This is a genomic window from Cupriavidus sp. DF5525, from assembly GCF_040149425.2.
GTDB lineage: Bacteria > Pseudomonadota > Gammaproteobacteria > Burkholderiales > Burkholderiaceae > Cupriavidus > Cupriavidus pickettii_A.
This window is the reverse complement of sequence record NZ_CP168266.1, coordinates 568626-626296: the sequence shown is the minus strand read 5'-3', so window position 1 is coordinate 626296 and position 57671 is coordinate 568626. Positions and strand designations below refer to the sequence as shown.

The window sequence follows — 57671 nt, the reverse complement described above, 5'->3', positions numbered from 1 at the left end:
AGGCGGCCTCGCGGGCGGCCACTCGCGATGACCTGCGGGTGCCATCAACTGCTGGATCAGGGCGACGTCTTCGTGGGCAGCTTGCGGGGGACACCCGCCGGCACGCCGATAAGCGTGGGAGCAGACGCCCAGGTTGGCGCCGTGAACACGCCGATGTTCGCGCTGTCGCCGGTACGTGCGAAGAAGCGGCCCGGCACGTGCGGCGGGTGCAGGCTCCGTCATCGACGGTGACCAGGCCGCACACGGCCTCGGCATGCATGGCGAGTTGGGGCACCAGCCAGTCAGGTGCCACGCGTGTATCCCCGCATCAGTGATGGCAAGCCCGCGTGCATCTTGGGCCAGTAGGTGTTCGGCTCCCGCATCACGTGCCTTGCCGACGGTACGCGCGGCCGCGCGGCGACCGTCAGTTTGATGCGGTGCCGCGCGGCGTCTGGCTGGCGATGGCGGCGGTCGTTATCCAATGACGGCTCGGGTGGGCGCCTCAGTGGCGGCGCTCGCGTCGTGCGCCGCCGAATCGTTCTCCAAATGGCTGCCCGCAAGCAGCCCTCAATTCATTGCACCTGAGCCGTCGCCACCGCCACCTCGGCATACTGCGCTTTCAACGGCTGCAGTTCCGGCTTCCGGCTACGCTTCCTTGCCTTTGGCACCTGGCTGTCTCGGATACAAGGTCACCAAGGCCCCTTCGTGTGGCGACCACGCGATAAGCACAACTTATCGAACCTTATTGCCCCGCCCTGGCAACGCTGGCGTCAAGTGAATCCTGTCCACGCGCTTGCGAATCTGGGGGAGCGCAGCGGCAGTAGCCGGCCAGGGGGACGACATTCGCCGATGCCATCGGTCGGACGTTCGGACGTCGGCTCCGGATCGACAATCGATCATTGGATCATTGGGCTTGGAAAGGCTAGGGTCTGTTTACATTTGAATAAATGTGTTTACATCTTGTCTTTTGCGCGAGCGAGGCAAGATGGTCCGGACGCTGTTGAGCGACGAGGTATGGCAGAAGATCAAGGACATCGTTCCGGGCAAGGAAGGCGACCGTGGCCAAACGGCGGCCGACAATCGCTGGTTTGTCGAAGCGGTGCTCTGGATCGGCCGCACGGGCAGCCCTTGGCGCGATCTTCCGGTGGAGTTTGGCCGCTGGCACACCGTGTACCTGCGTTTCGCGCGATGGCGGCGCGACGGCGTCTGGCAGCGCGTTGCACATTCGGTGGCCGGCGAGGGCGAGATCGAACACATCCTGATCGATTCGACCATCGTGAGAGCACACCAGCATTCGGCAGGCGCATTAAAAAAAGTGGCCCGCAAGCGATCGGACGCTCCCGCGGTGGACTGAGTACCAAGCTGCATCTGGCAATCGACGCCATTGGGCGGCCGCTGCGGCTGATTCTCACCGAAGGACAGGCTGCGGACATCTCGTGCGCGGCAGAACTGATCGAGGGCTTGCGCGCGCAAGCGATCATCGCGGACAAGGGCTATGATGCGAACGCTTTCGTGCAGTCGATTCGCGCCGCAGGCGCCAAGGCCGTCATTCCGCCACGCTCGAACCGGATCAGCAAGCGACGCTACTGCCGCGCCCTGTACCGCACCCGCAATCTGGTCGAACGCTTTTTCAACCGCATCAAGCATTTTCGCCGTGTCTCCACTCGGTACGACAAGCGAGCCGACAGCTATCTCGTCTTCGCATCGCTCGCCAGCGCCTTCGGACCATTGGTTCAATTGTGAACAGACCCTAGCGTTTCATGCTCGCCCTTTCGCCTCAGTCAGGCCAATCCTGACTTGCGAGTTTTCGAGCTTGGCGTCGGTCACCCCATCAATGCCTCGTTAGTTATGAGCACGATTTTGCCGGCCACGCCTTTCTCGCCGAGCAACTCGTGCGCAAGTCTTGCCTCGCTAAGAGAGAATTTCCGAGCAATCAGCGGCTTGATTCTCTCTTGTTGAAGTAGGTCCAGCAGAACAGTCAAGTCCTGCCGGAACAATGCCGGTTTCATCCGCTTGAGCCATTGGATGCTGTAGGGGACCACCCGCTTCCGGCCCGGGAGGAGCCAGCCTCCAACAATACACACACCGAAAATCGCAAGTCGCTGGAAGCGGTTACGGCGCCCCGAGCGACCTGATGCCTGGCGTCCCCCACGTAGCGAGGCAGTAAGGCCATAGGCTACGACTTTCCCGCGGGGATGGACAGCGTCGCGGGAACGCCAGATGTGGCTGCCGCCGATCCCGTCGAAGACGACGTCTACGCCGTCACCCGTCAGGCGGCGTATCTCTTCCACGAAATCAAGCCTTTGATAGTCAATGGGTATGCCGCCCAGGCCAGAAACCGCAATCGCATCTTGCGATGAACAGGTCCCGTACATTTGCAGCCCAGCGAGGCGCCCAAGCTGCAATAGTGCCGAACCAACACCGCCCGCCGCACCGTGAATCAAGACGTGCTGACCCGGCTCGACTTTGGCGCAGCGATGCAGCATCTGGTACGCAGTAACGTAGTTCAGTACGAGGCTGACAGCCTCGGCCACGTCCACTCCCGGAGGCACGGGAACCAGTTCGCGCTGAGCCAGACAGACGAACTCCGCGTATGCGCCGCTGATCGGCAATGCTGCAATGATCTGACCGGGTTCAACCCCGGAGACCCCACTGCCTAGTTTATCCACCATGCCGACCAGATCCCAACCGGGCGTGAAAGGCAGCGGGGGCGTTTCGGGGTGAAAGCCTTCGCGCATCATTAGGTCCGGTTGGCCCACACCTGCTGCCAGCACCCTCACCCGCACTTCGCCGACCTTGGGTTCGGGGCATTCCTCCTCCACTACGTGAAGCGCATCGGGCCCGCCGTAGTTGGTGACTATGATGCGCCTGTGTTTCATAGCGTTGGAGAGTATCCGCCTCGTACCACAACAACGTCGCAGATCGGCGACACATAACGACAAAGCCTTGAGACTAGCCGCTCGTATGTACGCAGCCTCTGCATTAAAACTAGGTGCTATCTCGGTAGCGCGGTTGACCTAAGTCAACGGGGGGGGCCGCAGCATTGGCCTTGACGATTCAGCCTACGGAATGCATTCCATCCGACGCACCAAAGCATCACTGATCTATCGACGGACCAAGAATCTGCGTGCTGTTCAATTGCTTGTCGGCCATACCACTTGAGAACAAAGCGCGCTCTCTTGGAGTGAGGTGCGTGGCCGGCTAGCGGTCGCTTGCCGGCCCAGTAACTGCCAGTTTCTGCCATCCAATAGCTGGCACCCAACGGCGGAAGTTCCTTCCAATGTGGCCACTCGCGCGACCGCCCTGAGTTCGTCCCCAAAGCGTACGCCGCCAATACCGTTGAGGCGGGCGACTTGAGTGGACAAGCAAGAATAGTTGCTAGCAGCAATACGCGGCTCGCGATCGACACCAGCGCTTTCGACTGCAGATAGTGCCGCTCAGGGCAAGCCGGGCCAATTCTGTCCTAATGGGTTTTTCAAAACGGTGCGAAGCGCGGTTCCCGAGCTTGAAACGGTCGGTGATCCTCAGCAATTGGAACGCCGCCGATGTCGGGGCGGGGACATCCAAGACTCGCTTGCTCTTGATCCAGCACAAAGCAGCCACGGCCCTTCATGACTATTCACTATCCAAGTGCCAACCTTTCGGGGGAGCCGGCCATGTACCCGATTGTCGAAACCCGTCTTGGCAAGGTGCGAGGCCTCCGGTGCGATGGCGTGTACGCGTTCAAGGGCATCCCATATGCTGCCCTACCGTTCGGCATGAACAGGCTGCGACTGCCGCAATCCGCAGCACCCTGGCGTGGCGTGCGGGATGCGCTCTCATTTGGGCCGAAATCGCCACAGATTGCGTACCCGCCCGGCATCGCGAAGGCACTCGGAGAACTCGTTGGCGGGGGCGAGGACTGCCTAACGCTCAACATCTGGGCGCCTGAACCCGGAGCACCCGGGCGCCCGGTGTTGGTCTGGATTCCCGGTGGGATGTTCGAGTTCCATGCAACCGGGGCTACCTCTATCTATGACGGCCGCCGCTTCGCGCGCGACGGGGTGGTGTGCGTCACGATCAACTACAGGGTGGGCGCGGAGGGCTTCCTGTATCTGGGCGACGGTCTCGCCAATCTCGGACTACTTGACCAGATCGCCGCGCTCGAGTGGGTGCAGCAGAACATTGATGCATTTGGCGGGGACCCAGGTCAGGTCACTATTTTCGGGCAGTCGGCCGGCGGGATGAGCGTCGCAACCCTCCTTACCGTGCCACGCGCGCAAGGGCTGTTTCGGCGGGCAATCGTGGAAAGCGGAAACACACCCCATGTCACTTCGGCCGCCACGGCGAAACGCATTGGCCACAGGCTGGCGGCCCTCCTGAAGGTCGATCCCACCAGAGAGGCGATTGCCTCAACCACGCCCGAGCAGGTTCTGCAGGCACAGGCGCAATTGCGCGAGGAACTGACTGCCGATCCGGACCCGGCTTTCTGGGGGGAGGTTGCGCTTAGCAACCTCCCGTGGGCGCCTACGGTCGATGGAGCAATTCTTCCTGCCCCCCCGATCGACGCCATTCGCGCGGGAGCGGCCGCGAACACAGCACTGTTGGTCGGTTCGAATACCGAGGAGACCCGGCTCTTTCTGGTCCCCAGCGGAGCCATAGATCGCATTACCGAGGCCTCACTCCTGGCGCTGGTGGCCGCGTACGGCCTGTCGGCCGAAGGCCTGAGCGGCTACCGCGCAGCACATCCCACGGCCACCGCTGGTGACCTGTTCTCGGAGATCCAGACGGATTGGTACTGGCGCATCCCTACCGTTCGACTCGCAGACGCCCACGCGGCGAATGCCCGGGTTTCGACGTACATGTATGAGTTCGCCTGGCGTTCGCCACAGTTGGGAGGTCGTCTGGGCGCTGCGCATGGGGTGGAGATACCATTCATCTTCGATAATCTGGGCCCCGGAGCAGAGGCGCTCGTCGGCCCAACACCACCACAGTCGCTCGCCGACGCGATGCACCGGGCCTGGGTTGCGTTCGCGGTCAATGGCGATTGCGGCTGGCCCATCTACGATCCGGTCCACAGGTCAACGATGCGCTTCGACACGCCCTCTGCCGTGGTAGAGGACCCATTGGCCGTGAGGCTTGCCCTCTGGCACGGCGCGCCTTAGTGCGTCGTACCGCTGGTCTCCCGGACAGCTTCGCCCGCAACATGTCCAAGCGTATCGTGATCATCCAGGGGCATCCAGACCCATCGGGCCAGCGCTTGCTGCATGCGCTGGCGGACGCCTACGCTCAAGGCGCGACCACGGCAGGACACGACGTACGGCGCATCGAGGTGGCGAAGCTCGACTTCCCGCTGCTTCGCACGCAGGCTGAGTTCGAGACTGGCACATTGCCTCCTGCATTGGAGCAGCCAAGGGAGGAATTGCGCTGGGCGGAGCATTGGGTCTTCCTGTTTCCGCTATGGCACGGAACCATGCCGGCGCTATTCAAGGGTTTTCTCGAACACATCTTTCGGCCCGGCTTTGCCATGGATTACAAGGAGAAAGGGTTCCCCAGACGACTGCTCGCCGGCCGCTCGGCACGGATCGTCGTGACCATGGGAATGCCGGCGCTGCTGTATCGCTGGTACTTTGGCGCATATGGAGTCCGCGGCTTCGAGCGAAGTATGCTGAGTTTCGCCGGGATCAAGCCGATCCGCGAGAACCTGTATGGGCTTACCTTTGCCGACGAGAGGACACGTACCCGTTGGCTGGAAAACATGCGTGCACATGGTGCGCACGGGAACTGACCGGAACTTGGCAGACACATGCGCGCTTCCTGGGCGGTTGCCGTCGTTGTGGTGGCTCCCTGCCTCCGTCCATTCATCGGCCAAACCGGCCCTTCGCCTTCGGCGAGTCTGAATGGCTCAGAAGGGTCGGCAAGCGCCCTTGATTCTCTCCACAACTTGGCGCTGCCCGCCGTATCCCCAACGCGGAACGGTTGAAGTAGACGTTAAGGGCGCGCCCCGATCCTTCGCCTCTACTCGGCCCGCTGCGCGCTCTTGGGCATCTCCAGCCCAAGTCAGTCGGCGTTTGGTCTTCGCGGCAATCGCTGAGACCAACATTTCAATCGGCTAGGTGACTGTCTTATTTGGGCGGCGGCTGCGGACTGCCGGCTTCATAGGATCTGTTTTCGCAGGTGGCGGTCCGGGTGGGCTTATCACCGTGATGACGGCGTCCAGAAGAGCATCGATGCGGCTCGGCGTGAATCGCTCCGGCTCAATGGGGAGCATCATCATCCAGCCGTCGCCCATCGCGCTAAGTTGGTCGGCGAGCAGGTCTGCAGGGACATCGCTGCGGACTAGGCCTTCTTCCTGGCCCCTCTCCAGTAGCGCCACACGCTTACTCCGATACTGGGCGTTGCGCCGCTGGAAGACGGCAGCGAGCGCCGGATCGCATTTCGCCTGGGCTAGCAATTGAAATTGCACGAGCCACCACTGTCCCGGATCCTCGGCGTTGGTCCAGGTCACGAAGCGCTTGAAAGTCGCCTTGATATCGCTCGGGTCATGGACAGGCGCCATGAAGGATTCGAACTTGTCAAAGTGGCTTTCCACAAGAGCTTTGATCATCGCTTCCTTATTCTCGAAATAGTGGAGCAAGGAACCTGTGGTGCAGCCCGCCTCCTCCGCCACCTTTCGCAAGGAAGCTCCGGCATAGCCCTCCCGCGCGACCACAGCGGTTGCGGCCGCAAGAAAGCTCGCGCGCCTGGCTTCGTGATCCCCGACCTTTGGCCCGGGTCGCCGCCTCCGCGCATTGGTCTCGGCTTTGGTGGTCGCGGAATCACGACCATCTGGCGTCTCCAAGTTCTTGGCTTGTGTCATGGAAGAGAGCTAGCAATTTAAGAGAACTACCGATTTCCGCGGACGACGCGATCGGCTCGGGAATATGGCGCAAAAAGTGAAGACGTCATCTTGCGGCACGGCCAGGAGTCGAGCATTGGCCGAGCTTGCGCCTAGCAATCCCACCCTGCGGTTCCAGGTGGTGAATTGCACACTCCCAACCTGAAGACGCCGCGCAGCAACGATTAATGTAACCGGTCATGCACCTAACCTGGAAGGCTTTACCGCGCCCCCCAGCGACACCCGTTCCATACGCGTAATCCCTGACGCCGCGACAATTGTAATTGTATAACACTCGTTATAGCATTCGTCCGTCAGCAGACAACAACAGCAACGTCGTGCGTGCCGCCCCAATGAGGATGCATGACTTCACGCCCTGCGACCGCCCCCTATTCCCAGAAGGAGACAGCATGCTTTCCCATTCACCTGTTAGCCCTCTTGACCATGACCTGCCCGGCATGCTGGCCCCCGAGGGGGCGTGGCGTCATTGCTTTTCGCACCACCCGTTCGATGTGGAACTCGCCTACGCGGAACGCGTGTATTTGTACGACACCGAGGGAAAGCGATACATCGATGCGTCTGGCGGCCCGATGTCCGTCAACATTGGCCACGGCGACCCGCGGATGAAGGCGGCGCTGCGTGAACAGTTCGATCGTTATGCGTACGTCCACCCCACGTTTGCCAACCGCAGACGCGCAGAGCTCTGCGAGGCTCTGGTGGCCATCGCCTCGCCATCACTGAACGCCGTTTATCTCTGCAGTGGCGGCAGCGAAGCGGTCGATTCCGCGCTCAAGCTTGCCAGGCAGTATCACGTACTGACCGGGGCGACCGGCAAATTCAAGGTGGTCAGCTACTTTGAGTCCTATCACGGCATGACGCTGGCAACCATGTCGCTGGCAGGCAATCCCGGCTACAGAAAGACCTTCGATCCAGTCATGTCCCCCTGGCTTCACATGGCCCAATACAGCGAAGTTCACATGCCACCGGGCATGGGGCGCGACGCATGGGGCGTGCAGTGTGCGCAAGAGCTCGAGCGAGTGTTGTACTTCAATAACCCGGATACCGTGGCCGCCTTCATTGCCACGCCGCATGGCGTCGGCGCGGACTACGGCCTTGTTCCCCCCGCAAGCTATTGGCGAGAAATCCGCCGCATCTGCGACGAGCACAACGTACTCCTCATCGCGGATGAAGTGGTAACAGGGTTCGGCCGGACGGGCCGGTGGTTCGCAATGGAACACTTCGATGTCGAGCCGGATTTGATGACACTGGCCAAAGGCATCTCGGGTTCAAATCTGCCGCTCGCCGCTGTGCTGGTGAGCGATAAGGTGAACGAGCCCTTCCGCAAGGGCGGCGCATATTTCCTGCACGGCTTCACGTACCAAGGCCACCCCATGGCCTGTGCGGCAGGATTGGCAACACTGCAGATCCTGAAGGAAGACAAGCTGGTCGAGCAAACCGCCGCAATGAGCCCTCACTTGTTCGAGCACGCCAAGAGGCTGAAGGAACATCCCACGGTGGTTGAGGTTCGCGGCTGGGGGCTGTTCATGGCGATCGAACTAGTTGAGTCGAAGGAGCGACGGGAATACTTCGACGTCGGAAAAGGAGCAGAACGACTCTTCCAGGCCTATGCCCTCAAAAACGGCCTGGCGATTTATGGGACCTTATACGGCCCCCGTCGCAGCGCGGCGCTACGCCGCGGCTTGCCAATCATGATCGCTCCCCCCTTGTGCATTCAGCCCGACGAGATCGACGACATGATGGATCGGCTGGACACCTCTCTCAGCGAGTGGGAACAACGACTGCTTGGCTGAATTAGACCGAGCGCTCTCCTGCAGTTGAACAATCATGGCGGACTTGGCCGCCCGGGTCTCGGCCCGGGCGCGGCCCGCCTATGCAGACTCATTGCCACGAAAGGTTGAACTCGATGGAAACCACGAGGGACCGAATCATCCGTGCAAACTCGAAGCCGAACATGCTCCCCTTGAAGGGAGATTCCAGTGGCGCGGCATCACCGCGCTCAAACTCGATCACGCTGGAAGGCCTAGGCAAATCCTATGGCAGCACGACGGTGCTGCATGAGATCGACCTGCACGTTAAGCCGGGTGAGCTCTTCACCATCCTGGGTCCCAGCGGATCTGGAAAAACAACGTTGCTATCTCTGATCGCGGGGATGGCTGCACCCAGTCGCGGCCGGATCTTGATTGGCGACCGTGACGTCACTGCCCTTGAGCCGGCTCAGCGCGGCATTGGCGTGGTGTTTCAGAACTACGCGCTCTTTCCCAATCTCTCGGTTTTCGACAACGTGGCCTTTCCGCTCTCGATCAGACGCCGCCCACGACACGAGATCGCCGAGAAGGTCAACGAGATGCTGGAAAGAGTTCAACTCACGGGAGTCCGGAACCGGCGGCCTTCGCAACTTTCAGGCGGTCAGCAGCAGCGGGTCGCGCTTGCGCGTGCACTAGTATTTCGGCCATCGATCGTGCTGCTGGACGAGCCCCTGGGCGCACTGGACCGGCAATTGCGCGAACGCCTGCAAGTTGAATTGAAGGAGTTGCAGCGTTCTCTTGGCGTGACCATGATCCTGGTCACGCACGACCAGGAGGAAGCGCTGTCTCTTTCCGACCGCCTGGCCATCATCGATAAAGGACGACTGCAACAAGTAGCGCCTCCGAACGAAGCCTATCTGAGGCCGACCAATCCATTCGTCGCGACCTTTCTCGGCATGGCGAATTTCGTCGAAACACCCGATGGCGGCCAAGCCGTCGTGCGTCCTGAGCGGCTCAGGATTAACCGGGAACAAGACGGCTTCGGTGTGTCGGGCCATGTTCGTCACACTGTCTACCTGGGGCCATCCATACGCCAGCACATCGCCTTAGACGGCGGTGGCGAGATAGTGGCCAATATCCCGGCCACCGCCCCTGCCGCGAGCATTTCCCCGGGGGAGCGCGTCCACGCTTCCTGGCGTGCCGAAGACGCTTGGCCTTGCACCTGAATCGGCGATATCACGCAGCGTCCGTAGCATCCGCCTCCTCCCGCTTCCAACGGCCTAGACACACATCCCAACCCTGGAGAACTTTCCATGAACCGTCGCGACTTCTTGCTGTCCGCACCCGCAGCCTCCCTAGTCGTAGCCTGTCCCAAGGTATTTGCGACAGCACCCACGAGCATTCGACTGATCGACTCGGGCGGGACCACTGGTGAATCCATCGCCGCCGCCTATATTCCGCCCTTTACCGAGAAGTACGGAGTGCGGGTGGTTCGCGAGGCACCCTCGTCCCTGGGCAAGCTGCGTGCGATGGTGGAAAGCGGCCGTATCAATGCGGCGCTGTTCGAGCTTGGCTCGTCAACCCTGGCGCAAGCACGTGAACTCAACTTACTGGAGAAGCTGGACTGGGCGGCAATTCATCCTGACCCGATGTTCCCTGAGGCCCGCGATGACTACGGCATGGGCTATCAGTATTTCTCCACAGTCATGGCGTGGCGTGATGGCAACCCGGCGCCAAAGACATGGGCGGACTTCTTCGATGTCCAACGCTTTCCTGGCAAGCGATGCATGTCTGCCTATCCGCATTACACGCTGCCATTCGCCTTGCTGGCAGACGGAGTGGACCCGGCGAGCCTGTTCCCTCTTGATGTCGATCGTGCCATGCGAAAGCTCGAAAGCATCAAGAGCCATGTCTCGGTCTGGTGGAAAACGGGAACACAACCTCTGCAACTGCTCAAGGACAACGAAGTCCAGTATGCGGTGACCTGGTCGGCCGGTATCGAACGGGAGCCGGGAATTCGCTCAACCTTCAATCAAGGCATGTACGATATTGCCTGGCTTGTCGTACCGCGCGGACAGCACCCCGCCACCAAAGACCTGGCCATGAAGTTTCTGCATGAGGTGACCGTCGCGAAGAATCAGATGGTCGCGGCAAAGGTGTTGCCTCTGAGTGGCAACAGCCCGCAACTTGAAGGCCTCCTGGGCGCCAAGGCGTTCCAGTCCTTTCCCACTGCAAAGGCCAACCTGCAGGCCCAGTTCAGACAGAACGCCCAATGGTGGCAGAAGAACGGACCGGGAGTGAACAAGGTCTGGTCGAACTTCCTCCTGAACGCTTGAACACCCCAAGGTGGCACCATGACTACTGTGTCCTCCTCGCGTTGGCATCGAATTATGCCCGACGCAAACGGCTGGCGCGCTCTGCCGCTGCTGGCCCTCTTCCTGATCGTCTTTGATTACTCATTGGGCGGTCTGCTGGCGAAGTCGGTGCACGGTGGTACTGGTCTCACCCTGCATTACTTCAAAGAAGCGTGGACGACGAAGGCGTATTTTCGTGTTTTCGTGGACACCTTGCGCGTGAGCCTGATCGCTACGATTGTGTGCGTTCTTCTTGGATATCCACTGGCGTACTGGATGCGCGGACTCGACGAGCGCCGCCGCGCTGTGGTCATGACTATGGTGTTGATGACATTCTGGGTGAGCATCCTGGTTCGCACCTATGCGTGGATTGTTGTCCTGGGAAACGCGGGCCTGGTGAATCGGACCCTCCTCGCCACGGGCTTGATCCGTGAGCCGTTGACGCTTTTGTACTCAGAAGTTGGCGTCACGATTGGCATGGCAAATATACTCCTGCCTTTTCTGGTGTTGCCTCTCCTCACTGCCATGTTGCGTATCGATGATCGACTGCTGCAGGCGGCGGCGTCGCTAGGCGCATCCAAGCGGCAGATCTTCTGGCGCGTCTTCTTCCCTTTGTCATTGCCCGCGCTGGGTGTGTGCGTCTTGTTGTTGTTTATGCTGAGCCTTGGCTTCTACATCACCCCGGCCATTCTCGGCGGGGGCAAGGTGCCACTTCTGGGCAACCTTCTTGACACGCTGATCAACGAGACGTCGGAATGGGCACTGGCGGCCGCAATATCAACAGCGTTACTCGCGTTTGCACTCGGAGTCTTTGCGATCTTCCTTCGCCTGACTCGAATGACGGAGACGAAATCATGAATGCGCCACGTACAGTGTCTGCGTTTTGGCTCCGGGCCTGGGCCTTGCTGACCCTCGCGTACTTGTTGATGCCGGTGGCCATCGTGCTACCCATGTCATTTTCTTCAGCAAACGCCCTCACCTTTCCGCCACCGGGATGGTCGCTTCGATGGTTTCAAATTCTATTGTCGGATGCTGACTGGATTGATGCCTTCTCCAACAGCGCATTGATCGCGATGCTGACCGCCAGCGCGGCAGTCATGCTCGGTAGCCTGGCGAGCTATGGCCTGGTTCGCGGGCAATCCAAATGGCGCGCGCTGGCCGAAGCCAATCTGATGCTGCCACTGATCGTGCCGGGCGTCATTATCGCGATAGCGCTGTATTTCTTCTACGCCCGCTGGAATCTGCTCGGGACAATCACGGGCCTGGTTCTCGCACACACCCTGCTCGCTATTCCGTTCGTGGTCATGGTGCTCAACACGGCGATCCGAGGCTTCGATATTCGCATGGAACAGGTGGCATGGAGTCTGGGCGCGAGCTGGTCACAGACCATGCGACGGGTGGTGTTGCCGACGCTGGCGCCCAATCTAGCCGCGGCCTGGATCTTTGCCTTCGTAATCAGCTTTGACGAAGTCATCGTGAGCGTTTTTCTAGCGGGCACGATTAACACCGTGCCGAAGAAAATGTACAACGACCTGATGCTGGAGATCACACCGACCATCACCGCAGTGGCGACCGTTCTGATTACCGCGACGGCGCTAGTCTTGCTTCTTGTACGTTGGCTGACGCGACGAAAGCCATGACAACTCAACAGGTATCGACAGGCCTCGGCTAACTTCAGCCATTCGCCGCGGAAGCATCGCCCGGTCAGCCATGACCGGCTGGGTCTGCTCGCCCTCGAAGCGCGTGAGGTCACTTGGGCTGACCGCTGACAGCACGCTGTTGTGGTGCGTCGGCAGGCATTCACGCGTCGCGGTGTTCCCGCTTGCACGGACCTTCCGGCGTAGTACATGGACCGCTGGCCCGTGCGGCTCTTGCCCTCTCAGTAGCAGTTCCGTCCAAACCGCGCCCGTATTGACACGAAAAGGGACGAATGGATAAACGCGCCCATAGGGGCACCCCTCATGCCAGAAGACTTGACCACGAAAGGGAGACAGGAATGAAATCGACGTATGGGATCAAATGCCGCAGTGCCGCGCTGACGCTGGGCGCGTGGCTCGCCTGTGGCGCTGCGCAGGCTCAATCCGGTGTGTTGCTGTATGGAGGGGTCGACGCAAACCTCGAGTATGTCAATCACTTCTCGACCGTGACGCCGTCCGCTGAAAACGGATTCAGCACGGGTCCTGGTACGAGCGTCTACCGCCTGAATTCGGGTGGGTTGTCGGGCTCGCGCTTTGGCATGCGGGGAACCGAAGAGCTCGGTGGCGGCCTGAACGCAATCTTCGTGCTGGAAGGCGGCTTCGCCCTGGATAATGGCATGATGCAGCAAGGGGGGCGCCTGTTTGGCCGCCAGGCCTTTGTCGGCTTCGATGACAAGGGGATTGGTACCTTCACCTTTGGTCGCCAGTACATAAGCTGGTTCGACGCGTTGGCGAACTTCTCGCCGACAGCCTTCTCAACGCAGTATGAACCGATCGTGGCACAGATCGGCATGGACTTCCGCTCTGACAACACATTGAAGTACACCGGGGTATTCGGCCCCCTGACTGCGAGCGCCAACTGGTCGTTTGGCAACGGGTTCCTCGGCAATGGCGAAGTCCCGGGGCAGTTTCGTCGCGACACCGGCTATGGCGCCGCATTGACGTACGATTCTGGCCCCTTTTCCGCAACCGTGGGGTACAACCAGTACAACCCAACGCTGACCACGGCGGGCGACACTGGTAGATTTAAGAAAGCCGCCGTCGCCGCAAGCTACAGCTTCGACGGGCGCGCCAAGCTGATGGCTGGCTACCGCTGGGGTCAGAGCAGGGGTGCCGATGGCTCAACGGTTTTGCGTGATGACTTCTACTGGGCGGGCGCCAACTACAACCTCACTCAGGGAATTGAGTTGACCCTGGGCTACTACTACGACGACATCAAGAAGTTTGGCGATAGGAGTATGAAAAATCCTTGGCAGATCTCGTTCATCGCCGACTACCGTCTTTCCAAGCGGACTGACGTCTATCTGACGACCGCATATTCAAAGAATGCAGGCCTGAACTTCGACACGTCCGCAGTCAGCTTTATCAACGGATACTTCCTCGGCACCGGTCAGAGTTCAATGTTCGGCGCCGCAGTCGGCATCCGCCATAATTTCTGATAGAGATGCTCTTTCGTCCCCGCTATCTCCGTGAGACGGGGACGCTTTTTGCCATTGGTAGGATGACGCAGTTCTGCGTGACTGTATGATCATCGCGGCAATCGTCGGCGTGCTGTTTTTCCCTGATATTCGCCTCAGTTTTTGGCTTTGATTTTACCGGGCCTGGCGCGCCTGAGCAGGCGCGCGCCCTTGGTTCCCCTTGGCGATCAAGCTCGCGAAATGTCCCGCTCGGCGCAAGGCGAGAGAGAGGTCGCCGAAAAAATTGCCGCCGACAGGAGGCTTGCCGACGCCGACGCCGCCACCGAACCGGTGCTCGGACAGCAGCCGTCTTAGCCTGCACCATTGTCCACCCGCGGAGGCCGACGAGCCATCCTTTGCCGATAACTGCGCGTTATCGTCGAATCCCGGCCAACCCTCAACTCCTCGGGAGTGCGGGGAAATCCTCACAGAACCACAGGGGTTTGGCAAGCCACGCGGCCAGCACCTCGTGGCCCACGGCTTGTTCGGCAAGCCAACCATCTCCGGCATCGATCGTCCCACGGGGCTGCTCCAATTGGGCAAGCCCGCGTGCTAGGGTGCATCGCCCACTTCGGAGAAACGCGAACTAGACCTGGCACACGGCGTGGTCAGGGAGAGCGTTCATGCGCGCCGGCATGTCAGCGAGCCGCACCGACATTCAATGCTGCGCTCAAACAAAACCAAGCGGAAGTAGGCGCACAAGAGCGAGTAGCCGCGCCGGTCGCCGAGGGCACACAAGAAAAAGAGCCAGCCCCGATGTCTGAATGAGTGCGGACCGGCCGCACCCGACAACGCGACCTTCAGTCGTGGAGATCAATCAGAAAACGCTGGGGCTTCGTGCCAATCCATGCCGGAGCCCTACCACGACCCGACCAGGTCTGCCCCGTTTTGGGATTGCGGTACTTCGGAAGGGGCGCAGCCTTTTTCTTAGTTGGAACCGCACCCGCAGCGCGCCCAACGCTTGGCTTGCCTGCAATGTCGTCAATGCTCAGGTCGTACTCCTGCATCAACTGCTGAATCTCCTCCACCACCTTTGGCACCTCCGCAGCCCACAACTGCTCAATTTGCGCATCGACGGATGCCAGTTGTGCGAGCAGTTCACGAGAGGTTACGGGTTTAGGTGTGCTTTGCGTTTCGGCAGGCGCTTCCCGCTTCTGTAGGCGCTTCCGGGTTTGCGTCACTTCAGTCGTTGCTTCCGAAGCGACGGCTTCAGCCAGCGTTTTCAGCTTCTGTCCGCGCTTCCGGGTTCGCGTCCCTTCAGTCGGAGCTTCCGGAGCGGCAACTTCAGTCGACGCTTTCGGCTTCTGTTGGCGCTTCCGTGGTCTCCGCTCTTCAGTCGTTGCTGCCGGGGCGGCAGGTTCTGTCAGCGCTTTCGACGTCTGTCGGCGCTTCCGTGGTCGTTTCTCTTCAGTGGATGCTTCCGGGGCCAGGGCTTCAAGCGGCTCTATCGAGGCTTGAGCTTCAGGTAACTCGCCCTGGACGTCAGGTTCAATCGACTCTACCGCCGCCGCGGCCTCAACCGGAGCTTCGGCGGTCAACGCTTCAGTCGGCGCTACCGACCGCATCGCTTCAATCGGTGCCTCAGCAGCGCCATACTCGACCAGCGCTTGCGGGGCGGCAGCTTCAATCGGTTCTTCCTGGGTCGGCGCTTCAGTCGGGGCTTCCGGGCTTGCGTAAGTCCGTCGGCGCCGATATGACACCGTCGCCTTGGCGCTGCTATTCCGGCTGGTCGTCCAGAAGTCCAGGCGTCGGGCCTGAGTATCAATGCTTCCAACACCGCCGCCTTCGCTACTGGCCTGACCAATGACGGGGTTCGCGTCGGACGCCACGTCAGCGCTGGGAACCTCCATCTGACCGGGAACGTCCGTCGCATCCTGCGCGACAAGTGGTTCAACCGCTTGCTCTGGGGCCAATTTGTTCTCCTTCGTCGAAGTCACTGCAGGTGCGGATGCGCTGAAGCATTCTAGCGGCTCTCGTCAACGGCGTCGTCAGACCTGCGGTCGACCATCCCACAACCAATGACGGAAGGCCCGGATCGCGTAGCGCGCGCCACGAGGCTTACCGCTATGGTTCCCACGTCCAGGGATTGAGCAGCGCGACCCGTGAAGCGACGAAATCTGAAACGTTTCGTGTTGCGACTGTCATTCCGTGCACCAGCGCGGTGGCAGCAATTAGGCCATCCCGCAGCGGCTGCGGGTCCGGGACATGCAACCTCGCACTCCTCTGCGCAACTGCCGTATCAATTGGCAAGATGCGTCCCGCAAACGCTGGTAGGACGTGGTTATCGAGCCAGGCTCGTAGAACCGCTCCCTTCGGCGGATCACGACGCTCGGCCAGCAGAACGCCTATTTCCAGTTCGTGGATCGTGATAGCCGACACGAACAAATCGGCAGCGGCGACGCTGTCGGCCCATTGAACGACGTGGAAATCAGCTTTTCCATGTCGAGCCTTGCGCAGTTCGGAGACGACGTTAGTGTCTAGGATGAACATCAGTCGAGGTCCGCCGGTCGAGCAAGTTCAGCATGATGGGGGATATCGAGATCAATATCCTCGGCTTCCGGCATGGCCAGCAGGTCAGCAATCTTTTGCTGACTACCAGTGAGTCGCTGATATTCCTCGATGCTCAACAGGACGTGAGAAGGTCGGCCTCGATCAGTAATGAAAACGGGGCCGTCCTTCGTGGCCTTCTTGGCGCGAGTTACATCCTGGTTCAGCTCTCGACTGGATAGAGTTGTGATGTGCACTTTTAGCCCCCTGCAGACCGACGATGTAGTTACGTTACTACACGAACCTATAGCTTGCAAGGGCCCATAGGAGACCGCGCCAAACCGGGGGCTGACTAAGCGGCAAGGCGGTGTTCTTATTCTCCGGCGATGGACGGATACCATCGGTCAACGTAAGACCGGAGTTGGTTATTGAGCACGGCCGTCCGGATTTGAAGCAGGTTGTGCGCGTGCCGAGGCTGCCAGGCCATCTGCTGCCGTTTGACGAATCGCTTGCTGACCACCTGGTTGACGGCCGACTCGACAAAACCTGAGGCAATGGGCTCTCCATGCCGATAGCGGTCACCGTAGTTCACGATGAGGTGCCGGTTGTTGTCCAGGTAGACAATGAACTCCTCGAGCTTGCCAAGGAGTTTGGCCTCCTCGGGGCTGGCCTCAGCATCCAGATCCCAGCCCAGGCTTTTTAGTCGGCGCAACGCCGGATAGGGGCAGCCGTGCCACAGGGGCCACTTGGAGCTATGCAGCGCCTTGATCAATGCCGCGTTGGTCGGGCCGTCGCAGTGTGCCGGCCGGCCCTTGATCATCTGTTCGAGGTTCTGTACCCGCATGGCGATGTGGAACCAATCGAGAACGTACTCACCGCGGTCACCAAAACCGAGCTGGGCGGTCAAACTCTGGATATGGACACACCATCCTCTTAAGCGTGTCGCAGCGAAGAACTACTCCCCTCCCCCACCAGCCGGCATCGGACGCCGCTTTCTCATGACCACAGTGGGAGCAGTGGTGTCGTTATCGGAGGGCACGCGTGTCGGACGTGTGCCAGGGCCTGATTGATGTGCCCCGGTATCCAATTGAATAGTCGATATGGCTCGCTTGTAAATAGCCTGCATACCGCCAGGCGTGCTGAGCATCACGACAAACTGATCGAATGACTCGATTGACCCGATTAGCCGGATACCATTGACAAGATACACTTGGACACGCTTTCGCTCTTTTCGCGCTGCGTTCAGAAAGCCGTTCTGCGGATTGGGGTCTTCAAGCTGCATTGGAGAAAAATGTAGGCATATGGAGCGTTGCGTAAGCCACGGAGCACAATATTGGTGCTCGCGCATGAGCCCGATCTGCTCCTACGTCACGTGAAATGCGCAATAAGCCGCTCTCTCGGCGGAATTGCGCATTGCGATTTGATTCCTACATTCTATCGCCTGCGAGCCGCGGTGGCGGCTTCAGACCCCACGGCCGCTGCGGTGGCGACCCCGGCGACCATCATCATCCCAATCCCCCGCGATTGGCTGCTACCCGACCTGGCAACCAGGCTGGGTGATATCGCCTCTCCTCCACACCAAGCATAATCTCCAAGCAATCCCCAACATTTTGGGTATCGGTGCCGATGCGCCACCGCTACCGCGGCTAACTGCGCATCAACGGCTGTAGTTCTAGCTTCCGGCTACGTGCCCTTGCCTTCGGCACGCGGCTGTCTCGGATACAAGATTACCAACCGCCTGCAGGTCCCTTCGCATAGCGACGCTGCGATAAGGCAACGTTATCGTGCCCTATTGCCGTGGCCCGGAAACGCCAGCGTTACGCTCCCGCTCAACACAGCTGGCGCCCGTGAAGGGGAAGCGTAACGGCATTAGCCGGCCAGTTTGAGTCAAGCCGGTCTCGGATTGTCGATGACCCGAACGACACCGAGCTTGAGACGGTCGTTTCAGGCAGCGCCTACGGCCGTTCCGCAAATCAGTAACGGCCGTTCCAACTGAACAGGGACGCCTACGATTGCGGTTAAGTGCGCTGCCTGATCGGCAACAAGAGCTTGGCTGCTATCCTCGACTCACCCACGCGGCACTTCTTATGCGCCTCGGTAAACGGAATCTTCCAACGACTTCCACAGGTCTTGCATAGTGGGGTTCGTGTTGGATATTGCACGATAGGACCGAATCTCCAGTTGCGCGCTCCACTCGTCGCCGCCGGCGCGGACAAGCCGGCCTGCGTCGATCTCCTCGCTGACGGCACTGAACGGAAGCCAGGCAACCCCGTATCCCTCGACAACCATTTTCATCAGCAGCATCGCCATGTCTGTTTCGTAGCAGGCGCGGAAATGGTAGGAGGTATCCACGCTATTCAGGATCACGTCGACCACCCGTCCCATAAAGGTAGTCGCCGTGTAAGCGAGGTATGGCAGAGGGGCAGTTGCAGAGCCAGGCAGTGCAAACATTGGTGCGCCACGACCGTTCGGCGCAGAAACGGGGATAAACGCTTCCTGTCCCAAGGTCAGGCTCACAAATTTGTCCTCGTCCAGTTGCATGGGGACGAGCGGATGGTGGTACCCAATCATCAGATCGCAACTGCCCTCGGCAAGGGCGATGACGGCGTCGTGAACATTGGCTGCGACGACGCGGGCATTGAAATCCCCGGAACGCTGGTGAAACTGCTTCAGCCATTTGGGCAGGAAGGTCAGTGACAGGGTGTGCCCGGCAGTGATCTGGATGGAGCGTCCAGGCATCCTGGCCTCCTGCCGCAGCGCTGAGCGAATCTCGGTCAGCGCGCCAACTGACTCCTTGCTCTGCTCACAAAACCGACGGCCGGCCGTGGTCAGTTCGACCGGATAGGTTCCACGGTCGACCAGCTCAACCCCGACCCAGTCCTCGAGCGATTTGACCCGCCGAGAAAGCGCCGACTGGGTGACGAATCGCAATTCGGCCGCCCGGGAAAAACTTTTGGTCTGCTCGATTGCCAGGAGATCCTCTATCCACTTCAGTTGCAATTGCGCCCCTCGACGTGCCGCCTGGTTTATTCGATGTTGTCGCCATGGTAAACCCGAGCATCGCCGGTGCTGTGCAAAAAAAGCGCCGTGAACTTCGCTTTACGCCGGCACAAAAGTGCTCCAGACTAAACTTATGAAAAGTATTCCAGTATGGAATACTTTTAGTGTACATCCTCATCAGCTCGGTTTCCTTGCGCTCCTAGAATCCGGTTGCGCCAATCAGGCGCACTGATGAGGAACGCGATGAGCAAGCAAGAGATTTTCAAGGGGACGCGACGCGAGCACGATTTGCTGGGCTACCGCGAGGTGCCAGCAGACGCGTACTACGGCATCCATACCCTGCGGGCGCTGGAGAATTTCCCGATTTCGGGCGACCCGATTTCGAAGTATCTCGAACTGATTGTCGCCCTGGTCGACATCAAGGAGGCAGCCGCACTCACGAACCGGGACCTCGGCCTGCTCGATGACGCGCGCTGCCAAGCCATCGTCGACGCCTGCAAGGCGATCCGCACAGGTCAGCACGCTGAACAGTTTGCGGTGGATCTCATCCAGGGTGGCGCCGGGACCTCGACGAATATGAACGCCAACGAGGTCGTCTGCAACAAGGCGCTGGAACTGCTCGGTCACCAGCGTGGGGAGTACGAGGTTCTGCACCCCAACGAACACGTCAACATGAGTCAATCGACCAATGACGTCTACCCGACCGCCTTGAAGGTTGCGACTTATCGCAGTGCGCTCCGGCTGCTGGACCAGATGTCGCTTCTGGAAGCGTCGTTCAAACGCAAGGCGACAGAATTCCGCACCATGCTGAAAGTCGGCCGTACGCAGTTGCAGGATGCCGTGCCGATGACGCTTGGCCAGGAATTCGCCACGTACGCGGTCATGCTCAACGAGGATCGCCAACGACTGGCCGAGGCGCTCCCACTGATCAGCGAGATCAACCTCGGCGCGACCGCAATTGGTACCGGCATCAATGCACACCCGGAATATGCAGTTCGCGTTTGTCAGCACCTCTGCACCATCAGCGGTCTGCCGTTGCATACGGCCCCCTACCTGATCGAGGCGACGCAAGACTGTGGCGCGTTTGTGCAATTGTCGGGCGTTCTCAAGCGCATCGCCGTCAAGCTTTCCAAGGTGTGCAACGACTTGCGCCTGCTGTCGAGCGGCCCCCGCGCGGGATTCGGCGAAATCAACCTGCCTCCCGTCCAGGCCGGCTCGAGCATCATGCCGGGCAAGGTCAATCCGGTGATTCCGGAAGTCATGAACCAGGTGGCCTTCGAAGTGATTGGCAACGACATGACCATCACCATGGCCGCCGAGGCCGGGCAACTGCAGCTCAACGCCTTCGAGCCGGTCATTGCCTATTCGCTGTTCCGCAGCATCAGCCACCTGACTCAGGCATGCGCCACGCTGGATGAAAAGTGCGTGCGTGGGATTACGGCAAATCCCGAGCATATGCGCGAGATGCTGGACCGCTCGATCGTCCTGGTGACCGCGTTGAATCCCTACATCGGCTACGCCAATTCAACGGAAGTTGCACGGGAAGCCCTGGAAACCGGACGCAAGGTCGCTGACATCGTTCTCGAACGCGGACTTCTCTCGGCAGCAGCGCTGGCGGAGATCCTGCGCCCCGAGGTCCTGACTGCGCCACGTGCACCGGTTGCACTCAACCAATAAGGCATCAGGAATCGTCAGAATTTCTGGCAACACCATCAGCAGGTGGAGGAAACAGTGAATACAAAAAAATTGACCACGCAAATCGTGGTCGCAATGGTGGCGGGCATCGCCGTCGGCTGGCTGTGCCATCACCTGGCGAAAGACGCCCAGGCGGCCAAGGAGATTGCTGGTTACTTCGGTATCGTGACTGACATCTTCCTGCGCATGATCAAGATGATCATTGCCCCTCTGGTTTTCGCCACCCTCGTTGGCGGCCTGGCCAGCATGGCAGATGGCGGCGCAGTGGGCCGGATCGGCCTGAAGGCCATGATCTGGTTTGTCTCGGCCTCGGCCATCTCGCTGGCGCTCGGCATGCTGTTGGTAAATCTCTTCCAGCCCGGTGCCAATCTGAACCTCGCATTGCCTGACGTGGGCGCGGCCACCAACCTGAAGACGGGGGATTTCAGCCTCAAGGGATTCTTCACCCATGTGTTCCCGAAGAGCATCTTCGAGGCCATGGCCAACAACGAGATTCTGCAGATTCTCGTGTTCTCCCTGTTCTTTGGCTCGGCGCTGGCGTTTGTGAAGGGCAGCGGCAAGTCCACCATCGCCAGCGGCATCGAAGAACTGACAAAGGTAATGTTCCGCATTACTGATTGCGTGATGCGTTTCGCTCCCGTAGGCGTCTTTGCCGCCATGGCAGCATCCATTACGGTAGAGGGCATCGGCGTGCTGGCCAGCTACGGCAAGCTGGTGGGCGAGTTCTATCTCGGCCTCGCCATCCTGTGGGCCATCCTGTTCGGCATTGGGTTCCTGTTCCTGGGCCGCAGCACCGGCAAGCTCGCGAGCCTGATCCGTGAGCCGATCCTGCTGGCATTCTCGACGGCCAGCAGCGAGTCCGCCTATCCGAAGACCATCACGGCGCTCGAGCGGTTTGGCGTATCCAAGCGCGTCTCGAGCTTCGTCCTGCCGCTGGGCTATTCGTTCAACCTGGACGGTTCGATGATGTACCAGGCCTTTGCGGTGATGTTCATTGCGCAGGCATACAACATCGAGCTGACGCTGATGCAGCAGTTGACGATTCTGCTGGTCCTGATGGTGACCAGCAAGGGGATGGCCGGGGTCGCACGCGCGTCACTGGTGGTCGTGGCCGCTACGCTTCCCATGTTCAATCTGCCGGAGGCCGGCCTGCTGCTGATTATCGGCATCGACCAATTCTTCGACATGGGCCGCACGGCTACCAACGTCGTCGGTAACAGCGTTGCTACCGCCGTAGTGGCCAAGCTGGAAAACGAGATTTCGCCCGTACCCGCTGAGGCAGTGGTGCCAGGTGAAGCGCACGGTACTTACACCGCGCAACGCACCCCTGGTACGTCAGCCGGCTAAACTTTCACAGGGACGCAAAGGAGGCAGGATCGCCTTCTGCCTCCGGCAACCATCGCTATCTCACAAGCATGCAACAGCTCACGTTCGGAATCATTGGCGGGCTCGGCGCACTGGCCGGCGCTGACCTCTTTCTCAAGCTGGTCAAGAGCCGCACAGTCATGGCCGACCAGGGCCGGTACCACTTCCTGTTCGAGCAGCATCCGTTTCGCGATGTAGCGACGCCACTGACGCGCGATGCGAGCATGACAAGCCGCAAGCTCTACGTCTTTAAGACTTGCCAGTCCTTCGAAAGCAGGAAGGTCGATGCGGTGCTCATGCCTTGCTTTGCGTCCCACACCTTCCGTGAAGAGCTTCAGGCGGAGCTGTCGGTGCGCCTCGTCAATATGCTCGATGCGTTGGTGCCGACGCTGAATGACGCCATACCCCGCGGTGGAAAAATTGGCGTTCTTGCTTCGGACTTCGTACGTCAGTCGCGCCTATTCGATGATAGCTTCGGCCGTGATTTTGAGATTGTGTATCCTTCCGACGCAGCGCAGGCCAGTTTAATGGACGCCATTTATGGTCCTGGGGGTATCAGGTCCGGCAATACGGAAGGTCTCGCCCTGGAGCGGATTTTCCAAGCCTGCCAGGAACTGCTCGAACTTGGCGCGGAGCTGATTGTCCCTGGCATGACCGAACTCTCCCTCGTGGCTGCCGCCGTGCAGCGGCGCGGCATCGCGTTCGTCGACGTGAACCAGGTCTATGCAGACTATGCCACGGCCCTGGCGGATGGGCAGGTCAATCTCGCGTTCAAGCTGGGCATCGTCGGTGGCGTCGGGCCTGCTGCCACGGTCGACTTCATGGGGAAAGTCGTAAAGAACACCACCGCGGCGAAGGATCAGGACCATATCAAGATGGTCGTTGAGCAAAACCCTCAAATACCCGACCGTACGGCAAACCTCCTGTACCAGGAGGCCGACCCGACGGTTGCCCTCTTCGCAACGTGCAAGCGGCTGGAGTCCGAAGGCGCGAACGCGATTGCGATTCCATGCAATACGGCGCACGCATATGTCGAGCGTATCCAGCCTCACCTTTCCATACCGATCGTCAATATGCTGACGGAGACGGTCCTGCATATCGTCGACAAGTACGGCAAAGGCGCGAAGGTTGGCCTGCTTGCGACATCAGGAACCGTGGAAAGTCGCGTCTATCACGAAGCAGCCGCGGGCCACCTGGAACTCATCACGCCAGCGCCAGAGATCCAGCAGATGGTCATGGATGCCATCTACGGCGCTGAAGGCGTCAAGGCTGGGCATACGCAAGGCCATTGCGCTGAGTTGCTACGCGCTGCGATCGCTCACCTGCACGGCAAAGGCGCCAGGGTGCAGATTCTCGGCTGTACCGAGCTCCCGTTGATATTTGCCCAAACGGATCAATTCGAGATTGGAAGCACGCAAACTGTCTCTCTGGTCGACCCTACGGACGTGCTCGCAAAGCGTTGCGTCCAGCTTGCGCGATCTGGCTGATCGTACCTGCCATCGTCACGATGGCAGGTACGTCCTTATTCGTCCATCCTGCAATTGAAGTCTCCTGATGTCCTTTTCACGATTGCTTCGGCGCATCGGCCTGTCGCTCACATTTTTTGGTGTATTCAGTCAGAACCTTAGCGCGGCTGAACCTCCGCGCATTGCCGCTCGCGCCTACATTCTCCTGGACGGAAAATCCCACCACGTGCTGTTGGAGAAGAATGCGGATGAACGACTGCAGCCGGCATCTCTGACCAAGCTGATGACTGCCTATATCGTGCTGGATGCGCTGAGTAAGCGGTCAATCAGGTGGGAGCAATTGGTGAGCGTACGTAGCGCTGACATTGCGATCGTGGCCGGCGATGAAGCGACCATGCAAGCTGGAAGTGATACCTTGAAGCCCATGATCGACGATGCAAATGCCTTATGCAGCGAACTCGCAGGGTTGGTGATTGCGATGGCAGGAAGCGATGCGAATAGCGTGTCAGGCGTTGCGGAGCCTGCTTTGGAGCATTGACATGAGGAAAACGTGGCTCGCCGCGACGCCGCGACGCACTGAGCGGGACGAAGCCGAAGCGTGCTGGCGAGGCAGTTTCTAGCAGAATTGCGCATGGTGCCGCCCAATGGGCAGGCTGGACTGGTGGGACGCGCCAAACTGGAAGCACGGTTCGATACCTCGGCATTGAAATAGACGATGCTCTCGAAATGGCGGAGCAAACTGAAGTGTGACAATCCGATAGCCGGCGAGCGGGCCGCTCGTCGGCTAGGCATCTGCCAAGTACGGCTCGTTAATCCGATGACAGAATCGGCCGACGAGCCGCCATTCGCCAGCCAAGGGCGAAAAGCCGCTATCGACTGAGCGGTCATCCATCGCCTGGGAGCAAGGCTGAGATTCCGTTCGCCGCCCCAGACTCCTTGCCTGGATGAGTCTCATGGCGTAAACCCCGAGCCGATTGGTCACCGCGCTGTCATCATTCGGAGTTAGAGTAAATCCTCTAAAAATGATAGCGACAAAGGAGACGCAGATGTTCCTCACGTCTGACCAAATCGCCGCCGCGCATCGTGCCAGCCTGGAAACCCTATACGGTCTAACGCTTAAGGTGTTCGAGAGTCTTGAGCGGCTTGCCGTGCTGAACCTGCAAACGAGTAAGGCCCATATCGCTGACGGCGCCAATGCTTCGTTGAGGGCGCTATCAGCAACGACTATTCAGGATATCCTGGCGCTCCAGGAGGAGACCCTCAAGCCGGCGCACGAGAAATTCGTGAGCTACATCCGCCAACTTTCCGAGATTTCTGGCGGCGCCCAGCTTGATTTCTCTGCGTTCATCGAAGCGGTCCAGGCTGCCAACGCAGAGAAGTTGCAGGCCTTCTTTGCGAAAGTCTCAGAATCCGCCCCGGTTGCTTCGGAGTCGACAATGGCCATCGTGAAGTCGGCCATCCACGCCGCCCAGACCGCTTACATATCAGTTCAGCAAGTCACGCAGGAAACGGCTGAGCTTGCGAATGTCACCCTCGCTGACGTTGATGTCGAATCAGAATCGGCCACTGCCGAAGATTCCGAGACCTGAGGAGCGAGACTTGCGGCCAAGCACTCGCTGGCTAGGGGCGATGGCCGTTCCCGGCCACTTTGAGACATCCGTCTCGAGATACTCGTTGACCGAATTGGCATCAGGAACGGTCGTTCAACTGCAGGAGCTTTGTGCTAAAGCCTAACTCATTGGGATGACAGCAGCGCTCTAGCCACGTGCGTTGACGCTGGCCTCATCTTGCGCACCAACGTGGCGGATGAACGGGAATGCCATCCGAGCGTTGCTCGGATCAATGTCTGCCGCGCGACGACGATACCCAGGCATCTCCAACCAGGCAAATTCGCAGCGAATGCGCTCAAGCCAATAGTCGATCGCCACGGACTATGGGCTACCGTATGGGCTGGCTTTCGGCACCATCCTGGCGGGCTGGACGCTGGCTGAGCAGGGGTCGACCTCATACGACAGGGCCCAGACGCCTACCGAGCCACCGGTGCCGAACTCATGCGCACCCGCTTCCTGACACTGTTGGCCGAAGCCTGCGGAAGTGCCGGACAAGCAGCGACGGGACTTGCGTCGCTAGCCGAGGCGACTCGCCGTGACGGAGCAGAGTGGGGAGCGCTTGTACGAAGCCGAGGTGCACCGCGTCAAGGGAAAGCTGACGCATGGAAGCGAACTGGGACGGCGAGGCCAGCGAAGCCACCACGCGGGCGGAAGACTGCTTCCTCCGAGCCATCGAGATTGCGCGCCGGCAGGCGGCTCGCTCGCTCGCTGGAGTTGCGGGCGGTCTCCGGGGCTGGCCTCAGCGTCCAGATCCCACCCCAAGGGTGCACAAACCTCCCCTATAGTCGTCGATACATTCCTGCAAACGGGGGCGGATGTTACCGCAGAGGTTAAACAGCAACTCGGCGCCGACGCCTCTCGCTTGCACCGGGCTGCGCCTATTGGCTGGCAGCTCCGTGTGGAATCTGGCGCTCGGGCCCGGGCCAAGTTCACCGGAAGGAAGAAGGCGGCTTCAACCAGATTCTTGATGTGACCCGCCTGGTCAACGAGGCCGTCAAGCATGTCGTTGGAGGATGGCCGGCACTTGGGCACACGCGCCCAACAGACGGATGGTCGCTGAAGGAATTTTCGTCTTTAACAGGTGACCCTGCTCGTGGTTGCGGCCCATGCGCATCCCTGTCTTCGACGTCCGCGCGCGCCAGTTCCCTTCACCCTCCGGTACGGATCTGCGCGCTGCGCGGGAGTGGATAGTCTCGCGAGATCGTCTCCTGCAAAAATCTTGTAACTGCCTTGATGCGAGGCAAGTACTGCAGGTCTCGATGGACGGTCATCCATATCGTTCTGCTCACCTTTACCTGTCCATCAAGAATCTTCACCAAGCCAAAGCGCTCCGCCTTGGCGAAGGAAGGGAGCATCACGATGCCGGCTCCGGCGACCGCAGCGAACATTTGGGCAATCATGCTTGACGATTGAAAGCCGACTTTGGGCCTGGTGATGGCCTCGTCCAGCCACCTCACAGTGTCGAGCTGAATCAAGTCATCAACGTACGTAGAGAACTGGTGGTCAGGCAAGTCGGCTGGGTTTTCCGGAGTGCCATGTTTGGACAGGTAGTCCGAAGATGCGTAGAGGTGCAGCGGGAAAGCGCCGATGGGAACGACATCCAAGGACTTGCCATCTGGAGGAAAGAAGCTCAGAAACACATCTGCCTCCCGCTGGTTCACATGCATCTGTTGAGTGGTCGTGACCAGCTCCACTGCGATCTTCTGGAATCGACCCGAGAATTTCACGAACTCGCCGGCCAGGTACAGAGAGGCGATCCCTTCCATGGTGCCAACTCTGACCGTTCCGGACGGCTCCTTATGGGAGCCTCCCAAGAATTCTCCAAGCGCCACCACGTTGGATTCCATGGCTTCGACGTACTCGAGCAACGCTTGACCACGAGCTGTAATGTGCAGCCCCTGGTTGTCTCGCTCGAAGACCGGTGCGTTGATCGCCTCCTCCAAGCGACTAATGTGCCGACTAATCGTCGACTGGTCGCACTTGATGCGGCGCGCGGCGCCCCCAAGGGTCCCGGAACGTGCCACCTCAAGGAAGATTTTCAGGTCATTCCAGTTCGGATTGATTTGAGACATAGCGCGAAAGTCACGACAGGGTTTTTGCAAGGATAACTGCGGTTTTAGGGGAAACCCTATAGGCACTTTCCCTGTGCAACCCGCCCCAGATAAGGGCAAACGGCGCCTTGCATATTTGCAAGGCGCCGCGCAGAAGTTCGGCTTTTCACATCATGCGGCCATCTCTAATCTTCGCTTGCAGCAGCCCCCCCCAGCCCCTCTCCGCGCCTTGCATCCGTACCCTTGGACTGCGAGGCGCTCATCCCAACCGTTGAGGTTCGTTATGTCCAAACAAACCGATTGCCACATGCTCTTCAACCATCCGGATTTTGGCGCGCTTGTTCGCCAGCGTCGGCGTGTTGTTGTCCGGCTATTTGTCATCAGCATGGCGTTCTTCTTCTCACTGCCGCTGGTGTCGACGTTTGCACCTCAACTCCTTCTTATCAAGGTCACGCCGTCCACCACGCTAGGCCTTTGGTACAACGTGGCGCAGTACTTCATCGGCGGCGCCATTGCATGGCGCTACGCGATTCAACTTCGGCGTCTTGACGCAATGGCTGCGTCTCTCACGACCGACGCCAAGCCAGGCAAGTCGACGGTCAATGCCTCTGTTGCACAACGCACCATTGCCTGAGAGGCTGCCATGACAAAACGAATCTTCTATGCGGTACCGTTTGCCGTTGCCAGTAGTGCCGCGCTAGCGGACAACCCAACGCTGGTGAGCGCCGACAACCGCGGGCTAACCTTCGGCGTCTTCGCCGTGCTGTTCCTGCTCACACTCGGAATTACGTGGATCGCTGCCCGACGTAATTCCACGGCCAGCGACTTCTACACCGCTGGCGGAGGTATCGGTGCGCGAATGAACGGGCTCGCCATTGCAGGCGACTATCTCTCTGCAGCGGCATTTCTGGGTGTCTCCGGACTTATTGCGCTCTACGGTCTGGATGGCATCAGCTACGTGGTGGGCTTCTTTGTATCGTTCATTCCGGTACTCATCCTTATTGCTGAGCCCTGCCGAAATCTCGGGAAGTTCACCCTTGGGGACGTACTCGCGTTCCGCAACAACTTCCGAGCAACCAAGCTGGTGGTCGCCGTATCCAGCATCCTCGTCGCGCTCTTCTATATGGTGCCGCAAATTGTTGGGGGCGCCGTAATTGTACGTGCGCTAATTGGTATCCCCTATGAGCTCTCGGTGACGGCGGTCGGTACCCTGATGCTGATGTACGTCCTGTTTGGCGGCATGCGGGCAACCACTTCGGTGCAGGTTCTCAAGGCAGTGCTTCTGATCACCTTCTGCCTAATCCTCGTCATCCTCTCCTGGATGCCCTACGGATTTAACATCGAAGCCTTCTTCAGCGGGGTCATCTCTAATGTCTCTATCCAGCAACACGTTCAAGGGCTTGTTGCAGGAACGTCGCCGCTGAGCGTGGCCGATGCCGGTCAGCGCTTGCTCGCGCCCGGCTTGTATCTGAAGAACCCCCTCGAGCAAGTTTCTCTTGGCCTGGCACTCGTGCTCGGGACAGCCGCAATGCCGCACATTCTGATGCGCTTCTTTACGGTACCCAACGCGAAGGCAGCACGGAAATCCGCGCTGTACGCGATGTTCGCCATTGGCCTGTGCCACCTTCTGATTGTTGTCATCGGATTCTCTGCGGCGCTAAACGTGGGGCCGAAAGCCATCTTGGCGATGGACAAGGGAGGCAATCTTGCCGCCCCGATGCTGGCGCAATTCTTGGGCGGTGGCCCCGACAATCTGCTCGGCAACTTTATGCTGGCCATCGTTGCAGCCGTGTCATTCGCCACCATTGTGGCGGTGGTCGCAGGCTTGACATTGGCGGCCGCCTCGTCGCTCGCACACGACGTCTATGTTGGAGCCATCAAGAATGGCGTTGCAACCGAACGCGAGCAAGTCACGGCTGCCCGCATAGCCACGCTACTGATGGCGGTCATCTCTGTGGGAGCCGGGATCGCTGCCAAGGGCCAGAACGTCGCACAGCTTGTTGGTTTGGGATACGCGGTCGCTGCGTCCGCCAACCTTCCCGCCCTGATCTGCACGCTGTACTGGCCCCGCTGCAGTACCGCGGGCGTCGTAGCCGGAGTGCTGGGTGGCACGATCCTATCTATCGGCCTGGTGTTGATATCACCCAATATGACCTATCCGCTGCTACAGAAGGAGGCGGCCATGAAGACTGTCGCAACGCTCTCGAAGCAAATTTCAGACGCTCAGGATAGCGATGTCCGACAAAAGCTGGAAGCCCAGCGTGTGATTGCGCAATCTACCGCAGCGAGCATTTCGGACGATGCGCGCAGCATTGTGGGTCTGCACAGGCCACTCATCAAACTGCGCAACCCAGGGATCATCTCCATCCCATTTGGCTTCCTTCTTGTCTTCCTGTTTTCCCTGCTTAGCCGCAGCCATTTGTCTGAATCGCGTTGGGCTGAGCTTTCCGTTCGACGTGAAACTGGCATCGGCGCCGCTGAAGCCGTGGCGCATTAATCTTCTTGGAAAGGATCCACCATGACTCTCCCCATTGTCAAAGTCGCTGCTGTGCATGGAGCGCCCGTCTACATGAATGCCGCTGCAACGGTGTCGAAGGCGATATCGTTTATCGACGAGGCGGCTCGCCGCGGAGCAGAACTTGTTGTGTTTCCTGAGTCCTACATCCCGGGATTCCCCGTGTGGGCGGCACTTTGGGCACCCATCTACAACCACGACTGGTTCCGCCTCATGGTGTCAAACAGCATCCTCGCCGATGGCCCGGAAATCGCGCAGATTCAAGCTGCCGCCCGGCGCAACGGCGTGTTTGTATCCATGGGGTTTAGCGAGAGCACTGAGGTCAGCGTGGGTTGCATCTGGAACTCCAACGTCCTCATTGGGGACGACGGCTCAATCCTCAATCACCATCGCAAGCTTGTACCGACCTTCTATGAAAAGATGGTGTGGGCACCTGGCGACGGCCATGGACTTCGGGTGAGCAACACTCGCATTGGACGCATCGGTGCGCTGATCTGCGGTGAAAACACCAACCCCCTCGCACGATACGCTCTTGCAGCACAGGGCGAGCAGATTCATATCTCCGCATGGCCAGCCATCTGGCCGACCCGGATGCCCGGTTCAGGTCAGAACTTTGACAATCTGGCAGCAAATCGCATCCGAGCCGGCGGCCACTCGTTCGAAGCAAAGGCATTTGGCATCCTCAATGCCGGCTTCATGGACAAGACCATGTACGAGGCCCTCGCCACTAGTGGCGATCTCCAGGCCATTGAAGTACTGGAGAACACGCCTCGCGCGGCAACGCAGTTCCTGGACCCAACTGGCGCAGTTATCGGCGACACGTTGCAAACAGAAGAAGGAATCGCCTACGCGACGTTCGACATCAACGCCTGCGTCGAACCCAAACAGTTCCACGACATAGTAGGTTATTACAATCGCTTCGACGTATTCAACGTCGAAATCGACCGTCGGCGCCTCACACCAGCGAAGTTCTTACCCGAGGCAACGGTCACCGGTCAGGCACAACCGAGCGTTGAGCGAGCCGGCACCGAAGAGGCAGCGTCTGCCGATATAGCCTAACTGATTTTCGAGAATCAGCGACCGGCTAACGCCGGTCGCCGTCTTCTTGCTGAGTTTGGCATGGGCAACCAGCTGAGCCTAGGGCGCAACGCCTCCCTACGCGAGGCACGCGACCAGGCCAGCGTGGCTGCCCTCGAACAACGTCGGCTCTATCAGGGCGGACGCGTGCCTTACCTTTCAAGCCTCGACGCCGACCGCACGCTGGCCGATACCGACGCGGCGCTTGCCAGTTCGGACGCACAGGCGGCGTACTACCAGGTGGACCTCTTCCAGTCACCCGGTGGAGGGTGGCAGCGCAGCGAGCAACCAGCTCGCGATTGAGCATGCCCGCTCGCTTGCAAGCTAGACCGGTGCCTGCAAGTCAGCATCCGCTTTCAAGTAGGGTGCTGCAAAGTGGGGGACATCGCCTATGGCCGAAAAGCACCAAGCTTCGGTCGCTCGCAGTGTGCTATGCGAATCTCCGTGAGGGGTCGGCAAGAGACAACCGGGCACCTTACCGGCGGCGGCACCTCGCTGCTCAGCCTCACCCTGGCCGGTGAAGCGCGTCGTTGGCAGCGGAGGTGGCCGGTACCGGCGGCTAGGTCGTGCGACATAACCGGCAATTATGTCTAGATTTTCGGCTGTACCTTGTATCGCAGGAGATACAACCGATGGCTTCGGCAATGCGGCGTCAATGGGCGATGGCGCAGCCGCCACTCGCTCCACTGGTTGATTGACCGCTTCGGCAGTTGGAGCGGCCAGCCGCCCTCTCCCACGGGAGGGCCAATAGCGGCGCTGGACATTCGGTGTGGAGCGGTCGGATGTCCCTTCCTCGGCCGATCCAGAGTGGTCGGGGTCAGCAAGTCAGCGGCCTTATGAGTTGCGCGTCGGTCGATTGCCCTACCCCCTTCGACCACAAAAGCTTTTCGCTTGATGCATTGGGTCTGTCGCCTCACCTAAGCGCGATATTGCCCGTGCATCGCGTCGGATGCCTGCAAGTCAGAATCGGTGCACGATGCCGGTATAGATGCCCTGCTGACTTGCACCCGCCAGAGGCTTGTTGCTGCCGGCCTCGACTGAGAACACCGCATTCCCGCCGTTCAAGACGGTACCAACCGTCCCGTAAAGCAGGGTGCGCTTCGAGAAATAGTAATTTGCGCCCAGTGCCAGCAAGGTTCCATTGCCGGCAGCATGGTTCCGGATTGCCCTGTATGCACCACCAATCAGCGTCAGCGCTGGCGATGCCTGGTAATTCGCGCCAAACCAGAACTGTTGCTGCTTATTGGCGGCCATCGGATTGTCGGCATCTGCCACTGTTGCGCCGCCGGAGCGTGTGAGACTATAGCCCCCGAACAGCTTCAGGCTGCCCACCACATACGCGGCGCCGGCCTCATACAGGCGTGAAGCAGTGTATAGATTGGTAAATTCCCCATCGGCATCTCGAATTTCTTCGTAGATTCCCTTAATCAAAATGGGGCCGTTCTCGAAACTCACACTGCCAGCCAATTGCCTGCCGGCGTTGAAATTGCCTGCCATACCATTGAGGCCTGCCTGCGCCCGGAACGAGAGTCCTCCCCAGTCTGGTGAAGTGTAGGTAATGGCATTACCACGGGACCCCCAGCTTCTGCCATTTTGAAGTGTGCCAATGCTGGTGGCCTGCATGCCCATCGGATCGAGGGTCCAGCCCTCCGAGTCAGGCAGCCCCATGGCGCGACCGAGCCACAGGGTTCCATATGTGTTGCTGGAAAGCCCGACAACAGCGTAGCGGCTGAAGAGGCCTGTACCCGCTCCCAGCCCGTCACCCGATGAAAATGCGCTCTCCAGATTCATCACCGCGCTCAGGCCTCCACCCAAGTCCTCCCTGGCCCGGAGCCCCCACAGGCTTACCCCCCATTGATTGCTGCCGTAACGCAGCAAGCCGCCGGTTTGCCCGTTTCCGGTGGCGATCTTGTTCATATAGTCGACGCCGCCGGCAACTCGCCCATAAAGGGTGATACTGCCCTGCGCATTCGCGACCGCCGCCACAAGCAGCATGATCGCCGCCACAGCGGCCCTGGCACACTGCCGCTTCTTGCCATACCTCAGAAACATCTGTCCCTCCACCACCAGCTTCAATTGCTGACTTAGCTACGAAAATAGTCCCATGCTGCGCGTCGCAGAATCTCGTCAGGTCGGAGGCAATAGCATCCCTGCCCGTTCGTGAAATTCGAACAGACCTCACACCCTGATTTGCCCTTTTATGACTGGCGACTCCGACAGCGCCTCACAGGCCTGTCTATCGAGGCGACCTCGCGATGGCACCGGTCACGTCATTTCGGTCGGTCTCAGCCTGATGGATTTACCCCATTGTCGAACTCTGGCGGGAGCTCGGCGAGGCGCCCGATAGCGTGCTCGTTCGCCTGCCTCGGCAAGCCCATGCGTTGAACAAAGGCATCCACATCTAGTCTCCTACGGTTGTTCTTCCTGGCGGCGAAGCGATGCGAGAGCGACTGTGCTGGGCGAAGACCGGGAAACAGCCCCGGGTGCCTCTATAGAGTGACGTCATCATCTCGTCAGATACGTGGCGGCAAGCTCTCGCTTCGCCGATGTGCGTCTTATTAATTAATTCATGTTGAATTAAATAGTGTGGACGCATAAAACTCAACAGAGGGAATACCCGCGCGACGAATAAGACACCCCAGAGCGGAGCTGCTGTCCGTTGCTCTGAAGCTTCACTAGCAAAGTGGGCTTGACGGATAGGGCGGTCTAGCCGGCGACGTCGGCACCTATTCAGCGACCGCCGGCCATCGCACCGTCGCTTTTGCATCGTTGAACTGCGCTTCTTGAACTCTGATCATCGCGACGTGGGCCTACACTGGCGCCCTTCTACGTGTCAGCGCCGAACGCCACCATCAATTTGCTTACTGGCAGGGGTCCGAGGCACGTGCCAACGCCCCCCCGCCCGCGCTTCTCCCCCGCTTCGCCAGCCTGGAAGAAGGCGCCGATTACCGCGTGATCTTCGTAGAAGGCCGCCGAGTCCGTAATCGGATCGAGCGTGTTGGCGGCTTGCTGAGAGCTCACGCCGCCGATCTGGCCCAGCGCAAACTGGCGACAGTTGTAGTCATCGCCACGAAACTGGTCGAACGTCTTGTTGCTCCCCGGGAGCACCATCACGCTCGGGCCCGATGGCACATCACCGTACAGGCACCCAGGCCGAGCGTGACCGCAAGTAGGAGGGAAAGGGAACGCCGCTTCATCGTAGGACCTCCCGCACTACGAGGACGACGACTGGGCCGGCTCCGGTTTCCAGCCGCCCGGACAATTCTTGATGTATGGGTAGTAGCCGCTAGGCTGGTCGTAGCGGTACCACCATGCGTTCGCGTCCGACGCATCACCCTGCTCGATGTATTGCGCCTCGGGCGCGTAATACCCGGTGTAGTAATCCGGGTAGGGCCAGTAGCCGTATGGATACCCCCACCAGCCCAAGCCGCCGCCAACCACGACGGCCACGCGCGAGCGTCCATGGTGAAAGCCGTGGTGGTGAAAGCCGTGGTGGTGAAAGCCGCCGCCAGCGTGATGCCACCGCCGCTGCGTCCAGCGCCCAGCGCCGGACCGCTGGCGGCCATTGCCGCCCCTGCCACCAATGCCAGGGCGATCTGGCAAAGCCTGTGCCCGTTCATGATGTGTTGCCCGCGTTGCTGCCTGCCGCCGGCCGGGTCACTGCGGACCCTCGCCAGACTTCGTACTGCCGCCCCCATATTGGTTAACGTTTTGTTTTATTGCCCATACACCATGCAAAATCCCTGTTTATATCGATATCAAATTGGCGCCCGGCGTGCGAGCAGCACTGCCGCCCCACCGAGCGTCTTGCCCATGATATCTGCCGCAGGCCAGTTGCCCGACGTCGCGGCGCGGCCGGCGTCGCTGCACAGCGTCCGTATCCCAGGGCAGATCGGTTTGCCCTTCTCGGCCATCGCGTTGTCCGGCCAAGCGAACGAGCCGTGCCTGCAGGCCATGGCGATGGATGTCTGCGGCAGCCTGGGGGGCCATCCGGAAACCTGGCGCTAGATTCTCGGCAGCGGGCGCCAGGCGCACCAGCCGAGCCGCTGCGCCGCACGGGCATAACCGCAACCGGCGCAGTCCGTCATTATGTAAGCGGACGGACGCCCCGCTTTATTCCCTGTGATACGCGTGCTACGCAAGCCGGCGCCGCCGCTGGTATGCCGGCCCGCGCGGCGCAACTTGCCCAGCGATTCTCCAGGTTCAAGGGTGGGCGCCGCCGGTGCGATGTATAGCGTCAGCCGCGCCCGCTGCGTTCTGGTACATCAACTGCGCCGCAGGCCTGCTCTCGCCCGGCAGCAGCTGCCCCTGCTCGGCGGCCGCCACCTCCACCGGATGGCGCTGCTCGGGGGCGAACACCGGCGCGCAGACGACGCACGACAAGCGCAACGTTATCGTGCCTTATCGCCGCGCCTTGGCCCAGTAAGGGCCGACCGCCTTCCGGCTGGCGGAAGGCGCTTCCCGGCCAAGAGCGGCCAGTCGACGGCATCTGCAAAATCTCGGACAATCCACAAACCGAAGGCCCTCGATCTGCGAAGCGGCTACCACTTTGGCTATCGCCGCTGAACGGCGGCGAAAGTTGATCCGAAAACAAGCTACGGAGGACTGGCATATGACACCTAGCGAAATGCTCTCGCTTGACAGCCGAGCGCTCGGCGTGACGCCCGGCACGGTGAGTGACACGCAAGACCCGGCCGGCCTCGGCCGCATCCGCGTGGAGTTCATCCTGAAAGGCTCGCGGATCGAATCGGAATGGCTGCAGGTCATGATCTTCTATGCAGGCCCTAGCTACGGCGCGTTCTTCCAGCCCGCGAAGGGCGACACCGTGCTGCTCGCGTTCGGGAACGGCGACGCGAGCCGTGTCTATGTGCTCGGCTTCCTGTGGGATGGCGCGCAGACGCCGCCCGTTGAAATGGACCGGCAACAGGACATGCGCGTGATCCGGACCAAGAGCGGCAAGACGATCACGCTCGATGATTCGCAACAAGGCAAAGGCGGTATCGTCATCGTCGACAACAACCAGAACCGCATCGAGATCGATACGGCGGGCAACAAAGTCTCAATCAGCAGCGAGGGCGATCTCGAGATCAGCGCGAAGGGCAGCGTGACGATCCGCGGCGCACAGGTAACGGTGCAAAACACGTCAGGCAGCGTGAAGGTCGCGCTCTCGAACTCGATGATGCAGTTGCAAGGCGGCCAGAACATGAAGCTCTCGGCCACGATGATCGACTTGAACTGAGGAGCACTCCATGGGACAAGCCGCCGCCAAGCTAGGCGACAGCATCGTTAACGCCGCGGATATTCACATGGTGCTCGTGCCGAGCCCAGGCGGCCCCGTGCCGACGCCGCAGCCATTTCCTTTCAACGGTAGGATCACGATCAACACGAGCGCGAACGTGCGCATTAACGGGCGACCCGCCGCAAGGGTCGGCTCGATGGCGCAAAACGTCCCGCCGCACATCCCAACGTCGGGCACCTTCCAGGTGCCGCCGACAAACCTTGGACGGGTCGTGATGGGCAGCCTCACGGTACGGATCAACGGCCACGCCGCCGCGCGCATGGGCGACTTCTGCGAAACGTGCCACGACATTCCGCCGGTCGGCCCGCAAGCGCCACCGCCGAAGGTGCAGGTGATCGGCCTCTCCACGGTCATGATGGGATAGTGATGGCGGCGGCCCGTTTCACGACACGGGCGACGTTCTCTGTCGTGCTAGCGCTATTCGCCGAAGGCCCCCCCGGATCGCAGGCTTGACTGGCCGCTTTGTAGAAATCCGGGTGACTGCTCTGGGTCGGGAAGAGCCGACCGGATAGGGGCGGCAGGTCTTTGCCGGCGTCCACGCTGCTCTGGCTCTCCAGTGATGCAGACTAGCTTTGGCGATGCCGCAGACCGTTCATGAGACATACCTGGCAACCTAGTATCAAGGCCAGAAAATCGGCGCTCGAGCCTGCCGAAGAACCAGCCTTTCCCGAGAGTAACCTTGTTGCCTGAGAGCGTGGCGGCGATGATTGATCGAGCCGGTTCCTAGACGTTGCGGGCCAGTCTAACCTTGCAACCGGGATAGTTTTGGCAACCCCAGAATGGGCCGGCGGGCCCTTTCCTCTCCACCATCTTGATTCCGCAGGCAGCGCATGTCGGCGTCAGGTAGTCGCCCCGAAACGCCTGCTTCAGTAACGTCGATTGCTTATACTGATCGAGTGCGCGAATCCGTTCGACGATTCCGGCACCATCAAGTAATTGAATGCCGGCCCGCTCTGCAGACTCCTGCACCGGCCGCCCGACATAGCCAGACAACGACCAAAAAACGCCTCGACGCACCTTGTGTTCGTGCATGACGCCGGCAAGTGCGCGGACCTGTTCCACCTTCACCGGCTTACTCCATGCTTTGCATTGGACCACGGCCACGGGAACATCCAGGCCAGCCTTGTACAAAGTAGCATCGATGCCGCCATCGGGCCCATGGGGGACGGTCTTGACCGTGAACCCCATCGCCTCGTAGTACCCAACACAAAGTAGCTCAAATCGCTTCCACTCTAACTGCTTGAGGGCATCCAGCGTCCAGCTATTGATTTCTGGCTTCTCCGGTACGGGTACTGTCCGCGCTGGCGGGCCAACGACCTCCTTTGACTTGGCGGATTCACTGGAGGACCGGGGTGACTTGGGCGGCGAGGACGGTCGGCTCGTGCGGAAGCGCCGAGCCCTGATCGGGACTTCTTGCTTGCTGGTCCCTGCCCTACCTCGCGCACGGATGTATGACAGCACACCCAGGAAGCCGAACATGGCGGCGGGAACCCAGGCTAACGACTGGCTTAACACGGAAATGCCCGTCAACAACGGTCTCGACGCGAATATCGCTGGCACGACCGCGCGAAACACAATATAGGCACCCACGGCCAGCGCGGCGGATACCCACCACGGCGCATCCATCAACACCTCGCTAAGCGAGGGCTCCTTTCTCCTGCGACCCATTTCTCTACCTGTTGTTGTTCTTCATCTCATGCGGCGGCATCCCGCCATCGGCAAATCTACCTGATCTGATATACACGGCGGGTTGCAACAGGCCAACACCCCACCGACTACGGGTGGCCGAGCAGCCGGCATATACCCTGGTGACTTCACGGATTTCGCCATAATTCCGTGCCGCGAATTATTCCGAGTACTTCTTACAGATAGCCGAGCCGTATGGCAAATCCCGTGGTTTTGGGGGGCAGCGACTCGGCATAATCCTGTGGTCTCCTATAGCTGGCGAGTTTGCCGGAGTTTGGAGGAGACAGGCCATGTCAGAGCGGCACTGTGTTGGCAAAGCGTGGGCGACGTGTTCATGCGCGGGCCCGTTGAGCGCCCATATTGAGGGATTCGCAACGTTCCTTGGAAGGCAGGGTTATGCCCTGTCAACAGTACAGACGAAGCTACAACTACTCGTTGCTCTCAGCGGTTGGCTTCAGCGTCGCAAGATGCAAGTCACCGACCTCGACGATGAACGGCTTGGGCTGTTTCTGGCATACCACCGCCGACGTGGCACCAGGCGCGGCGATGAGCGCACCGGTTGGCAACTGCTCCTATATCTGCGCGGGCTCGGTTGCATACCGATGCCTCCTGAGTCGATCGACGACACCGCATTGGGTCTGATCGAGCGCGACTTCGCGCGATTCCTCCGTTCGGAGCGCGGGCTTAAGCCCGCTACCGTGGAGAACTACCTGCGCACGGTGCGACGCTTTCTTGTCCACCGTTTTAGGCGCCAGGAGCCGTGTCTTGACGAACTACGTCTGCACGATATTCATCGGTTTATTCTTGAACGAGCTCGCCATGTTCGACGAAGCTATGCCAAGTTGATGGTCACGGCGTTGCGTAGCTTTTTGCGCTTTCTGCATCAGCGAGGCGCCATCGCTTTGGATCTCGCTGCTGCGGTGCCGACCGTCGCGAACTGGCGGTTGTCGCACCTACCCATCTCGCTCACGAGCGATCAGATCGAACGTCTGCTCACCTGCTGTGACCGCGGAACCCTGATAGGCCAGCGCGACTTCACGATCCTTCTGTTTCTGGCCCGGCTCGGTTTGCGCGCTGGCGAAGTGGTTGCGATGACCCTGGATGATTTCGACTGGCAGGCTGGCGAGTTCGTTGTACACGGCAAAGGCGACCGCCCAGAACGATTGCCGCTGCCGCGAGATGTCGGCTCGGCACTGGTTCATTATCTCCGTTACGTTCGCCCTCCTTGCCTGACGCGGCGCGTCTTCGTCCGCATGAAGGCACCGCGATGTGGATTCTCCGGATCCGCCGCCATTTGCGATGTAGTGCGCCGAGCGCTCGCGCGTGCTGGGTTCGATCCGGCATTCAAAGGAGCCCATCTGCTGCGTCATTCCCTCGCCACAAACATGTTGCGTAAGGGTGCTTCTCTGGACGAGATCGGTCAGTTACTACGCCATGTCCAACCCGACACCACGCAGATCTATGCAAAGGTGGATATCCGGGCACTGCGAGGTATCGCGCAACCTTGGCCGGGGGGTGTCTAATGAGCACGTTACGAACCTCCCTCAATGAGTATCTTGGCGTGCGCCGCGCCCTCGGAGTCAAGCTACGTCTGACAGGCCGAATGCTGCAACGGTTCGTCGATTTTGCAGAACACGCCGGCGCCACATACATCACGACAGAGCTGGCATTGCAGTGGGCCACTCAGCCAGAGAGCGCACAAGCGCAGTGGGCGAATCGCCTCGGCATGGTGCGCCGTTTCGCGCAGTACTGCAGCGCAACTGATCCGCGCACCGTTGTGCCACCGCCGGACCTGCTCCCTTATCGACAAGCCCGGTCGTCTCCGTACATATACCGCGATGAGGAAGTCATCCGCCTCATCCATGCGGCACAACAGCTGCCGTCCATCATCGGGCTGCGGCCACTCACGTATTCCACGCTATTTGGCTTGTACGCGGTTACTGGCATGCGCACCAACGAGCCATTACAGCTTGATCGTGATGCAGTGGATCTTGCGAGCGGAGTATTGACGATTCATGGCGCCAAGTTCGGCAAGTCGCGCTACTTACCGGTCCATCCTTCCACGCAACGTGCCCTGCAGCGCTACGCCACTCGGCGCGATCGTCTGTGTCCCAACCCACAAAGCCCAAGTTTCTTCCTGTCCGACCGTGGCATTCGTCTGACCGAGTGGAGCGTACGCTACACGTTTGTCAACCTGTCGCGCCAGATCGGCTTGCGCCAAGCGGGGGACTCACGAGGGCCCCGGCTGCTGGACTTCCGCCACCGGTTAGCCATCAACACGCTGATCGGATGGTATCGCCGCGGCATCGACGTCGAGAAGCACCTGCCCGAACTATCCACCTACCTCGGGCATACGCATATCTCGGATACCTACTGGTACCTGACCGCCACTCCTCAGCTATTGCGACAAGCGTTGCGAAGGGTGGAAGGAGCAAGGGGGGGACAGCGGCCATGAACGATACATTCGGCTTCCCAGCTCTTCTGGAAGCGTTTTTTACCGATCGGCTGATGCGCCAGCGGCAAGCCAGTCCACACACCATTCTGAGCTATCGCGACACCTTTCGCCTGCTGCTGCACTATGCACAGGAACGACTTCACAAGGCCCCTTCGGACTTGACGGTGCCGGAACTCGATGCGCCTTTAATCGGCGCGTTCCTCGACCATCTCGAACAGGAACGTGAGAACAGCGCCCGCAGCCGCAATGTACGCCTGGCAGCCATCCATTCCTTCTTCCGTTACGTCGCGCTGCATGAGCCACAATACAGCGCGGTGGCTCAGCGCGTGCTCGGTATGCCGAATAAACGCTACACTCGGCGTCCAATCGAGTTCCTCACACGAGTTGAAGTTGAGGCGCTGCTGGCGGCACCGGTTTTAGACAACTGGACTGGACGACGCGATCATGCAATGCTGCTGCTCGCGGTGCAAACGGGACTGCGTGCCGCCGAACTCATCGGCCTCCGCTGCCAGGACATCGTACTCGGCCCCGGCGCCCACGTCCGTTGTCTCGGAAAGGGGCGCAAGGTCCGCTGTACGCCGCTGCGCAAGGAGACTGTCACAGTGCTGCGTAGCTGGTTGAGAGAGCGTCACGGCGCCCCCGATGATCCCGTCTTCCCCAATGCCCGGGGCACAGAACTCAGCCATGACGGACTGCAATATGTGCTTGGGAAACACCTGGCAACCGCCCGGCGTCACTGCCCCTCACTGGCTCGCAAGCACATAACGCCCCACTGCCTGAGACACACACTGGCAATGGATCTGCTACAGCACGGCGTTGGCCGTTCCGTTCTCGCCCTGTGGCTTGGGCATGAATCAGTGGAGACGACCGCAATGTACGTGCACGCCGATTTGAAGTTGAAGGAACTAGTGTAGCGTTCTGTTCTTGATGGAACTTATATGAATTCGGCGTCTCCAATGCCCTACTGCGATACAGCGTGGAGAGAGCGAGTGCGAGTTGCCCCCGAGATCATGTTGACCGACGAGGAGCGAACCAAGTTGACGAGGCTGGTTCGGTCGAAGCTCACGAGCGTGAGGCTGGCGCAGCGCGCGCGCATTGTGCTGCTGGCCGCCAACGGATTGCAGAACAAGGACATCGCCGAGCAGTTGGGAGTCGGACGCGTGCAGGTCTCGCGTTGGCGTGAGCGGTATGCCCAATCGGGGCTGGCCGGTATCGAACGCGACTTGCCGCGCGGTGCGCCGCCGGTGAAGGTGGACACGGCGCGGCTGGTGGAGCTGACCACTCAAACGAAGCCCGTGGCGGCCACGCACTGGAGCACGCGCAAGATGGCCGCCGAGTTGGGCGTGAGCGCCAGCACCGTCATGCGCCATTGGCACGCCCACGGGTTGAAGCCGCACATCGTGCGCGGCTTCAAGGTCTCGCGCGATCCGCGGTTCGTCGAGAAGCTTGAAGACATCGTTGGCCTCTACATGTCGCCACCCGAGCACGCGCTGGTGCTGTGCTGCGATGAGAAGAGCCAGGTGCAGGCGCTGGATCGCACGCAGCCCGGCTTGCCGTTGAAGAAGGGACGTGCGGCCACCATGACGCACGACTACAAGCGCAACGGCACGACCACGCTGTTTGCCGCGCTCAACGTGCTCGATGGCCAGGTCATCGCCCAGTGCCAGCAGCGCCACCGCCATACCGAGTGGCTGAAGTTCCTGCGCAAGATCGACCGCGAGACGCCCAAGGACAAAACGCTGCATCTGATCGCCGACAACTACGCCACCCACAAGCATCCTGCGGTGCAAGACTGGCTGGCCAAGCATCCGCGCATCAACATGCACTTCACGCCCACCTCGGCGTCATGGCTGAACATGGTCGAGCGGTTCTTTCGCGACATCACGACCGAGCGACTTCGCCGCGGCGTATTCACCAGCGTGCCGGAACTGGTCGACGCCATCAACGAGTACATCGCTCACCACAACACCAACCCCAAGCCGTTCATCTGGACCAAGAGCGCTCGCGACATCCTACAGAAGGTCATTCGCGCCAACCGCCGCTTAAGTTCCAAACAGAATGGAACATTGCACTAGCTCTGGCGAAGACCGTGAGCGCCGGTGTGCGCCCGGTGCGGTACCAGCCCGAGGATCGTGTCTTGGCGTTTCTGAAGAGCCTCTGATTATGCCGAGTCGCATGCACTCCCAACCACGGGATTTGCCATACGGCTCGGCTATCTGTAAGAAGTACTCGGAATAATTCGCGGCGCGGAATTATGCCTCATGTCATGGATGCGAGGCATCGGATGCCCACCGCGGGGCACCCAGGCCAACTTGCGGCGCAACAGTCCGAAGGTGTGGTTGACGATCGATTGAGTCAGCGGAGTTCCTGACTGACTCAGAAAAAAGGCCATGCCGGCAGTACGTGGCACGATGCAATCGCGAATGATCTCGTACTCCCGCAAGGCTTGCACCACGCTGGGATGCAAGGGTAAGCGGCGCGACTTCCGATACTTCGTCTGCCGAATAGAAATCCAGCCGTTGCGCAAGTCGACGTCGTCAGCTCGCAGGTTGCGTGCCTCCGATACCCTAATCCCGGTCGACGCAAGCAACCCGAACAACGTCTGATACGTGACGGGCCGCAGGCCGCCGATTGGTGTCAGCTGGCCTGCTGCCTGCAGCAAGGCGACGATCTCGTACTCGAAATAGATGTGTGGCGCCAGCCGTTGATGGCCCCGTCCAAACGTGAAAGCATCGGGAACGACCGACTCCGGCTCGAACTGCCGGTAGTGCTTCGAAAACGGCCGCAGGACCTTCAACCGCCGGTGCCACGTCGCTGGGCCGCAGCCCAGCACCCCGTCTTGTGCCCAGTCGAGCTGGAGGTCGAGTGTCAACGGGCCCCGATGGCCACGGGCATCCGCGTAACGCGCGAATCGTAGCAGTTCGCTGCCGCAACGCATCTTGAAACCGAGTCCGCGGCGCTCATCCAGATACCGCTGCACTGCAGCGAGCATGGTGGTGTTGTCAATGCTCATGACGCGCTCCCCGGCCACGGCATGGCAACTTCGGCAAGGCTGGAATTGTTCACCTTCGCGTAGATCATCGTGGTGTTGAGCTCACGATGACGCAGGATGTCGGCCACGTCCTTGAGCGTTCCGCCATGATCGAGCAGGCGTTCCGCGTGCGTGTTGCGCAACGCGTGCGCCCGCACTGGGGGTAGCCCGCAGCGTTGAAAAGCCTCGAGAACGACACGTCGCACCGTTGCTGCCCCGATCGGTTGCTCCACCGGGGCGCGACAGCGCACGAAAAGATGACGACCTGCGCATGAAGGCCGCTCATGTTGGAGGTAGGAGGCAATCGCACTTCCCGTGCTGTGCGGTAGCGGCAATCTGTCCGACTCGCCGCGACTTGTTCCGGCACAGCCTCACGGTGCCGCTCTTCCAGTCGATGTCATCGAGGCTCAGGCCAACGACTTCGCTGGATCTCAGACCTAGGTCCACGAGACACCGGACCATCGCGTAGCCGCGCCGTGCCGAAGCAACGCCGGGGCCGAATGCGCCGAGCAGTCTGGTCGTCTCGGCCGCCGTGAGCGTTTGCGGTAACGGTGCCAGTCGCCAGTTCGGCGGGCGAGCGATCGCCGAGATCAAGTGATTCACAGCGTCGCCGTGTGTGGCGCGATACCGGAGGTAGCTACGCAGCGCGCCGGCCAACGTTCCGGCGCTGGCGACACTCCATCGCTGGAGCATCTCGGTGAAGAACTGGCGCAGATGATCTGCGGTAAGCGGTAGCAGATTGGTTCGATGGTGCAGCCGCACCGGCTCGATACCTACGATCAACTGACCAGAGGAAAATGATGATCATGACCCTCGCTGACTCCCTGCGCGCACGCGCGCAAGCCTTGCGCCTGAACGGGCTGGTGGAGCACTGGTCCGAGGTGGGCGATGCCGACTGGGTCGCCCCGCTCATCCAGTGGGAAGAACACGAGCGCGCCCACCGCTCGCTGCAGCGGCGCGTGCGTGCCGCGCGGCTGGGCAGGTTCAAGGCCCTGAGCGACTTCGACTGGAAATGGCCCGAACGCATCGATCGCGCGGCCATCGAGGAGTTGATGTCGCTCGCCTTCCTCAAGGAGGCGACCAACGTGGTGTTCATTGGCCCGAACGGCGTGGGCAAGTCGACGCTCGCACAGAACGTGGCACACCAGGCGCTCATCCATGGCCACACGGTACTGTTCACCTCCGCGGGGCAAATACTCGGCGAGCTGGCGGCGCTCGACAGCGACTCCGCCTTGCGCAAGCGCCTGCACCGCTACGCCGCGCCAGACGTGCTGGTGATCGACGAAGTCGGCTACCTCTCGTACTCGAACCGTCATGCCGACCTGCTGTTCGAGCTGATCAGCCGCCGCTATGAGACCCGCAGTACGATCGTCACGACCAACAAGCCGTTTGGGCAATGGTCGGAGGTGTTCCCGAACGCCGCCTGTGTCGTCTCGCTGGTCGACCGGCTGGTGCATCGCGCCGAGGTCATCGCGATCGAGGGCGAGTCCTATCGCCTGAAGGAAGCGCGCGAGCGCACCGAGTCCCGCTCCCGACAGCGGGCAGCGAAGAAGGTCATCACGGAAAAAGGAGCCTCTGAATGAGCCACACCCCGTTGCCCCCCTCGGGCCGCCGGCGCGGCTTGCCGTTCATCGTGCCTGACGACTGGACCCCCGAGCAGGCACTCGCCGTGTTCGAACTGCTCGACGATCTGCGCGAAGTCGTCAGTTCGTACTACGCGTGCCAGATCCAGGACCTGACCCGGCAAGACCGTCAGACCCATCACCATCCGCCGGACGACGATCCGCACGACCCGTTCTGACGTCCGCCGCGCGCATCACGTCGATTCGAAACCAAAGGGGCCTGCGGCCCCTTTATTGTTGAGCGTTACGCTCAACCTTGCGCCGCCGTTTATGAGCGGTTTTACACCGCCGCTAACAGTCAATCCATACGCTGCCCCGACGCAGGCTCTTTCGTAGCGACATCATCGTGCAGGCAGCGAAGGCCTGATAGCCGCGCTTTGGGTCAGGGTCATGGACGAGGTCATGCCACGCCGTGCCAACGCCGGTCTCCACAAAGTCTTCTGGCAGAGCATTGAGCTTCCTCGTCTGCATGTCGCGCCACGCCTTGAGGTTCGCAAAGCCGGGATCGTCCTCCCTGCCGCCGAATTCCAGGTCTTCCAGGCCCGACAGCAGAGCGTGAACCCGCTGATGGTCACCGGTCTGCGCCGCGGCGCACGTGTGACGCAAAGCTCGATTGCGCCGCGTCGGTGACGATGGCCAGGTGCTTCAGGGCTTCATCCACTCGCTGCTTGGTGGACTTGCTCTTGTCTTGCAGAACGGCCTTGGCCTTGAGCGCCTGCTGCCTGTCTTCCACGGCAGAACGGGTGTGCGTCGACTGCGCCGTGCTGGCCGCGCGTCGGAACAGATCCTGGCTGCGTCGGCTGATCTGGTGCATCGCGATATCGGTGAGTTCCAGCAAACTCATCCGTAGAAAGCACACCAGTTCAAGCGCCTGGGTGCTCTCCTTCAGTGCTTTGGTCTTGGCCGGGCGCCTTGCTTGTACCTTCTGCGCATAGGCACGCAGTTTGGGCAACGCGATGTCATCCAGGTTCCACTCGTGCACAGCGAGGGACTTCAGGTAGCGGACCTTGTCCAGCGTTTCAGCGAGGTTCTTGGGGCCGTTCCGCCTGGAGGGCGCCTTGATCCACTCGAGGTGTGTTGCAGAGCCGTCAGCCCGTGGACTGCGGACGGATTCCATGCAGTGCTGCAGCGTGGCTGCCGGCACTGCGCGGTTGACCGCTGCCAGCATTTGCGCCTCGTAGGCGGAAAATGCATGCCGTGCCAAGTCGGTGATCTGGCGCTGGCCGGGAATGAGGCGGCAGCGATCGTAGAGCCATCGCTGGGCGGTGGTTACAAGTTCATCCACGTGTGCCGCTGCGGCAGCTTGCACGCGGAGCATCTCCAGCAAAGCGGCCTGGCTGGTGACATCGAGCGCCTTGATGCCAAGGTGCTCCTTGACCCATTGCTGATGCTCGTACAACGTCGGGCGTCGTTGGTACAGCGTCTTCAGGTTGGCAATCGACAGCAGCGGCGCGGAGAAAGCTTCGCACAGGTACCGAAGGAGATTGCGCGGAACGGCAGCAAACCGGTCCAACGGCCGACCGAAGGCCCGGCGGCAAACGAGCTGGAAGCTCTCCCCACAGCATCATGGGCAACTGAGAAGTCTATGCGGGTACATAGGGCGCTGTAAGCGACATGACGCAAACCAGCACCTCGCCTAAATTCCTACGGTGGCTCAACTGATTCTAGATTGGCATAATCCCGCTAAATCTTTTCCTTTGATCGTCCTGAATCGCTTTCAAGCGTCGCTCGGGGCGTGGGCTGCCTGCGGGAGCGTCCGGAAAATAGTGCGGAGATTCTGGGCTGCATGACAATCTCGACCAGATAGGCGACAAGCAACGCGATAGGCGTTGCCACGGCGAACGTCTGCAGCTTGCCCAGATCCAGCGAGCTTACGAAATTCAAGATGGGATAGTGCGTGGCATACAGGCCGTAGGAGATCGGTGCCAGCTTGCTGCACAACAGGAGCGGTCGCCGCGGGAGCGACGCCACGCGTGACAGGGCAATGCCGGCCACCAGGAACAACAGTGCGGCACCGAAGTGGCGAATCTGGCCGAACGGTTCCAGCCCGGGCGATATATAGGCATGCATGACCAGGGCGTGAATCGCAGGGATCAGCCATATCACTGCGCTTGCCGCGACGAGCAGCAGAGGGAACCGCTGCGCGCGAAAGGTGAGCGCGGATTCCTCCCGATACTGCCGCGCCAGTTCCAGTCCAGCCCACCAGATTGCAAAGTAGCTTGCAAACAGTGCAGGCTGGCTCGGATACACGAGATAGCTCGCAGTGCCAAACAGGCTGATACTTGCCACGATCCAGCGTTGCACCGTCACGGACAGGCGCAAAGGCCGCAGAAACAGCCACGCAAATCCGAGATAGAACCACCACTCATACGACAGCGACCACAGCGCGATGTTTGAGCAGAACGGAGCGAACCAGGCACCGTGCTTGATAGTAGGCAGATCCTGCAACATGAGCAGGTTCGCCATCAGCGAAGTCGGCTGGATGCAGTCCGCGCGGTCCGTTAAGGCGGCGACCAGCGCGGCCAGCAGCAGCGCCACAAGGAAGATGGGATAAATGCGGATCGCCCGTGCACGCAGAAATGATGCGACTGTCTGCGGCCGCTTCGCCGACGCACATGAGTGGTAGATGACGAACCCGGACACAAGGAAGAACAAGATAACCGCTTCCTGCCCAAATCGGAATAGCCACTCGAAGATTGTGCCGGGGAAAGGGTGCAGGTGGTGCACGAATACATACGCTGCGGAGAATCCTCGGATGCTTTCCAGTGCTTCGAGCTTTTTCATCACGACCTCTATCACTTAGCCAGAAGGCATTGCCCGATCCGCAGAACGGGAGCAATTCCGTAGGCGCGCCGATATGCTGCAATGCTCTGTCGGACCACGCACGCAAACCGCAGCGGCAAACGGCTGTACCTATCGTGCGAGTCTAGTGATTTTGGGTGTGAGGGAGGCGCTGCCCTGGAAGGGATTCGGTTCGCTATCGCTCACAGGGGCTGAGAACTCAGCGCCCCTCGATCAATTCGCCAAACAACTCCCTGACCCTTGTTCGTGCGTCAGCGAGCGCGGCGCGGCCCTGCTCTGGCCCTGCTCGGAGACCGCGCCAAACCGGGGGCTGACTAAGCGGCAAGGCGGTGGCCCTCGCCTTGAGAAATGGAGGGATACCATCGTTCAACGTAAGACCGAAGCTGGTTATTGAGTACGGCGGTCCGGATTTGCAGCAGGTTGTGCGCGTGCCGAGGCCGCCAGGCCATCTGCTGCCGTTTGACGAATCGCGTGCTGACCACCTGGTTGACGGCCGACTCAACGAACCCCGATGCAATGGGCTCCCCATGCCGATAGCGGTCACCGTAGTTCACGATGAAGTGCCGGTTGTTGTCGAGGTAGACAATGAACTCCTCGAGCTTGCCGAGGAGTTTGGCCTGTTCGGGGCTGGCCTCAGCTTCCAGATCCCAGCCGAGGCTTTCCAATCGGCGCAACGCCGGATAGGGGCAGCCGTGCCACAGGTGCCACTTGGCGCCATGCAGCGCCTTGATCAATGCTGGGCCAGTGCGGACGGACGCTGGGTGAACTGCGGCTCTAGGCCGGGGATCGCGGCCACAGGCTTGAAGGCCCACCTTGGAGAAAAGGGGGGTAGGCCATTTCATGATCGGGCGGTTCAGTCGAGAGCCAGCTTCTGGATCAGATCGGCTTGTGCAGGAAAAGCCTGTCTCAGGTCGGCAAGCTGATCGGCGGTCGGGTTGACGCTGTCGCGAGGGTCGTAGCCGGGCGCCAGACTGCAGCTCACCAGCACGTAACCGGGCCCCAGAAGTTCCGCTCCGAACCAGTGGTTATGCGGAGCAACTGCCTGCAAGACCTGTCCCTGATCCAGATCCGCACCGATGTCGATGGTGGAGTAGGTCCCGTCGGGGGAAAAAATGTGCAGCCGCACCGCACTCCCCTGGTGGTAGAACCACTGCTCGTCCTGGTTCAGGGCATGGAGACGGAGCAGTTCTCCCTCTTTCAGCAGGTAGTAGTTAGTGGAGTAGAAGTGGCGATCGCCTGCGAAGCGCTCGGGCAGGGATGCGCTGCGCACCCCTTCCCCGCTGCCTGGCCCCGGCGCAAAGTGCCCGCCTACGCCAGTGGGGGTGAGCTCGAGCTTCTGGATCAGATTATCCGCCTCCTCGTCGGCGGCGGGGAATCGTTTGGAGAAGCAGACGGTGATCCCAATGATCTCTGTCCCTCCCTTCTTTCGCAGCAGGCCCTTTTGCGTCACGATTTCCAGGGCGGTCGTTCCGCCGTCCGCCGTCGGCACATCGATGGTTTCGTGGAAGTTCAGCAGGGGCTGGCCGCTCGCCATCACCGCCTTGTCGTGTGCCACATGGGCTGCGCGGGAATCGGCGCTGCCGATCAAGGCATCCTTGCTCTGTCCCACCAGATCCGCAAAGTTCTGGTTCACCCAAAGGAAGACAGAGTCGTGGTCCTTGATGCAGAAGTAGACGCCGTCGGCTTTGTCGAGCACGTCGCCCACACCCATCGGCGGATCGGTCGGGAGCATCTGGTTGTTTCGATCGGCGCTGGGCATGGCTCAAGCCGGCGCGTCGCAGGGCGCTGAAGAGAGTCCGAGCTGCTGGTCGGCGAGATCCTGGGCCAGTGCCACCATGGTCATCGTGGGGTTCCAGGAACCACTGGCGGGCCACAGGGCGCCGCCGGTCACAAAGACGTTTTCGACGCCGTTGGGGCGATAGTCCAGGCCCACCACACCCTCGTCGCCGGCGCCGATCCACAGCGTGGAGCCCTCGTGGACCAGGCCGCCGACCCGCCGCTCCTCAATGGAGGGGCGCTCGGAGGACCAAGTGCCGGTATTCGGATCGCCGTGCCAGTACTCCACATTGCCCTTGGGGGCGAAGACGCGCTCCATCATCTGGAATGTGCCTGTGTCCATGGTGTCCCAGGTCATCCGGTCGTTTTCGTTGGCGAGCACCTGCAGTGTCACGTTGGTGGTGGGATCCGCCTGCCCGTTGAGGTGGAAGTAGTTCTTCGGGTTGCGATAGTCCATTTCGCCCAGCACCGCGCAAACGAAAACGAGGTAGTCCTCGGAGGAGCGCAATTGTGCAATCGAGGCCGTCGCCACGACATCCGGCATGTAGCGGGCTGCTTTCTGGGCATTCTTCTCCGGCTCCCGGTCGGAGAGCACTGAGAGCTGGACGTGGTACTGCATGTTGTTGTCCTTGTTCTTGCCGGCGAGGTAGATCGCCGCCAGCTCCAGTTCGCCAATGCGATGGCCGAAGTCGAAGTCCTTTCGCGGCACGCGGGCGACCACCGAGGTGATGAAGTGCGCGGTGAAACGATCCCCGGCCCGCTTCATCTGCGGGAAGGAGTTGAGAAGGAGCGTGGTGGGCGGCAGCGTGCCCATGGCCAGGATCACCTTGGCGTGGCCGACGTTGAGCATCCCGCGTGAAGTATCCAGCGCGGTGGCCACACCGTCCTGTTGGTGGATACGCTCGACGATGCAGTTCGTCACGATGCGAAGGGGGCTGCCGGTGCCGGCCGCTGCCAGATCGGCCTGCTTCGAGGCCAACTCCATGATCACCGCCGGGGTGGAGAACTTGGCGAAGTCCACCCCACTCGCATCGCCCGCCCCCGCCGCGAGGGGCGCTGGCATCCAGCGGGTCGCCGACTCGATCAGGCCGATTTTCTCGTTCAGCATCTCCTGCAGGGCGGTCTGCATGATGCCGTAGGTTGGCCGCTGGCGGGCGATGATGCTCTGCAGTTCAGGTCCGGAGGCGGCGTCGATCTTGTCGGCGGGCACCACGTTGAGCAGGGTTTCGGCCGAAGCGAAGCGGGCTTCGGCGGCGGCGATGGTCTGCTCCGGCCAGAAGGCCATCTCATCGCGCGTGGGGCGGGGGCACCAGGCGCTCCACATGATGCTGCGTCCCCCGAAGAAGGGCACCATGCCATGCTGCCAGTTGATATGCCCGCTGGGCTGGTTGGCCGTCTGGCTGGAGAGCGTCCAGGGGAAGGTTTCCGTCAAGCCGCCGAGGGTGTGCTGGTAGGGAATCGGGAGGTTCTGAAAGTGCTCGGGGAGGAAGAACGGGCCGCGCTCCACCATCAGGATGCGCGTCTTCGGCGTCGCCGCCAGGATGCGCTCGCAGAACGCAAGCGCACAAAAGCCGGTGCCGATGACGATGTAGTCGAACTGCTCTTCCTCCCGAACCTGTTTCCACCCGGTTTCAGACAGGAAGAACACGTAATCCATCACCTTCTGCGGGGTGGAGATCTGGGGGCCGGGAGTGGGATAGCCATGCGCAAAGTTCGGCGAGCTGGAAACGGCGGTCATTGATGCCTCCAATCCATGGTGGGAGGACGGCATGTCGTCCTCGAAAGGCTCTGGACACTCTGTGGGCGTGCGACGGTTTGCTGCGCTGCTCTTTGCTGCTGCGAACGTTATCTAGACAAGCTAGCAGATGGGAACTGGATTACAAGGACGGAGAAAATTGTTGATCCGTTTGCGTTGGGCCGAGGCGCCGAGCGAAACGGGGCCTTGGGCCGAAAAAACGGAAGGTCGCCTTGCATAGGTTCCGGTCCTGTGTAAAGGAAAGCGCTGGTCCAGGTGGCGGCAAGCAGGATGACGTCACGCGAATTTGGCCTGACAGCAGCACGCCATGGCCGCGCCGATGGCCAGCGCCGCCGCCCAGCCGCCGAAATGGGGCGTGACGACCAGCATGGCCGACAACAGGATGAACAATTGCCCGCTTGTCGTTTGGGCACGCGCGATGAATGGCTCCGACGCGTCGATAGCAGGAATGCGAAAGCGCGGCAGACGGGGGTATCTGGCACTTTGCCGTGAGCCGATGGTGCCTCGTGTTCGGCCTGGGGTGAGATCGGCATCATGCGGCGGAGTCTTCGAGCCATTGATGCAGCGCCCGTCGGTCAACTTTGCCACTCAAATTGAGCGGCATGCTTTCCAGGGGAATGACCCGGCTTGGGAGCATGTACGGCGGAATCCGAGTCCTGAGCGCGTTGATGACCTGCTCGGCATCGATGGTTAAAGCGCCGACAAAGCAGACAATGCCGCGCGCCATGCCGTCCGCCAGCGGCCAGGCAACAGAGCCGACGACATCGGCGCCGGAAACAGCGCGCAGATGGGCGTCGATTTCTTCCAGTTCGACACGATACCCCAGTACTTTGAGCGGCAAGCGGAGCAGGAGCTGTCATGACCGAGTTCATCATCAAACCAAAGTGTCCGACCGGCACGGGTTGGATCATGCTACCTGCCACATTCGGCAGCTTCGCCGAGCGACACATCGACTACCCGTTTAGCGCGAGAAAGCGAGCGACCTACCACAGCTTCGACGGTACCCGCTTCCTTTCCCGTCCAAGACGAGACGGGCAGATGCCCTTCTGCCGCACAAGCAATCTGGACGCTCAGCGAGCAATTCCCGCCCTTCTCAGTTACCGCAATTTGAATCGCATGGCCGCGATACTGGTACGTACTGACTTCGCTCATGGTGGCGCCCCTCTCCGTTGCAAGGATCGTAGCATGAAGCACATGACAACCCAGACCCTCGACGGCGAGGCCGGCTGCCTCCCCTCCGACTGCGAGCAATACCGCTATCGCCTCTGGCGCCACTGGGATGCCAGCCGGCCGACGCTGGGCTTCATCATGCTCAACCCATCGACGGCCGACCACCAAGTCAACGACCCGACGATCACGCGGTGCTGCAGGGGTGGCTCTGATTTTGATCTCGCGGCCCGAGGGGTGTTGACGCTTCGCGCCTGGCACAGAGTCCGTCGGTGGGCGTGCGCACCGACCTGCCGCCGGCGCTGGACCCAGAATATGGGCCCCAACCAAGGTGTCCCATGCGAGCAACTGCCGTGCGACGTCATCTGGAGCGCCTCGGCATTCCCTGCCGCGGGGTCACGACCCATCCAGGGCTGGCTGGCATTGTCGTCATTAACGATGATTTGCACGTCTGCATATTCCCTGACGGATGGATGCGTCTCGGGCAGTCGATCGCGCCAGGTCGCTTTCGTTTCGCCCCGGCCACGCGCTCGGTTGACATGCTGGCTTGGCAGATCCGCCAGCGGCTCAATGCCAGGCCATGACTTTGAGCAGGCACGGTGTTCGGTTGGCGTACCGCTGTAGCCGATCGAATGCAGTAATCCCCGGACGCTACGGCCGCGCTAACTACTCTCAATGCGAACGCAACTCCTGGTCGTCTATTTCGCCCTGGCCCTTACCTTTTTCTTCCTGCCGCGCTAGCCCGTCACGCTCTCACGGGCTCCCGCGCTCCGTTTCAGCGTCCCATGCGCCTTCCCGTAGCTACGGCGCACGGTGCGGGAGCGGCAGGCCGCAAACTGCGTTCGCTCCGAAAAAAAACGGCGCCCTTGCTGGCTGCTGCGATTCTCCTGATGCGACGGAGCGGAAAGACTGGGTCAGCGTTGCCTTTAACATGCCAGGGTCCTAGGCATCCTGCGTCGTGCGCTCGATGATTCGGTCAAACACGAGTTCGCTCCACCCCTCGCCGCGGCCGGCGGACTTGCGCCGGCCGACCCAGGTGAGCGTGCGCCCACCGATCCAGCGCGCACGTTGCCAGGACCGCTCGACATAGATGCCGGCACGCGGGATCTCTTCCTCCTCGATGAAGTACGGCGAGCCGGGTTCGCGCAGCAACCGGCCACGGGGCGGTGCGGCACCCGCCATCCGGGCGCGCTGCAGGCGGACTTCACTCACGCTGTCCTCCAGATGCACGGGGATGAAGGGTATCCAGTTCCTGGGGGCCGTGCTGCCGGCAAGGTAGCGAATCTTCGCTTCCTCGCTTGCCGCGGCGGCCGGGGCGGGCTCACGGACGCGCGACTGGTCATTGCCGCTCATCCCCGTCCCCATCTGCGAAGGCACGATGCTTTCAACGCCCCACGCCATGTTAGCCATTTCATCGCGCATGAAATTGACGCGCTCGATCGGCGGGCTTTCGAGGACGTGGCCGACCGCGGGCACCAGGTAGAAGCGGCTGGCCGCGTCGCGGCGGTCGCGCTCGGTGAGGTGGAACAGCGCGAAGCGCTGCCAGGCGGTTTCCGGTGCCCGGCCTGCCGGACGGATATAGGTGTGCCGCCCGAAGGTATCGTCCACCACGATGCCGCGGATTTCGCAGAGCGTATTGACCGGCATCGGATGCGGCAGCATAAACCAGTCGTTGGAATAGATCAGGCCAAACTCGGCGAGCATCAGATGAAGCAGCCCGGTCGCCGAGGTCTCGATCTTGCCGAAATCGGTCTGCGACTCCTCCATCTCCCAGAAGCGCGGCCGCGGCTGGCCTTTGAAGCGGACCGGGCCGGGCAGGAAGGATTCGACTTCCTCCGGCGGCGCCGCCGGAGCGGGGTCGTCCTCGAGCGGCAGCTTGCGGCCGCCGACCAGGTCGAACGAGTACCAGTCCAGTCGCCCCTCGTGGTACTGCTCGGCCAGCAGCACCGGCTCGGCCGCATCCGGCTCGGGCGGCCCGGCGAGCGCAAAGCGGTATTCGAGATGATTGGGCAGCCAGGCGGCACCGCCCGCCTCTTCCGGCTGCGCGAACATGCGGCCGATGGCGGCGGTGCAGGATTGCGCGAACGCTGCCGCGATGCTCTTGAGCTGGTCCTTGTCGCCGCCGGGTTCGCCGTCGAGCCAGCCGTCATGCGTGCCTGCCTGTACGGCGCGCACGATCGCAACGCCATCCGCGATTTGCCCCGCCAACGCGGTGCGGACCTGCTCGGCGTCGGTGTCCTCGACCTTGCGCGCGGGATCGCCCGGTGGCGGGGCCACCGGCAGCACGCGCAGCGGAAAACGGCCGAGATACAGCGGGTAGTGGCCGTCCAGGCCGGCCGCGCGCAGCCGTTTCAGGAATTGCTTGCCCCATCGCACGGCGAACACCGTATCGCTGTAGACCTCCCCACTGACTAGTTCCCGCAGGACCAGCGGAATCGGCTCGCGCTCGACATAGGTTTCGAGCGCGATGGCTTGCGGATCGAAGGGCGCGGCCCCGCCATCGGCCAGCGCGACCCGGTCGATCGGCTGGTGGCGGTAGGCGATGCGGGAGGTGACGGGCGAGGCGGCATCCTCCCCCTGGAACTCACCGAACTGCCACTGGCGGGTCAGCATCCAGAGCGGATCGCGCACCTCCGCGCGCAGGCTGCGCGTGAAATCGAGGGTGCGCGGCCGCGATTCGAGCCGGTTGAACGCCACTACCCGTGGCAAGCGGAAGCGCTCGGCGCCGGTGAGTTGCGACAGTGTCAGTCTGGTGTTTGGCATAGGTTCCCCTCACCGCGTGCCCGCGGCGTAGAACTCGGTCAGTTGCATATAGTCCAGCATCAGCATCAGGTCGAGTGATACGTCGGCCTCCATCAATGTGCTGAACTCCGACACCAACGCCGGCGCGAACGCATTCCATATCAGGCCCTGCTTCTCCAGCTGCGCCGGCTCCACCGCGCGCCGTTTGGCGCGGCCCAGCGTATCGACTAGCGTGCCGGCCAAGGCGTCCCAGCTCCATGAACCGGTTTCTTCCGGCGTCACCGCGAGCAACAAAGTCTGCGGCGGCGCCGCGTTGGGCTGGTTGAAGCGGAACGAAATGCCGGTGATCTCCTGCTCCATCGGAATCTCCTCGGTCCATTCGTCGAGCAGGATGGCCCGTTGGCGCATGCCGGGCTTGAACGCGGAGGCGCCGTGCGCGGCGATCGACAAGGTATCGCGAGAAATCCCGAAAGCCCGGGACGGGTCGAGCGGATCCTTCTCCGGGAACTCCACCGCCAGCCAGCTATCCTGGTTGCGATGGGGCACCTGTACCGGCAGCATGTCGAGCGCGACATCGTTCATCGCCTCTGCCAGCACGCGGATGACTTCCCAGCGATGCACCTGGGGGCGCACGCGCGCCAGCGCCTGCAGCCACTCGTCGACGATCTCGCCGGCGCTCGCGCCCGGCACTGCCGCGACCGCGTGCGCCAGAAGCTGCCCGCGCGCCGAGTCCGCCAGCGCAAGGTCGGCATCGTTGTAGCAATGGAAGGCCGGCAGGATCCGCAAGGTTTCCCCGAACACCAGCTTGCCCGCCTCGAGCAAGAGCCGGACCTGCTCGGCGACCGGTGTTGCCGGCGTGGCCTTGCCGATCAGTTCGCCGGCACGGTCCAGCACGCCGTCTTTCTGGACGCTTCGCCGCAGGCGCCGGGCGATGCGGTGCGCGCGCGCCAGAAGTTCCGACCTCGCCGCGGCCGCAGTGAGATCGGCCTGCGGCGGGAACGCGTCGCTGACTCCGAAATCCGCGACGGCGCGCAGGGTCGCGGCAAGCGTCTCGGCGTCGGAAACCAGGAAAGCGACCGTCAGCGCCTTGTCGTCGGTGAACTCCAGTTCGGCTTCCTCCAGCTTGTCGAAAGCGGCGCCAAGCTTGCCGGAAAACGACTCGTCGTCGGCAGGGTCATCCGGATCGTTCAGCAGCACCAGTTGCACGCTGGGCGCAACGGCACCGTCGAGGGCATCGGCCAGGGTCTTGAGCATATCGAAGGCCCCCTGCACGCGGGCGCGCAGGTCGGCGGTGTCGTAGCCGTCCGGATTGTCCTTGTCCACCGGAATCGCCGTCGCCTTGCCGCCGGCGGCCGGCATGAAATCCCGAGCGTTGGCCGCCCGGCTCTCTGCCACCATCGCGCGTAGCTGGCGCGCCAGTGGGAACAACTGCGCGAACGTGCGCTCGCCTGATGCGACTGGTGGGTTGAACGCCACGCGCACCGCTTCGTCGTCGTCAATGCCATGGGCGCGCCGGTACTGGTAGGCGATCCGGGTTTCCAGCTCGGTCGCGCCGCCGGTGCCTTCCGGCGCAATGGAGGTTATGCAGACGAAGTCCAGGGGCTGGATGCCCAGATCCGCCAGGCTCACGGCATGCCTGTCGGCACCGCCTTCGCGCGCTATTTCGCACAGGACCTTGGCCGGAGACGGCGCCAGGATCGAGCCGAGCCAGTGGTTCAAGCCCGTCTCGGCGCGCGCCCGCGGCGTCATAGGCATCTCGGGCCAGGGATTGGCCTGCACCGTCGCTGGGTCGAGATCATCGAAATGCACGGTCAGCCGGTTGGTAAACGTGAATTCCGTCCCCCGCGGCGTGTCGATGACCTGCAGCGCCGGCGGCACCCGCGCTTCTTTCTGCGCCAGCGAGACCGCCCCGACCCGATCGAAATTGCCTTGCACCAGCTGATAGGCGTTCTCCGCCATC

General features: G+C 61.0%; 50 protein-coding genes and 6 pseudogenes (1 of these 56 only partly in view). 30 read left to right on the top strand and 26 right to left on the bottom strand.

Going from position 1 to position 57671, the window contains the following annotated elements; genetic code table 11:
- The first annotated feature begins 964 nt into the window (after window positions 1-964).
- Window positions 965-1722, top strand: a protein-coding gene (locus ABNX08_RS24070; RefSeq protein ID WP_374063706.1) for an IS5 family transposase whose coding sequence is annotated in 2 segments (ribosomal slippage) — window positions 965-1295 and window positions 1295-1722 — 759 coding nt in all. Because the reading frame shifts where the segments join, the coding sequence is not laid out codon by codon here.
- 80 nt (window positions 1723-1802) lie between these two features.
- Here the strand turns inward: ABNX08_RS24070 and ABNX08_RS24065 are convergent.
- Window positions 1803-2858, bottom strand: coding sequence for a medium chain dehydrogenase/reductase family protein (locus ABNX08_RS24065; protein ID WP_022538204.1), 1056 nt, complete (start codon window positions 2856-2858; stop codon window positions 1803-1805).
- 160 nt (window positions 2859-3018) lie between these two features.
- On the opposite strand from ABNX08_RS24065, the pseudogene ABNX08_RS24060 reads away from it, so the two are divergent.
- From ABNX08_RS24060 to ABNX08_RS24050, 3 genes and pseudogenes are all read left to right on the top strand, one after another.
- Window positions 3019-3184 (top strand): annotated as a pseudogene (locus ABNX08_RS24060) (integrase); the annotation flags it as partial.
- Window positions 3185-3635: 451 nt separating this feature from the next.
- Window positions 3636-5123, top strand: coding sequence for a carboxylesterase/lipase family protein (locus ABNX08_RS24055; RefSeq protein WP_041682006.1), 1488 nt, complete (start codon window positions 3636-3638; stop codon window positions 5121-5123).
- A gap of 41 nt (window positions 5124-5164) precedes the next feature.
- The gene (locus ABNX08_RS24050) at window positions 5165-5746 is read left to right on the top strand and encodes an NAD(P)H-dependent oxidoreductase (RefSeq protein ID WP_041681737.1); all 582 of its coding nucleotides are present in this window, start codon (window positions 5165-5167) and stop codon (window positions 5744-5746) included.
- Window positions 5747-6070: 324 nt separating this feature from the next.
- On the opposite strand, the gene ABNX08_RS24045 is transcribed toward ABNX08_RS24050, so the two are convergent.
- A complete protein-coding gene (locus ABNX08_RS24045) occupies window positions 6071-6817 on the bottom strand; it encodes a TetR/AcrR family transcriptional regulator (RefSeq protein ID WP_022538201.1) in 747 nt (248 codons plus the stop codon).
- Window positions 6818-7245: 428 nt separating this feature from the next.
- Between ABNX08_RS24045 and ABNX08_RS24040 the strand changes: the two genes are divergently transcribed.
- From ABNX08_RS24040 to ABNX08_RS24015, 6 genes are all read left to right on the top strand, one after another.
- Window positions 7246-8646 (top strand): aspartate aminotransferase family protein, encoded by a 1401-nt coding sequence (locus tag ABNX08_RS24040; protein WP_022538200.1) that lies wholly within the window; start codon window positions 7246-7248, stop codon window positions 8644-8646.
- Window positions 8647-8807: 161 nt separating this feature from the next.
- On the top strand, window positions 8808-9827 hold the full coding sequence (locus ABNX08_RS24035) for an ABC transporter ATP-binding protein (protein WP_051370007.1): 1020 nt from the start codon (window positions 8808-8810) through the stop codon (window positions 9825-9827).
- Between the two features lie 87 nt (window positions 9828-9914).
- Entirely contained in the window at window positions 9915-10937 is a 1023-nt protein-coding gene (locus ABNX08_RS24030; RefSeq protein ID WP_349604464.1) for an extracellular solute-binding protein, read from the top strand.
- Window positions 10938-10955: 18 nt separating this feature from the next.
- Window positions 10956-11813 (top strand): ABC transporter permease, encoded by an 858-nt coding sequence (locus tag ABNX08_RS24025; RefSeq protein ID WP_022538197.1) that lies wholly within the window; start codon window positions 10956-10958, stop codon window positions 11811-11813.
- Window positions 11810-12595 carry an ABC transporter permease gene (locus tag ABNX08_RS24020; protein WP_349604467.1) on the top strand — a complete coding sequence of 262 codons (786 nt, stop codon included), beginning with the start codon at window positions 11810-11812 and terminating at the stop codon, window positions 12593-12595. Before ABNX08_RS24025 ends, ABNX08_RS24020 begins: the two co-directional genes overlap by 4 nt.
- A gap of 356 nt (window positions 12596-12951) precedes the next feature.
- On the top strand, window positions 12952-14091 hold the full coding sequence (locus ABNX08_RS24015) for a porin (RefSeq protein WP_022538195.1): 1140 nt from the start codon (window positions 12952-12954) through the stop codon (window positions 14089-14091).
- An 818-nt stretch (window positions 14092-14909) separates the two neighbouring features.
- Here the strand turns inward: ABNX08_RS24015 and ABNX08_RS24010 are convergent.
- The 6 genes and pseudogenes from ABNX08_RS24010 to ABNX08_RS23985 form a co-directional block, all read right to left on the bottom strand.
- Window positions 14910-16046: an H-NS family nucleoid-associated regulatory protein gene (locus tag ABNX08_RS24010; RefSeq protein WP_349604469.1), complete on the bottom strand. Its 1137-nt coding sequence runs from the start codon at window positions 16044-16046 to the stop codon at window positions 14910-14912.
- Window positions 16047-16173: 127 nt separating this feature from the next.
- A complete protein-coding gene (locus tag ABNX08_RS24005; protein WP_349604499.1) occupies window positions 16174-16602 on the bottom strand; it encodes a type II toxin-antitoxin system VapC family toxin in 429 nt (142 codons plus the stop codon).
- Entirely contained in the window at window positions 16599-16853 is a 255-nt protein-coding gene (locus ABNX08_RS24000; RefSeq protein WP_022538192.1) for a type II toxin-antitoxin system Phd/YefM family antitoxin, read from the bottom strand. The genes ABNX08_RS24005 and ABNX08_RS24000 overlap by 4 nt, the downstream gene beginning before the upstream one ends.
- A gap of 116 nt (window positions 16854-16969) precedes the next feature.
- Window positions 16970-17497, bottom strand: a pseudogene (locus ABNX08_RS23995) (ISKra4 family transposase); the annotation flags it as partial.
- Between the two features lie 144 nt (window positions 17498-17641).
- Window positions 17642-17878, bottom strand: a pseudogene (gene hfq / locus ABNX08_RS23990) (RNA chaperone Hfq); the annotation flags it as partial.
- Window positions 17879-18681: 803 nt separating this feature from the next.
- Entirely contained in the window at window positions 18682-19596 is a 915-nt protein-coding gene (locus ABNX08_RS23985; protein WP_022538189.1) for a LysR substrate-binding domain-containing protein, read from the bottom strand.
- A gap of 243 nt (window positions 19597-19839) precedes the next feature.
- Between ABNX08_RS23985 and aspA the strand changes: the two genes are divergently transcribed.
- The 6 genes and pseudogenes from aspA (at window position 19840) to ABNX08_RS23955 (ending at window position 25711) form a co-directional block, all read left to right on the top strand.
- On the top strand, window positions 19840-21273 hold the full coding sequence (aspA, locus tag ABNX08_RS23980; protein WP_349604472.1) for an aspartate ammonia-lyase: 1434 nt from the start codon (window positions 19840-19842) through the stop codon (window positions 21271-21273).
- 54 nt (window positions 21274-21327) lie between these two features.
- Entirely contained in the window at window positions 21328-22638 is a 1311-nt protein-coding gene (locus ABNX08_RS23975; RefSeq protein ID WP_022538187.1) for a dicarboxylate/amino acid:cation symporter, read from the top strand.
- A 68-nt stretch (window positions 22639-22706) separates the two neighbouring features.
- Window positions 22707-24143, top strand: a complete 1437-nt coding sequence (locus ABNX08_RS23970; protein WP_349604475.1) for an amino acid racemase — start codon at window positions 22707-22709, stop codon at window positions 24141-24143.
- 67 nt (window positions 24144-24210) lie between these two features.
- Entirely contained in the window at window positions 24211-24660 is a 450-nt protein-coding gene (locus ABNX08_RS23965) for a serine hydrolase (protein ID WP_022538184.1), read from the top strand.
- 140 nt (window positions 24661-24800) lie between these two features.
- A pseudogene (locus ABNX08_RS23960) lies at window positions 24801-24872 on the top strand (integrase); the annotation flags it as partial.
- Between the two features lie 296 nt (window positions 24873-25168).
- Window positions 25169-25711, top strand: coding sequence for a phasin family protein (locus ABNX08_RS23955; protein WP_022538183.1), 543 nt, complete (start codon window positions 25169-25171; stop codon window positions 25709-25711).
- Window positions 25712-26880: 1169 nt separating this feature from the next.
- Here the strand turns inward: ABNX08_RS23955 and ABNX08_RS23950 are convergent.
- Complete coding sequence (locus tag ABNX08_RS23950) at window positions 26881-27804, bottom strand: LysR family transcriptional regulator (protein ID WP_349604477.1); 924 nt, start codon at window positions 27802-27804, stop codon at window positions 26881-26883.
- Between the two features lie 262 nt (window positions 27805-28066).
- Between ABNX08_RS23950 and ABNX08_RS23945 the strand changes: the two genes are divergently transcribed.
- Genes ABNX08_RS23945 through ABNX08_RS23930 form a run of 4 tightly spaced genes read left to right on the top strand, consistent with a single transcriptional unit; the run spans window position 28067 to window position 31678 of the window.
- Window positions 28067-28417 carry a DUF485 domain-containing protein gene (locus tag ABNX08_RS23945; protein WP_349604478.1) on the top strand — a complete coding sequence of 117 codons (351 nt, stop codon included), beginning with the start codon at window positions 28067-28069 and terminating at the stop codon, window positions 28415-28417.
- Window positions 28418-28426: 9 nt separating this feature from the next.
- Window positions 28427-30280, top strand: a complete 1854-nt coding sequence (locus ABNX08_RS23940) for a cation acetate symporter (protein ID WP_349604480.1) — start codon at window positions 28427-28429, stop codon at window positions 30278-30280.
- 21 nt (window positions 30281-30301) lie between these two features.
- Window positions 30302-31357, top strand: a complete 1056-nt coding sequence (locus tag ABNX08_RS23935; RefSeq protein ID WP_349604482.1) for a carbon-nitrogen hydrolase family protein — start codon at window positions 30302-30304, stop codon at window positions 31355-31357.
- 60 nt (window positions 31358-31417) lie between these two features.
- On the top strand, window positions 31418-31678 hold the full coding sequence (locus ABNX08_RS23930; protein WP_349604484.1) for a hypothetical protein: 261 nt from the start codon (window positions 31418-31420) through the stop codon (window positions 31676-31678).
- A gap of 657 nt (window positions 31679-32335) precedes the next feature.
- Here the strand turns inward: ABNX08_RS23930 and ABNX08_RS23925 are convergent.
- The 3 genes from ABNX08_RS23925 to ABNX08_RS23915 all read right to left on the bottom strand — a co-directional run bounded on the left by ABNX08_RS23925 (window position 32336) and on the right by ABNX08_RS23915 (window position 34801).
- The gene (locus ABNX08_RS23925; protein ID WP_041681046.1) at window positions 32336-33427 is read right to left on the bottom strand and encodes a porin; all 1092 of its coding nucleotides are present in this window, start codon (window positions 33425-33427) and stop codon (window positions 32336-32338) included.
- A 774-nt stretch (window positions 33428-34201) separates the two neighbouring features.
- Window positions 34202-34489, bottom strand: coding sequence for a hypothetical protein (locus tag ABNX08_RS23920; RefSeq protein WP_374063705.1), 288 nt, complete (start codon window positions 34487-34489; stop codon window positions 34202-34204).
- A 99-nt stretch (window positions 34490-34588) separates the two neighbouring features.
- Window positions 34589-34801: a hypothetical protein gene (locus ABNX08_RS23915; protein WP_374063704.1), complete on the bottom strand. Its 213-nt coding sequence runs from the start codon at window positions 34799-34801 to the stop codon at window positions 34589-34591.
- A 36-nt stretch (window positions 34802-34837) separates the two neighbouring features.
- Between ABNX08_RS23915 and ABNX08_RS23910 the strand changes: the two genes are divergently transcribed.
- Window positions 34838-35383 carry a hypothetical protein gene (locus ABNX08_RS23910; RefSeq protein ID WP_349604487.1) on the top strand — a complete coding sequence of 182 codons (546 nt, stop codon included), beginning with the start codon at window positions 34838-34840 and terminating at the stop codon, window positions 35381-35383.
- A gap of 195 nt (window positions 35384-35578) precedes the next feature.
- Here the strand turns inward: ABNX08_RS23910 and ABNX08_RS23905 are convergent, their stop codons facing one another.
- On the bottom strand, window positions 35579-35758 hold the full coding sequence (locus ABNX08_RS23905; RefSeq protein WP_349604489.1) for a hypothetical protein: 180 nt from the start codon (window positions 35756-35758) through the stop codon (window positions 35579-35581).
- A 229-nt stretch (window positions 35759-35987) separates the two neighbouring features.
- On the opposite strand from ABNX08_RS23905, the gene ABNX08_RS23900 reads away from it, so the two are divergent.
- On the top strand, window positions 35988-36614 hold the full coding sequence (locus tag ABNX08_RS23900; protein WP_022535036.1) for a phage baseplate assembly protein V: 627 nt from the start codon (window positions 35988-35990) through the stop codon (window positions 36612-36614).
- A gap of 10 nt (window positions 36615-36624) precedes the next feature.
- Window positions 36625-37038, top strand: coding sequence for a PAAR domain-containing protein (locus ABNX08_RS23895; RefSeq protein WP_022535035.1), 414 nt, complete (start codon window positions 36625-36627; stop codon window positions 37036-37038).
- Between the two features lie 359 nt (window positions 37039-37397).
- On the opposite strand, the gene ABNX08_RS23890 is transcribed toward ABNX08_RS23895, so the two are convergent.
- Window positions 37398-38300 (bottom strand): restriction endonuclease, encoded by a 903-nt coding sequence (locus tag ABNX08_RS23890; RefSeq protein WP_349604502.1) that lies wholly within the window; start codon window positions 38298-38300, stop codon window positions 37398-37400.
- Between the two features lie 527 nt (window positions 38301-38827).
- Here ABNX08_RS23890 and ABNX08_RS23885 point away from each other — a divergent pair.
- The 4 genes from ABNX08_RS23885 to ABNX08_RS23870 all read left to right on the top strand — a co-directional run bounded on the left by ABNX08_RS23885 (window position 38828) and on the right by ABNX08_RS23870 (window position 42890).
- Window positions 38828-39883, top strand: a complete 1056-nt coding sequence (locus tag ABNX08_RS23885) for a site-specific integrase (RefSeq protein ID WP_349604492.1) — start codon at window positions 38828-38830, stop codon at window positions 39881-39883.
- 80 nt (window positions 39884-39963) lie between these two features.
- Window positions 39964-40815, top strand: a complete 852-nt coding sequence (locus ABNX08_RS23880) for a tyrosine-type recombinase/integrase (protein WP_349604495.1) — start codon at window positions 39964-39966, stop codon at window positions 40813-40815.
- Window positions 40812-41729, top strand: a complete 918-nt coding sequence (locus ABNX08_RS23875; RefSeq protein WP_022535031.1) for a tyrosine-type recombinase/integrase — start codon at window positions 40812-40814, stop codon at window positions 41727-41729. The genes ABNX08_RS23880 and ABNX08_RS23875 overlap by 4 nt, the downstream gene beginning before the upstream one ends.
- A gap of 42 nt (window positions 41730-41771) precedes the next feature.
- Window positions 41772-42890: an IS630 family transposase gene (locus tag ABNX08_RS23870; protein ID WP_374063665.1), complete on the top strand. Its 1119-nt coding sequence runs from the start codon at window positions 41772-41774 to the stop codon at window positions 42888-42890.
- 137 nt (window positions 42891-43027) lie between these two features.
- Here ABNX08_RS23870 and ABNX08_RS23865 read toward each other — a convergent pair whose 3' ends face one another.
- From ABNX08_RS23865 to ABNX08_RS23855, 3 genes are read right to left on the bottom strand one after another with little or no spacing between them, the layout of a single operon-like run.
- Complete coding sequence (locus ABNX08_RS23865; RefSeq protein WP_022535029.1) at window positions 43028-43828, bottom strand: tyrosine-type recombinase/integrase; 801 nt, start codon at window positions 43826-43828, stop codon at window positions 43028-43030.
- On the bottom strand, window positions 43825-44181 hold the full coding sequence (locus tag ABNX08_RS23860) for a tyrosine-type recombinase/integrase (protein ID WP_022535028.1): 357 nt from the start codon (window positions 44179-44181) through the stop codon (window positions 43825-43827). The genes ABNX08_RS23865 and ABNX08_RS23860 overlap by 4 nt, the downstream gene beginning before the upstream one ends.
- Window positions 44129-44539, bottom strand: coding sequence for a tyrosine-type recombinase/integrase (locus tag ABNX08_RS23855; protein WP_367576167.1), 411 nt, complete (start codon window positions 44537-44539; stop codon window positions 44129-44131). Before ABNX08_RS23855 ends, ABNX08_RS23860 begins: the two co-directional genes overlap by 53 nt.
- Before the next feature lie 113 nt (window positions 44540-44652).
- Here ABNX08_RS23855 and istB point away from each other — a divergent pair, with 113 nt between their 5' ends.
- On the top strand, window positions 44653-45429 hold the full coding sequence (istB, locus tag ABNX08_RS23850; protein ID WP_041681427.1) for an IS21-like element helper ATPase IstB: 777 nt from the start codon (window positions 44653-44655) through the stop codon (window positions 45427-45429).
- Window positions 45426-45647, top strand: coding sequence for a hypothetical protein (locus tag ABNX08_RS23845; RefSeq protein WP_022535025.1), 222 nt, complete (start codon window positions 45426-45428; stop codon window positions 45645-45647). The genes istB and ABNX08_RS23845 overlap by 4 nt, the downstream gene beginning before the upstream one ends.
- Before the next feature lie 118 nt (window positions 45648-45765).
- On the opposite strand, the pseudogene ABNX08_RS23840 reads toward ABNX08_RS23845, so the two are convergent.
- The 7 genes and pseudogenes from ABNX08_RS23840 to ABNX08_RS23810 form a co-directional block, all read right to left on the bottom strand.
- Window positions 45766-47014: pseudogene (locus ABNX08_RS23840) on the bottom strand (DUF4158 domain-containing protein); the annotation flags it as partial.
- 137 nt (window positions 47015-47151) lie between these two features.
- Window positions 47152-48252 carry an acyltransferase gene (locus tag ABNX08_RS23835; protein ID WP_022535022.1) on the bottom strand — a complete coding sequence of 367 codons (1101 nt, stop codon included), beginning with the start codon at window positions 48250-48252 and terminating at the stop codon, window positions 47152-47154.
- Window positions 48253-48584: 332 nt separating this feature from the next.
- Window positions 48585-49004, bottom strand: a pseudogene (locus ABNX08_RS23830) (ISKra4 family transposase); the annotation flags it as partial.
- A 119-nt stretch (window positions 49005-49123) separates the two neighbouring features.
- The gene (locus ABNX08_RS23825) at window positions 49124-50029 is read right to left on the bottom strand and encodes a cupin domain-containing protein (protein ID WP_022535020.1); all 906 of its coding nucleotides are present in this window, start codon (window positions 50027-50029) and stop codon (window positions 49124-49126) included.
- A 3-nt stretch (window positions 50030-50032) separates the two neighbouring features.
- Window positions 50033-51784, bottom strand: a complete 1752-nt coding sequence (locus ABNX08_RS23820) for a GMC oxidoreductase (protein ID WP_022535019.1) — start codon at window positions 51782-51784, stop codon at window positions 50033-50035.
- Between the two features lie 550 nt (window positions 51785-52334).
- Entirely contained in the window at window positions 52335-52643 is a 309-nt protein-coding gene (locus ABNX08_RS23815; RefSeq protein ID WP_022535017.1) for a hypothetical protein, read from the bottom strand.
- Between the two features lie 71 nt (window positions 52644-52714).
- The gene (locus tag ABNX08_RS23810; RefSeq protein WP_349606118.1) at window positions 52715-52954 is read right to left on the bottom strand and encodes a hypothetical protein; all 240 of its coding nucleotides are present in this window, start codon (window positions 52952-52954) and stop codon (window positions 52715-52717) included.
- Between ABNX08_RS23810 and ABNX08_RS23805 the strand changes: the two genes are divergently transcribed.
- Window positions 52841-53593: a DUF1643 domain-containing protein gene (locus ABNX08_RS23805; RefSeq protein ID WP_349606116.1), complete on the top strand. Its 753-nt coding sequence runs from the start codon at window positions 52841-52843 to the stop codon at window positions 53591-53593. The two genes, ABNX08_RS23810 and ABNX08_RS23805, sit on opposite strands and share 114 nt — an antisense overlap.
- Window positions 53594-53911: 318 nt before the next feature.
- Here ABNX08_RS23805 and ABNX08_RS23800 read toward each other — a convergent pair whose 3' ends face one another.
- On the bottom strand, window positions 53912-55666 hold the full coding sequence (locus ABNX08_RS23800) for a hypothetical protein (RefSeq protein WP_349606114.1): 1755 nt from the start codon (window positions 55664-55666) through the stop codon (window positions 53912-53914).
- Window positions 55667-55741: 75 nt separating this feature from the next.
- On the bottom strand, window positions 55742-57671 hold the 3' end of the coding sequence (locus ABNX08_RS23795; RefSeq protein ID WP_022535015.1) for a hypothetical protein. 3863 nt of this gene lie beyond the right edge of the window; only the last 1930 of its 5793 coding nucleotides appear in the window; its start codon lies off the right edge, out of view — the gene reads right to left on this strand; its stop codon occupies window positions 55742-55744.

Coding starts and splice junctions, on each gene's coding strand:
- ABNX08_RS24065 (WP_022538204.1), bottom strand. CDS start 2,858: ATGAAACACAGGCGCATCATAGTCACCAACTACGGCGGGCCCGATGCG.
- ABNX08_RS24055 (WP_041682006.1), top strand. CDS start 3,636: ATGTACCCGATTGTCGAAACCCGTCTTGGCAAGGTGCGAGGCCTCCGG.
- ABNX08_RS24050 (WP_041681737.1), top strand. CDS start 5,165: ATGTCCAAGCGTATCGTGATCATCCAGGGGCATCCAGACCCATCGGGC.
- ABNX08_RS24045 (WP_022538201.1), bottom strand. CDS start 6,817: ATGACACAAGCCAAGAACTTGGAGACGCCAGATGGTCGTGATTCCGCG.
- ABNX08_RS24040 (WP_022538200.1), top strand. CDS start 7,246: ATGCTTTCCCATTCACCTGTTAGCCCTCTTGACCATGACCTGCCCGGC.
- ABNX08_RS24035 (WP_051370007.1), top strand. CDS start 8,808: ATGCTCCCCTTGAAGGGAGATTCCAGTGGCGCGGCATCACCGCGCTCA.
- ABNX08_RS24030 (WP_349604464.1), top strand. CDS start 9,915: ATGAACCGTCGCGACTTCTTGCTGTCCGCACCCGCAGCCTCCCTAGTC.
- ABNX08_RS24025 (WP_022538197.1), top strand. CDS start 10,956: ATGACTACTGTGTCCTCCTCGCGTTGGCATCGAATTATGCCCGACGCA.
- ABNX08_RS24020 (WP_349604467.1), top strand. CDS start 11,810: ATGAATGCGCCACGTACAGTGTCTGCGTTTTGGCTCCGGGCCTGGGCC.
- ABNX08_RS24015 (WP_022538195.1), top strand. CDS start 12,952: ATGAAATCGACGTATGGGATCAAATGCCGCAGTGCCGCGCTGACGCTG.
- aspA (WP_349604472.1), top strand. CDS start 19,840: ATGAGCAAGCAAGAGATTTTCAAGGGGACGCGACGCGAGCACGATTTG.
- ABNX08_RS23970 (WP_349604475.1), top strand. CDS start 22,707: ATGCAACAGCTCACGTTCGGAATCATTGGCGGGCTCGGCGCACTGGCC.
- ABNX08_RS23965 (WP_022538184.1), top strand. CDS start 24,211: ATGTCCTTTTCACGATTGCTTCGGCGCATCGGCCTGTCGCTCACATTT.
- ABNX08_RS23955 (WP_022538183.1), top strand. CDS start 25,169: ATGTTCCTCACGTCTGACCAAATCGCCGCCGCGCATCGTGCCAGCCTG.
- ABNX08_RS23950 (WP_349604477.1), bottom strand. CDS start 27,804: ATGTCTCAAATCAATCCGAACTGGAATGACCTGAAAATCTTCCTTGAG.
- ABNX08_RS23945 (WP_349604478.1), top strand. CDS start 28,067: ATGTCCAAACAAACCGATTGCCACATGCTCTTCAACCATCCGGATTTT.
- ABNX08_RS23940 (WP_349604480.1), top strand. CDS start 28,427: ATGACAAAACGAATCTTCTATGCGGTACCGTTTGCCGTTGCCAGTAGT.
- ABNX08_RS23935 (WP_349604482.1), top strand. CDS start 30,302: ATGACTCTCCCCATTGTCAAAGTCGCTGCTGTGCATGGAGCGCCCGTC.
- ABNX08_RS23930 (WP_349604484.1), top strand. CDS start 31,418: ATGGGCAACCAGCTGAGCCTAGGGCGCAACGCCTCCCTACGCGAGGCA.
- ABNX08_RS23925 (WP_041681046.1), bottom strand. CDS start 33,427: ATGTTTCTGAGGTATGGCAAGAAGCGGCAGTGTGCCAGGGCCGCTGTG.
- ABNX08_RS23910 (WP_349604487.1), top strand. CDS start 34,838: ATGGTGAAAGCCGTGGTGGTGAAAGCCGTGGTGGTGAAAGCCGCCGCC.
- ABNX08_RS23900 (WP_022535036.1), top strand. CDS start 35,988: ATGACACCTAGCGAAATGCTCTCGCTTGACAGCCGAGCGCTCGGCGTG.
- ABNX08_RS23895 (WP_022535035.1), top strand. CDS start 36,625: ATGGGACAAGCCGCCGCCAAGCTAGGCGACAGCATCGTTAACGCCGCG.
- ABNX08_RS23890 (WP_349604502.1), bottom strand. CDS start 38,300: ATGGATGCGCCGTGGTGGGTATCCGCCGCGCTGGCCGTGGGTGCCTAT.
- ABNX08_RS23885 (WP_349604492.1), top strand. CDS start 38,828: ATGCAAGTCACCGACCTCGACGATGAACGGCTTGGGCTGTTTCTGGCA.
- ABNX08_RS23880 (WP_349604495.1), top strand. CDS start 39,964: ATGCTGCAACGGTTCGTCGATTTTGCAGAACACGCCGGCGCCACATAC.
- ABNX08_RS23875 (WP_022535031.1), top strand. CDS start 40,812: ATGAACGATACATTCGGCTTCCCAGCTCTTCTGGAAGCGTTTTTTACC.
- ABNX08_RS23870 (WP_374063665.1), top strand. CDS start 41,772: ATGCCCTACTGCGATACAGCGTGGAGAGAGCGAGTGCGAGTTGCCCCC.
- ABNX08_RS23865 (WP_022535029.1), bottom strand. CDS start 43,828: ATGAGCATTGACAACACCACCATGCTCGCTGCAGTGCAGCGGTATCTG.
- ABNX08_RS23855 (WP_367576167.1), bottom strand. CDS start 44,539: ATGCTCCAGCGATGGAGTGTCGCCAGCGCCGGAACGTTGGCCGGCGCG.
- istB (WP_041681427.1), top strand. CDS start 44,653: ATGACCCTCGCTGACTCCCTGCGCGCACGCGCGCAAGCCTTGCGCCTG.
- ABNX08_RS23845 (WP_022535025.1), top strand. CDS start 45,426: ATGAGCCACACCCCGTTGCCCCCCTCGGGCCGCCGGCGCGGCTTGCCG.
- ABNX08_RS23835 (WP_022535022.1), bottom strand. CDS start 48,252: ATGAAAAAGCTCGAAGCACTGGAAAGCATCCGAGGATTCTCCGCAGCG.
- ABNX08_RS23825 (WP_022535020.1), bottom strand. CDS start 50,029: ATGCCCAGCGCCGATCGAAACAACCAGATGCTCCCGACCGATCCGCCG.
- ABNX08_RS23820 (WP_022535019.1), bottom strand. CDS start 51,784: ATGACCGCCGTTTCCAGCTCGCCGAACTTTGCGCATGGCTATCCCACT.
- ABNX08_RS23805 (WP_349606116.1), top strand. CDS start 52,841: ATGCCCTTCTGCCGCACAAGCAATCTGGACGCTCAGCGAGCAATTCCC.
- ABNX08_RS23810 (WP_349606118.1), bottom strand. CDS start 52,954: ATGAGCGAAGTCAGTACGTACCAGTATCGCGGCCATGCGATTCAAATT.